We start from the raw sequence: 57,280 nt of genomic DNA, 5'->3' as shown, positions 1-57,280 counted from the left end.
GACCCTCGCCATAGTTTCCGACACGCAAAGCTCTGCCGCAGATACAGGACCACTCATTTCAATGCTGGATTCTTCCACCTCCGCCACCTGCCCCGCCCACGCGCCAGCCGATCACCCAAAGATCAAAGGCGAAAAGGTCGGCATCCTGCTGGCAAACCTCGGCACGCCGGATGACTATAGCTACTGGCCGATGCGCCGCTACCTGGGTGAATTCCTGTCCGACAAACGGGTGATCGACTACCCTGCCTGGAAGTGGCAACCCTTGCTGCAGCTGATCATCCTGAACAAGCGGCCTTTTTCCTCAGGCGCGGCCTATAAATCGATCTGGAATCACGACAAGGGTGAAAGCCCGCTGATGACCATCACCAAGGACCAAACCGCCAAGATGGCCTCGGTCATGGCGGAGCGCTACGGCGATCAGGTCATGGTGGATTACTGTATGCGCTACGGCAATCCTTCAACCAAATCCAAGGTCCGCGCCATGGTTGAGGCCGGCTGCCAAAAGATCCTCTTTGTGCCGCTTTATCCGCAATATGCCGGCGCCACCTCGGGCACCGCCAATGATCAGTTCTTCCGCGCCCTGATGGAAGAGACCTGGCAGCCCGCCGCGCGCACCATTGAACCCTATTTTGATCAACCCGCCTATATCGAGGCTCTGGCCAGATCGGTGGAAGAGGCCTACGGCAAAGCCGCAAAACGCCCCGATATTCTGGTGGTCTCCTACCACGGCATGCCCAAGCGCTATCTGATGCAGGGCGATCCCTACCATTGCCAGTGCCAGAAAACCACGCGACTGCTGCGCGAGCGGCTGGGTTGGCAGGACACAGAGATCACCACCACCTTCCAGTCGGTGTTTGGCCCCGAGGAATGGCTGAAACCCTACACGGTTGATCACGTCGCCACCCTGGCCCGCGAGGGTAAGAAAAGCATTGCCGTGATGGCGCCGGCCTTCTCGGCTGACTGCATCGAGACGCTGGAAGAGATCAACGAAGAGATCAAGGAAAGCTTTGAAGAGGCCGGTGGTGAAGATTTTCTCTATATCCCCTGCCTCAACGATGATGACGACCATATCGCCGCGCTTGCCGGTGTGATTGAGAATAATCTCAAAGGTTGGCTGGACTAATCTCCCCTCCCCGGTCCAAATAGGATCCAATATTGGACTGCCGATTTTGGGCAGACGGGGAGAGACATGTAATGAACCTACAGCACTGGGCTGATGCCCTGAAATCCCATTGGGGCATCACTGCAGATCTGCGCCGCCTGGACGGCGAATATGACCTGAACTTCATGGCCACAGGGCCGGATGGCACCGGCTACATCCTCAAGGCCATGCGTCCCGATTGTGAGGCTTGGCTGGTTGAGATGCAGGTACAGGCCTTTCAGCATATAGCCTCCAACACCCCAGACCTGCCCTGCCCGCGGGTGATCCCTAGCTCCAGCGGCGCAGCCATGCTCTCCCTTAGGGACGAGAATGGCGCCAACCGCCTGTGCTGGATTCTCGAATGCCTGCCGGGGCAATGCTATGCCAAGGTGAGCCCCAAGAGTCTGGCACTGATCCATGAGGTCGGCGCGGTTCTGGGTGGCGCGGGCAAGGCTCTGGCGGATTTTCAACACCCAGGGTTGGAGCGCGACTTCAAATGGGACCTGATGCGCGCCGGATGGATAGGCGCTGAAATCGACTCTATCACCGACCCCAAAAGACAGAGTCTGATCCGTGAGATCAACACTGTATTTACCAAGTTAGAGCCTGTTCTGGCCGGATTACCCAAGCAGGCAATTCACAATGATGCCAATGACTACAACATCATGGTCACAGGCGAGCTGACCCAGCCGCGTCGTGTCTCGGGGCTGATTGATCTGGGCGATATGTGTGCAGCTCCGCGCATCTGTGACCTGGCCATTGCCGCCGCCTATATCGTGCTGGACCATGCCGACCCCGAAGGCGCGCTGGCGGCACTGGTGGCGGGCTACCACAGCGCCTATCCGCTGACCCCACAGGAGATGGATCTGGTCTACCCGCTGCTGCGCGCCCGGCTGGCGGTCAGCGTGGTCAACTCCACCCTGATGGCCGTTGAAAATCCCGATGACCCCTATGTGACCATTTCACAGGCCCCTGCCTGGCGCTTTCTTGAAACCCACGATCTGCATCCCGGATTGCTCGCGGCGCGGCTGCGGGCTGCCTGTGACCTGCCAGTGGTGGAAGGGGCTGACCGGGTAATGACCTGGCTGGAAGCCGAGCGCGGTAATTTTGCACCCTTGATGGGCGAGGATCTGTCAGAGGCCCCAATGGGCTCGCTTTCGGTGGAAAACTCCACCTGGCCACAGAATCCGTTCCACATGCCGCTGGAAGAGGCCGCCCGCGTTGGCGAAGAATTCGAAAAGGACGGCAAGATCTGGCTCGGCTACTATCACGAACCCCGGCTAATCTATGCCGAACCCGCCTTCCGCAAGGGCCCTTATAAGGCCAGCAATCGCCGCACCGTGCATCTGGCGGTGGATGCCTTTGCCCCAGATTTCACCCCGATGTTCGCGCCGCTGGATGGCGAAGTCTTTGTGGTCGAGAACCGCACCGGGCACCTTGATTATGGCGGGGTGATTATCCTGCGCCATGAAACCCCGGCGGGTGATCCGTTCTACACGCTTTATGGCCACCTTGACCCCGAGTGCTGCGACCGCCTGAGCCCCGGTGACAAGATTGCAAAAGGCGCAGAGTTCTGCCGTCTGGGGGATCACAGCATGAATGGTGGCTGGGCCCCGCATGTGCATTTTCAACTGGCGCTGACCACCGAGGGCATCGAGGCCGACTGGCCCGGCGTTGGCGATCCGGACGAGATGTACATGTGGCGCGCCATCTGTCCCAATCCGGCAGCCTTGTTGAACCTGCCGGATGACAAATGCCACTATACCCCCACCAACAAAGACGAGATCCGTCAGGGACGTCAGGATCATTTTGGCGGCAACCTCAGCCTCACCTATTCTGATCCGGTGATGCTGGTGCGGGGCTGGAAACATCATCTGTTTGATGAATGGGGCCGCCCCTATCTGGACGCCTATAACAATGTACCTCATGTCGGCCACGCCCATCCGCGTATTCAGGCGGTGGCGGCGGATCAGCTCAAGCGGATGAACTCCAACACCCGCTATCTGCACCCCGCCCAGACTGCCTTTGCCGATAAGATCCTGTCAAAGATGCCCGATCATCTGCAGGTCTGCTTCTTTGTGAATTCGGGCACCGAAGCCAATGAGCTGGCCCTGCGACTGGCCCGCGCCCATACTGGTGCCAAAGGCATGGTGACGCCGGATCACGGCTACCACGGCAATACCACCGGGGCGATTGATGTCTCGGCCTATAAGTTCAACAAGCCCGGCGGCGTGGGCAAGGCTGATTGGGTTGAGCTGGTTGAAGTGGCAGATGACTATCGCGGCAGTTTCAAACTCGATGACCCGGACCGGGCGCAGAAATTTGCCGATCTGGTCGACCCCGCCATCAAAGCCCTGCAAGAGCGCGGTCAGGGCATTGCGGGCTTCATCGCTGAAACTTTCCCGTCGGTTGGGGGGCAAATCATCCCGCCCAAGGGTTATCTGCCTGCTGTCTACGAGAAGATCCGTGCCGCTGGGGGTATCTGTATTGCCGATGAGGTGCAGACCGGTCTGGGACGTCTGGGGGACTATTACTTTGGTTTTGAACACCAGGGCGCCAGCCCTGACATCGTGGTCATGGGCAAACCCATCGGCAATGGTCATCCCCTGGGCGTGCTGGTCACCACTAGGGAAATTGCCGAGAGCTTCAACAACGGCATCGAGTTCTTCTCCACCTTTGGCGGCTCCACCCTGTCGTGCCGGATGGGCAAAGAGGTGCTGGATATCGTTGACGACGAGGGCTTGCAGGAAAATGCCCGATCGATGGGCGCAGATCTGATTGCTGGGTTGAAAGCGCTAGAGACCAAACACGCCTGTGTTGGCGATATTCGTGGTATGGGGCTGTTTTTGGGCTTGGAGCTGATCACTGCGGATGGCTCAGAGGCGACGCAGATCTGTTCCTATGTGAAAAACCGTATGCGCGATCACCGTATTCTGATCGGCAGCGAAGGCCCCAAGGATAATATCCTGAAAATCCGACCACCCCTGACAATTGATGCCGAAGGGGTCGAGATGATCCTTGTATCACTGGACAGCGTTTTATCCGAAGTCGTGCTGCCCTAGGCAGCCGACAGCCCCCTGGGGGCAACGGGCAGGCAATAAAAAAGGCGGTGAAAAATCACCGCCTTTTTAAATTCTTACGCACAGCAATTAGCTGCTTGCAACAGCCGCGCCAACCAGGACGAGCAGCAGCAGTGGCAGCAGGATGCCGCTGGAAGAGCTGGTTGCAGCTTCTTCGATTACTACGGGCTCAACGATTGGCTCAGCCAGGTTGCCAGCAGAAGCGGTGGATGCAGCGGCGGTCAGAGCGGCTGCGAGTACAAGTTTGTTCATGTTAACCTCCAGAATTAGCGCAGACCCAAAAATGGCCTACGCACCCAAGACTTACCTCGTGATTTTTTCTAACCAGTAAAGCCTCGGAATTGCAATTGCTTGTTGGTATTTTCCAACCCTCGAAACGCAGTATGTCGTCAAATTAGCAACACTTGCGTTCCAACCTTTGCCACCTCAAACAGTTCCGCAATATGCTCGTTGTAGAGCCCGATACAGCCATTGGAAGACTTGCGGCCAATCTTGCGTGTATCATGGGTTCCGTGGATCCGATAGTACTTCCACCCCAGGTATAAAGCATGTGTTCCCAATGGGTTATCTGGACCGGGTGGGATATAGGCCGGCCATTCCGGATTGCGCTTGCGCATGTTCGGCGTTGGCGCCCAGCCGGGACCATCCACTTTGCGGGTAATTGATGTACGCCCCCTGCGTGTCAGGTCATTCGACAACGGAACAGATGAGGGGAAAAGTCTGTAGTTATTCCCATCTTCAGACCAATAGTGCAAAGCGCGGCTGTCGATATCGACAAGAATCGCCCCTTTGCGCAGATGATCGAAATACGGTTGCCAGCGTTTTGACCGGAAAGCAGAGATATTCCGCTTTACTGGCGGCTCTGGCTCGGGGGGCGGGCGTAGCGGATCAAAAGCCTGTTCTTCTTGTGGTTCTTCAAGCACTTGCGACAAAGCAGGTGAGGCTATCAGGGCCGCTGAACCGGCCAAAAACTGTCGGCGGGAACCACCGTTGAAAAGAGATCGTGTCATCTGAAAATATCCTGCGCGTTTTCATCAGGGTTGGTCGCCATAGTATGACCGGAAAGCCGCAGTCGCAAATCAAACCATGAGTTTTCTGTGCGGATTTCCCCGGGCCTGTTTGCGCAGCTGCCACAGGATAGGCTAAGTGCTTGGACGAACGATAGAGCGAGACAAAAGATGAAGCGTGTATTTCTGATCCTGATGGCCGCCACTCTGGCTTTGGCCGCGGCCTGCACGCCAACAACCGAGAACGGAAGCGGCGGTTCCGCCTATCGCATCCGAAATGCCGACAAGGTGCAGCTGCGGATGCTGGATTCTGTCAACGCGCTGCGTCAGGCCTCAACCGCACCGCAGGTTCAACTGAACGCCCAGCTAAATGCGGCCGCCGCCACCCATTCCCGTGACATGTCGGTACAGAACCGGCCCTGGCACTTTGGCTCCGATGGATCCTCCCCCTTGGACCGGGTTGCACGCACCGGATATGTCGGATCTGTTCAGGGCGAGAATATCTCTGAAACCTACGAGAATGAGCTGCAAACGCTTACCGCCTGGATGGAAGAGGCCAGCACCCGCGCAGTGATTCTGGATCCAAAGGCCACCAATATGGGCTTCTCCTGGTTCCAGGAGCCCAATGGCAAAATCTGGTGGACACTGGTGATGGCGAACTAAGCCAGCAGCAAAAACTCAACACAGCAAAAAGGGGCCGCAGGGCCCCTTCTTTCATGGCGGAAACAGATTTCAGCGCCGCGAGGTGCTACGCCCGCAGTGCGATCGGCGTGCCATCACGCACCATGGCGTAGATTTCCTCGATCTCTTCGTTGCTTACAGCGATACAGCCTGCGGTCCAGTCCGACACCCGCGCGGCGCGTTTGCGGTCTTTTTCATTGTTCGGCTCACCGTGAATGAAAATCTCACCCCCGGGGCGTTTCCCCAAGGCACTGGCATGGGCACGGTCCTCGGCGTTCGGGTAAGAGATGCCAAGCGACAGATGAAAGGCGCTGTTGGGATTACGGCGGTTGATGCGATACAGCCCCTCCGGGGTCTTACCATCGCCTTCAATACGTTTGTGGCCAAGCGGCGCAAAGCCGAGGTCCATTTTATATTCGCGCAGGATATCCTCATCGTTCAACAGGTAAACCTTGCGCGCCCCCTTGTTGACCACAACGCTGGTCACCTCTGGCCCGTCATAGGTTTTGAACCGGCTCACTTGCGGGCCTCTGCCACAGCCTGCCACAGCCAGGCTGGCAACTGCCGTTAATCCAAATACGCGTCTATCCATGTCTTTTTCCTGTTTGGCCTGCTCGCCTTTTTTAGCGCCATACCCCGAATCGGCAAAATTTCAAAATCACAACTTGCTGTTTGACGCCTCAACAGCGGAGCCCTTAGCGGCCTTGGCCACATGCAGCTGCGCCTCAATCGCCTTCAAACGTTCCAGCACCTCATCACGGTAGGCATCGGTGCGCTCGCCTTCTTCGGCGGAATGGGCGTCCTGCATCGAATTCACGATCAGACCCACCAGCAGGTTCACCACGGCAAATGTCGTCACCATGATAAAGGGCACAAAGAAGGCCCAGGCGTGAGGATAAACCTCCATCACCGGCCGCACGATCCCCATCGACCAGCTTTCCAATGTCATGATCTGGAACAGCGAATAGCCTGATTGCCCCAGGGTGCCAAACCACTGTGGAAAGCTGTCACCAAAGAGTTTGGTGGCCATCACTGAGCCGATATAGAAGATGATCGCCATCAGCAAAAACACCGAGCCCATGCCCGGCAGCGCGGTAACAAAACCCTCGACCACCCGACGTAGGCTGGGGGCGACGGAAATCACCCGCAGCACCCGCAGAATGCGCAACGCCCGGAGCACAGAGAACCCCTGCGCGCCTGGCACCAGAGCAACGCCAACGATCACAAAATCAAACAGGCTCCAGCCACTGAGGAAGAATTTGAACCGCCGCACGATAAGTTTGAGCGCGATTTCGACAATAAAGACGCCAAGGCAGATCTTGTCGATCAGATGGATCAGCCCGCCAGCCCGCGCCATTGCCATGTCAGAGGTTTCAAGCCCCAGAGTCACCGCATTGATCATGATCACCACCATGATGAAGCGGGTAAACCGGGTGTCTTCCAAAAGTCCGTTCAGGCGATCAATCACTGTCGTCAGGCTCCGTTAGGCTTTGCAGTCGCATTGGGGGTTGGATCAGTCATCCAGTGTAAAACTGGCTACCACTTCGGTATGGGCAGACCATCGGAACTGGTCAACAACCTGCACCCAGTTGAGGCGATAGCCTGCCGACACCAGGGTCTTTGCATCGCGGGCAAAGGTCACAGGATTGCAGGAGACATAGGCGATCACCGGCATCCGGGTCTCCGCCAGCTGGGCCACCTGGGTCTCGGCCCCGGCGCGCGGCGGATCAATCACTGCCGCCTCATAAAAGGCGCCAAAGGGTTTCAGATCTTCCGGCAACAGCGGGTTGCGGAACAGATCCCGCACCTCAGCTGTGATCTTCTTCAGCCCCCGGGCCTGACGCCAGCCATTTTCCAGCGCCTCGATCATCGCGGGCTCGCTTTCCAGCGCCAGAACCTCAGCATTGGCGGCGAGTGGTAGTGAAAAGGTGCCGCAGCCGGCAAAGAAATCAACGATCCGCTTGGCGCCCTTGGTGATCTCCAGAACCCCAGCGAGCAGCGCCGCTTCGCCATCGCGGGTGGCCTGCAGGAACGAGCCCGCCGGGGTACAGACCCGCGCGGCTCCAAAGGCCTGCAAGGGCGGCTGCTCCATCGCTACCTGCTCATCCTCCCAGGTCAGGCGGGCAACACCGTGCTGCCCCGCCAGTTCCGCCAGGGCACTACGCAACGCGCTATCCAGGGGTTTTCCGTCGCGCACCAATACATCCAGCCCGGTTTCAGAGGTGGTCAGCGTCACCGACAGCGGCGTCTTGCGGCTGGCCCCTGCCATCGCCAGGGCCTCGGCCAGGGGAATGGCGACAATCAGATCCGGGTCCAGCAACTGGCAATCCGGGATCGGCGTAATCACCCCCGAGGCGCGACCATGAAACCCGGCCATGGCTCCCTTTTTGGTGCGCCGCACCGCCAGGGTCGCGCGGCGGCGCGACTGTGCAGGTGAGGTATGAATGGGGCGAAACCTGGTCTCCAGCCCCTGCGCCTGCAGCGCCTTTTCCACGATCCCCAGCTTCCAGCTGGCGACAAAATCATCGCTGGCATGCTGCAACTGGCAACCACCGCAAGATTTGTAGTGGCGGCACGGCGCCGCAATGCGGTGCTCTGACGGGGTCTCGATACGGATATCCGTCAATTGCGTGCCCTCTTGCACGCCGCTGACCTGCTCATCCGGCAGGCAACGGGGGGCATAAAGCGGGCCATGGGCGACTCCGTCACCTTGATGGCCCAATCGAAGGATGGTTGCTGTGGTTCTGGCTACATCTGTCATTCGGGCTAGATAGCGACTGTGGCCCCATGAAAAAAGGCAAAAACCCACATTCACAGAGAAAGCCGGGGTTTTGGTGCTGTTGGTGGTGCTTTTGGCAAATTCACTCCGCCGCGGCAGTGTCTTCCGCGTCGGTGCAGATGAACCCGCCGGACTGACGCGCCCAGAACTGGGCATAGAGCCCGCCCGAGGCCAACAGTTCTGCATGGCTGCCGACTTCGGCAATCTGCCCCTGCTCCATCACGATGATCCGGTCCATTTCACTGAGGGTAGACAACCGGTGGGCAATCGCCAGCACCGTCTTGCCCTGCATCACCCGTTCCAGCGCCGTCTGGATCAGGGCCTCCACTTCGGAATCAAGCGCCGAGGTCGCCTCGTCCATGATCAGGATGGGTGCGTCTTTTAGAATTGCCCGTGCCAGGGCAATCCGCTGCCGCTGACCGCCCGACAGTTTCACACCGCGCTCCCCTAGGAAGGCGTCATAGCCCTGCCGCCTCTGCCCGTCTTCGAGGTCAAGAATGAACTCATGCGCCTCAGCCTGTTTGGCCGCCGCCACCAGCTCTTCTTCGCTGGCATCGGGACGCCCATAAAGGATGTTGTCACGCGCCGAGCGATTAAACATGGCGGTTTCCTGGGTGACCATGCCGATCTGACCGCGCAAAGAATCCTGCGTCACCCCGGCGATGTCCTGCCCGTCGATCAGGATCCTGCCATCTTCCCCGTCATAGAGCCGCAACAGCAGCGAAACGAGGGTTGATTTCCCCGCCCCCGAAGCACCAACGATGCCAAGTTTTTCGCCGGGGTTGATGGTCAAAGAGACATCGCGAATGCCGCCCACATTGCGCCCATAAGCAAAGCCGACAGAGTCGAATGTGATCGCCCCATCTGTGACCTGCAAAGACTCTGCTTCTTGCTGGTCTTCGACCCTATCCGGGCGGGTCAGGGTCTTCATACCGTTCTCAATCTCGCCAACGTTAGAGTAGATCGCCATCAGGGTGAAACTGACCCAGCCCGTCATCTGGGCAATCCGGATGGACACCGCACCAGCCGCGACGATATCGCCCTCCGTTGCCATGCCACTGCGCCACAACAGCAGGGTCGCGCCAATCAGCAGGACCGGCAACAGCCCCGCCAATGTCATCAGGCAAAATCGGAAACTGGCAGCGAGATAGCCAAACTCCAGCGCGGTGTCGCGGAATTTCGCCATGGCATCCTGGGCGCTGCGTTCCTCATGTGAGGCATGGGCGAACAGTTTAACGGTCTTGATATTGGTAATGCTGTCCACCACCTGCCCCGAGACCATCGCCCGCGCCCCGGCCCGCTTGCCCGACCGCTGACGCACCCGTGGCAGGAAGTAGCGGATCAGGGCAAAATAACCGACCAGCCAGAGCAGAAACAACAGGGTTATGCGATAATCAATTGCGCCCAGCAGCGCCACTGAGCCCAGCAAGGAGGCCAGAGCAAAGGCCACCACATTGATCATCTCGGTCGCAACCGAGGTCACCGCCGAGGCTGTCTGCATCTGTTTCTGTGCGATGCGCCCCGCAAAGTCATCGTCAAAAAACCGAACCGATTGGCCCAGAGTCCAGCGATTGAGCCGCGACAGCACCAATGGGTTCACATTGGGCTGTACCACAATCGCGTTGGAGGCTGCCGACAGACCAAAGAGCACCGGACGCACCAGCATGAAAAAGCCCAGCGCGCCGAGGATCACCAAAAGATTGCCCATGGTGAAAAAGGCCTCGGGCCCGCTGGAGAGCGCCGTATCAATCACCAGCCCCAGAAAATAGGCAGTCCCCGCCTCCATTGCGCCAGCAAACCCCGAAATTGCCGCTGCCAGGAAAAGCATCGGCCAGGCTCCGGCCAGAACCCAGCGCAAGAATCCGCCCAGATTCTGCGGCGGCGGGCCCTTGGCGGGCTGAAACGCGTCGATCAGATTGCCTAAGTTCATTCTGCTGCCTCGATATTCAAGAAACCACCGGACTGGCGCGCCCAGAACTGGGCATAAAGCCCTTGAGCCTGCAACAGCTCCTCATGGCTACCCTGCTCTGCGATCTGGCCTTGATCCAGTACCAGAATGCGGTCCATCCGTGCGATGGTGGACAGGCGATGTGCAATGGCGATCACCGTCTTGCCCTCCATCATGCCATAGAGGGTCTCCTGAATGGCGGCCTCCACTTCGGAATCCAGCGCCGACGTGGCCTCATCCAGCAACAGGATCGGGGCATCCTTCAGGATCACCCGCGCCAGGGTGATGCGCTGCCGCTGCCCCCCCGAGAGTTTCACGCCGCGCTCACCCACATGGGCGTCATAGCCACGCCGCCCCTGGGGGTCCTCAAGATCCAGAATGAACTCATGCGCCTGCGCCTGTTTCGCAGCGGCCAGAATCTGCTCTTCACTGGCATCGGGGCGACCATAGAGCAGGTTGTCCCGCACCGAGCGATGCAACAGTGCACTATCCTGCTGCACCATGCCGATCTTGCTGCGCAGACTGTCCTGGGTGACGGCAGCAATATTCTGACCATCCACCAGAATTTGCCCCGCATCCGGATCATAAAATCGCAACAGCAGCTTGACCAAGGTTGACTTGCCCGCACCCGATCGCCCCACCAGACCGATCTTTTCCCCCGGTCTAATTGTGATGTTTAGGCGGTCCAGGCCTCCGGCTGCGCGGCCATAGTGATGTGACAGATCACTCAGCACAACTTCGCCCTTGGTCAGCTGCAACGGTTGTGCCTGTTCAACATCCACCAGATCAACGGGCTGGGCGATGGTATCCATCCCCTCGGCCACCACACCAAGCTGGCGGAAGAACGAGGTCAGCGCCCACATGATCCAGCCGGTCATGGCGTTGAGCCGCAGAGTCAGCGCCGTTGCCGCCGCCACAACCCCGGCCGAGGCAGAGCCGATCATCCACAGATGCAGCGCCCAGCCAACCACGCCAACAATCAGCAACCCGTTCAGTGAAACCAGTACCGCATCCATCACGGTAAAGATGCGCATTTCTTTCTGAAAGGTCTCCCGCGTCTTCTCAATCGCCTCTTTGGCATAGTTGAGCTCGCGGTCATCATGGGCAAACATCTTGACCGAATGGATGTTGGAATAGCTGTCCACCACCCGGCCCGTCACGGTTGATCGCGCGTCTGATGCGGCCTGACTGGCCGGCCCCACCCGCTGGATTGTCCAGCGCACCAGCAGGGCATAAAGCGCAAACCAGATCAGCAGGGGTAGCATCAATCGCGGGTCCGCAACCGTCAGCATAATGGCCGCACCCACCAGATAGGCCAGTGAAAATGTGATGGCATCAAAGACCTGAAACACCACTTCACCCGCCGCTGGCGGTGTCTGCATGATCCGGTTGGCAATCCGGCCGGCAAAGTCATTCTCGAACCAAGAGACCGACTGGCGCAGCACATGTTTATGGGCCCGCCAGCGGATCAAAGTACCAAAGTTCGGCAGAATGGTATTGTTGAGCAGCAGCACATCCGCCAATTGCAGCAAGGGCCGCAGCAGCAGGATGAACAGCGCCACCAGGATCAGCTCCGTGCCATAGCTCTGCCAAACCTGCTCCGGCGGGTTCGACAGCAGGTCAACCACCCGCCCCATGTAGTAGATCAGGCCGATTTCGATCGCTGCCACGATGACAGACATACAGGCAGTGAGGACAAAGACCGCCTTAAACGGCTGCGAATACTCCTTTAGAAAGGGCCAAAGCCGCGTTGGCGGCTGATCCGTTTCGGGGTAGTCGCAATAGGGGTCAATGAGGTTTTCAAAAAAGCGAAACATGTCAGGGTGCTCCAGTCACTTGAGCAAATAAGGAATGCAGAAATGTATGCAAGGGGCGAAACCGTGCCCCCATCAAAACGGGCGGTACGGCCTTAGCTAAACCAGATCCCGTAATACATTCGCAGTCCTCCCGGCATGATTGTTTTGGCTAAGCCCGAATTAGCCACAGATTTTGCGGCCTGTCACCCCGGTTTTGAAAAACAGCACAGCACTGCGCCGCGGATGTGGCGCTATTTCAACTGTTGCAGCAGCTCAGCCTTGCTGAGCGTAAAGCCCGATGCGATCCAGGCGCTTTCGAGCTGTTTCAGGGCGGCCCCCAGGGCGGCGCCCGAAAGATCGGGCATCAGATCAGCGGCCTTAAGGGGGTAAACGGCCTCGGCTCCGCGCGCCAGATCAGAGCCTAAATCGGGTGAAACGGGCTGTTCCAGCCGGGCAGCACGCAGCACGGTGGCTTGCAGTGCGATGCCACGCCCCAACCGATAGCTCAGTTCAGCGGCGGCAACCGTACCAGTGGAAGCCTCTCGCAATTGCACCAAAAGACGCAATGCGGCCTTACTCAGCCGCAAATGCTGCTGCAGCTCTGCACCGCCCAGCGCTGCCAGCCGACAGATCGGATCAAGGCTGATGTCGCGGCCTTGATACTGCCCCTGAAGGTGGATCAAAGGGGCCAGTGCACGGTCATCGGTGCCCGGCAGGATCTGCCCCAAAACACCAATCTGCCGCATCACCGCAATCGCAGGGGCCGGATCAGGAGCGCCCAGCAGTTTCAGAACCTCGCCAGTGATCCTCTCCAGTGACAGCTGCGACAGCCCCTCCAGGTTCTCTGCGATTGCCGCAAGGGCCTCGGGATCAAAGCCCGCCTCGGTGTTGCCATACCAGGCGTGGAACCGGAAATAGCGCAGCGTCCGCAGATAGTCTTCGCGAATGCGGTTTTCTGCGGTGCCAATAAAGCGAACCCGGCGCGCTGTCAGGTCGGTCAGCCCGCCTAAGGGATCCACAATCGTGCCATCGGGACGGGCATAGATCGCGTTCATGGTGAAATCGCGCCGTGCCGCGTCCTCGGCAATCTCTTTGGAAAAGGCAACCACGGCGCGGCGGCCATCGGTGGCGACATCCTTGCGAAAGGTGGTCACCTCATGCGGGATCTGGTTTTTCACCAGCGTTACCGTGCCATGCTCGATTCCGGTTGGAATCGCCTTGATCCCGGCGGATTTGGCCAGGGCCAGCACCTGCTGTGGGGTGGCGTCGCTGGCAATATCAATGTCTGAGACCGGCACCCCGATCAGTGCATTGCGCACGCATCCCCCCACAAAGAAAGCCTGCGCTCCCTGGGCCGTCAGCGCGGCGCAGACGCTCTGCGTGGCGGGGTCACGCAACCAGGCTTCCCCCGCGAGATTCATCGCTGCATTGCCCCGGCCAGATTGCGCAGCATCCGCGCCGTTGCGCCCCAGATGTAATAGGGACCAAAGGGCACCGTGTAGTAATGCCGCCGGGTGCCACGCCAGCTGCGGGATTCGATAATGTAGTTTTTGCTGTCCAACAGATGCGCCAGTGGCACCGAAAAGACCTCAGCCACTTCCCCCGCCTCGGGGCGGATCTCAAAGGGCTCGTGCAGCAGCGCCACCACAGGGGTAACCTGAAAGCTGGTCACGGTCTCATGGCAGGGCAAATGGCCAATGATCTCTGGCAACTCCCTTGGCAGGCCAATCTCTTCCCAGGCCTCCCGCAGGGCTGCAGCGGTGACATCCGCATCACCTGCATCCACCTTGCCGCCGGGAAAGGCGATCTGCCCCGGGTGATGTTTCAGGGCCGAAGAGCGCTTGGTGAGAATGACCCGAGGCGCATCCTCTACCAGTGAGATCGCCACCAAAACACCGGCAGGGCGCAGTGTGCGCCCGCCGGGCACGGCGAGATCGGGGTTGAGATCAAAATCAGATGATCCCCCCCCTTGATCCGCCAACGCGGCTTTCAGGTTCTGCCGCAGATCAGTCACCCGCAGCAGTTTCCGCTTCAAAGCCAACCGTCTTGGGGTCCAGATCGTAATGGGCGCTGCAGAACTGGCAATCCGCCGTCACACGCCCCTCATCTGTGGTCATGGTGGCGATGTCCTTGGCCGAATAGATCGACAGGCTTTGGCGCACGCGTTCCTCAGAGCAGGTGCAGCCAAAATGAACTGCCTGCGCATCATAGACCCGTGGCTCTTCCTCATGGAACAAACGCAGCAACAACTCGGTTGGGGTCACAGAGGGGCCGATCAGTTCCAGCTCCTCAACAGTGCTCAGCAGGGTGTTGACGCGATTCCAGTTTTCTTCCGCTTCACCTTCGACCAGATCCTCTGGCTTCAGGCTCTCACCTGTGCCCTCAGCGTCTGAGGCCACAAAGGGCGAGGCCTTGGGCATATGCTGCATCATCACACCACCGGCGCGCCAATGTTCTGCAACCCCGGGACTGGAAGATTTTCCATAGGTCAGGGTAAAAGTCGTTGGCAGCTGCTCGGATTGGGCAAAATAGGCCCCGGCACAGGCGGCAAGCGATTCGCCATCCAGCGCAGCGATGCCCTGATAAGGGGTGGTGTCTTCACCCTGATTGATCATCACGGCAAAATACCCCTCACCCACCTGATCAAAGGGGGCGGCATCGGTCAGCCGATCAGCATCATAGCTGGCATAGGCGCGAATGCGGGCCGGTTCGCCCTCGCTCTCGGGGGCATAGTAATCGGTGGCAATCATCCGCACCGGACCTTTGGACTGAACCTGCAGCGACAATTTCCAACGCAGCTTGATGGTCTGCCCGATCATCGCGGTCAGCAGCGCCATCTCTGCCACCAGGGCTTCAACCTGCGGCGGATAGTTGTGCTGCTTCAAGATGCCATCAAGTGCAGAATCAAGCCGCACCACACGGCCCCGCATATCGGAAGCATCAAGCTGAAAAGGCAGGACGGTATCGTCCCATGCGATTTTTGATCCAAGAGTCATTTTTGATCCAACGGTCATGGGGGTTTCCTTAGGCGCCGGTGATTGGCATATCGAGCCTATATAGGGTTTTCCACGATAGAGTGAAGGGGGCGCAGATGATCAGGCGATTTGGCGAGGTGCCACGGCAAAATCAAAGGTATCGCATGCGCCCCGGCGCCTATGCAATTCTGCCCCGCCAGGGCCGGGTTTTGCTGACCTGTCAGCTAGATCCGCACCCGGATATTCAACTGCCCGGCGGCGGCATAGATCCCGGGGAATCGCCCCTGCCCGCCCTGCACCGCGAGGTCCTGGAAGAAACCGGCTGGTCCATCGGCGCCCCCAAAAGGCTCGGCGCATTCCGCCGCTATACCTTCATGCCAGAATACGATCTCTGGGCGGAAAAACTATGCCATATCTACCTGGCACGCCCTCTGCGCAAAATCGGCCCACCAGCTGAAACAGGTCATCAGGCGATCTGGATGGCACCCCAAGAAGCGCTTCGCCGCCTCGGCAATGCGGGTGATCGCCATTTTGCAAATCTGTTCTTTTCGCACCTCTAGGCCAGGGCAACGATCCGTTTGCTATGATAACATTCGAATTCGGGCGTGACCGCAGACCGCTTTGCGGTCTGCCCGGCCCAACAAGAGCGGATTATCTTTGATAATCTGACGATTGGCGGGAGCCCCCCTGTCCTTGAACAGCAATCACCTCTGGTTTCAACGCTTCAACGCGCAAAAACCCGAGGCTTCAGGGGCCTTCGTATTCAAATAGGGTTGCAGAAACATCATCCTCCAACCCATATTCTTGCGACATGATCTGAGTAAGGTTCCAATAGAGGTCATCCAGGAATTCTTTGCCACTCTGTCGCGCGTCGCATTTGCCGATCAGCTCCAGCAGGCCTTCGACCTCAAGCATCTCGCCATTCTCCAGCCGCGCCTCGGTAAAGCCATCGGAATAAAGCAACAACCGGTCGCCCTTCTCCAAAACAACCTCTTCCTGGCTATAACTGATATCCGGCACCAGCCCGATTGGAACACCACCTTTGCCCAGGAACTCGGTGGTGCCATCGCGCCGCAGCAGCAGCGGATGTGGATGTCCAGCCTGCACCATCTTCAGCACACCGCTGCGCAGATCCACGATGCAATAGGCCATGGTGAAATATTCTTCGATGCCAGTATCCGCGATCAGACGTGCGTTCAGCAAACGCGCCACCTCATCCGGTTGGCGCAGCGCGTAAAACCGTTTGAAGCGTTGTTCCATCCCGACATTCTGATCAAAATAGGTCGAGGACAGATAGCCGCCCAGACGGGCCGTCATCATTGCTGAGGTAATACCATGTCCGGAAACATCTATCGAATAAAAGCCGATCCGGTTCACGCCGGGGCAAAACATGCCCACCAGATCGCCACCGATATGACCACAGGGTTTTAGCAACAGGCTAACGGTAGAAGACCCAAACTGTTTTGAGAGTTCGGGCACCAGTGATTCCTGGATCTTGCGGGCTTGAATGAGATCCTTGTCGATCGCGTCATAGACGTTCTGCAACTCATCCAGAGTATCAGAAACGATCCGGTTCTTTTCTGACAGCTCCCGCTGCATCTTCAAAATACGTTCGCCGGCAGAGATCCGGGCCCGCAGCTCATCCGAGCTCACAGGTTTGGTCAGGAAATCATCTGCGCCCGCATCCAGACCTTCGGCGACTTCGTTCTTCTCGCTTTTCGAGGTCAGGAGAATAAAATAGGCATAATTGTCTTTGGACTGTTCCCGAAAAGCATGGCAAAACTCCAGACCATTCATTCCCGGCATCATCCAATCGCTGAGAATCAGATCAGGCGGATCCTCGCGGCAGATCTCCATCGCCGCTTCTCCGCTTTCGGCTTCAACAACGTCAAAACCCCACTTCTGCAAAGAGGCCACCAGAATTCGACGCTGCAAACGGCTGTCGTCAACAACCAACACACGGCTGATCGACCCGCTCATAGCGTGTTCCTCGTTGTCCAGTGAACTGTCTGGCAGCACCCTCGGTACCTCTTACAAAATGGTCGCGGTCTAGTCTCTGCTGTCACTATCAGGGCAGACCTTTAATAGGATATGAATATTGCAAATTGTCTGTGGCCACGTTTTCACCATAAATTTACTAGTTACAACCTATCTGTCTCTCTCAGACTGAAGGCAAATAGGAACACACAATGATTGATTGGCCTCGGGTTAAAGAGCTGAAAGACGAGATTGGGTCAGATGACTTCGGCGAAGTTGTGGAACTTTTTTTGGAAGAAGTCGAAGAAATTATCGAAAAACTTCGTGGCGATGATCGTGGTCAGCTCGAACAGGACCTGCATTTCCTCAAAGGCAGTGCGTTGAATCTCGGGTTTGACAGCTTTTCACAACTCTGCCAGCAAGGCGAACGCCAGTCTGCAGAAGGCAGCGCCAGCCAAGTCGACCTGCCTGCAATTTTGGCTATGTTTGACACCTCAAAACAGGTTTTTCTCGCCGAACTCCCCACTCTCGCGTAGGTCTACAACTACCACACAGACGGCATGAAGATCTGATCATTTACAAACATATCATAAGCTTACCAATTATGCAGTGAACCTTCTAACACTCCCGATTCTTGCAATCTTCCTGGATCAGCCGCAGCCATCAGGCAACCAGGGGACATTTGGGAGGTTGCGAAAAATCACGGGCGATACAATGCCTGCAAAAGTCCTTTGCTTCGGTCCCTCTGTCGCCGCAGGCATCAAATCAGAAACTGCGCCAATGTCTCATCATTGGTGATATCTGTGTAGGACATGCCCGCCGCGTCCAACCGCGCAAAAAACTCTGTGAAGTTTTCTGGCCGCTTGGTTTCAATCCCGATCAGTACCGATCCAAAATTTCGGGCAGATTTCTTCAGATACTCGAATCTTGCGATGTCATCCTCAGGCCCCAGCATGCCAAGGAACTCTTTCAGCGCCCCGGGGCGTTGAGGCAGGCGCAGTAAAAAATATTTTTTTATGCCAGAATATCGCTGTGCCCGCTCTTTGACCTCTGGCAGGCGCTCAAAATCGAAGTTTCCGCCAGAGGTAACGCAGACAACGGTCTTGCCGCGAATCCAGCTCCGCAGATCGCCCAGCGCCTCGACCGCCAGGGCCCCGGCAGGTTCCAGAACGATTCCCTCGACGTTCAACATCTCGATCATCGTGGTGCAGACCCGGTCCTCTGGCAGCGCGATGACATCGGGCAAAGGCACGTGTCTGAGCAACTCAAAAGGGCGTTGCCCCAACCGCCCCACCGCTGCACCATCGACAAAGGTATCGACCTTTTCCAGGGGCACAGGGCGTCCAGCCGTCAGCGCTGCGCGTAGACAAGCACCGCCGGCAGGTTCCACAAAAAGACTATGTACCCGATCGCCAAACCAACTGGTGACCCCGGCAGACATGCCGCCGCCGCCAACTGGCAGAATCACATGATCCGGCACCCGGCCCAATTGCGCCTCGATTTCCACCGCGATGGAGCTTTGACCCTCAATCACATCGGCATCATCAAAGGGCGACAGGAAATGCCCACCTTCACGGGCGCACCAATCCTGCGCCGCCGACAGGGTGTCGTCAAAATAGTCGCCGACCAAGTGGATTTCGACATTGTCGCCACCAAAAATGCGGGTTTTCTGGATCTTCTGCTGCGGCGTGGTCACCGGCATAAAGATCACACCTTTGACGCTCATATGTTTGCACATGAAGGCGACGCCCTGAGCGTGATTTCCCGCCGAGGCGCAGACAAACAGCTGCTGATCCTGCTGCTTGCGCATGGCATTAAGCGCACCGCGAATTTTGTAAGAGCGAACCGGGCTCAGATCCTCGCGCTTGAGGTAGATATCCGCGCCGAACCGTTCGGACAGGTGGGCGTTTTTCTGTAGCGGCGTGGGCGGAAATACATCGCGCATCGCCGCCTCGGCCGCGCGGGCCTGGGTCATGAAATCAGTCATATCCCTTGAGTGGCGCAACCCCGCCCCCAAGGCAAGGGGGCAGGACCAAAGCATACCGAAGAATACCAATCCGGCTCTGTTAGATAGGGCGACCTTCGATGTAGTGGCCGTAGAGAGTGGTGAGGATGCTGACATTGACCAAAGACATGACCAACAACACCGCATAGACAAAAATCGGCCCTATGATTGGCACCAGCACAAAGAGTGCTGCCATGATGTTCAGCAGAAATTGGAACAAGAAACCAATGAACAGAAGCCCAACAATGGTCCAGGTTTCACCTGCAGTTACCTCCCATGATTCTTTGATCTTCAGTGGTTTACCGATGGCTGCAGCAGGAAGCACCGGCAACAGACGATAAAGCCCCACCACAGCGGCAAACATGAGGATAACTGCAAAAACGCTTGCAAGCATCGGTGAGACCGAACTTAAACCCATCATCACAATCGCTGCTGGGATCATCGCAATGAGCAACAAGATCCCGAGCATAATTGCATGGCCGATATAGGAGAGAATGCGGTCAAAGCGAAACGGCGGAACCCATCCCTGTGGGTATTCTTCTAGCAGCACAAAGCGGTGCCAGGAGGTCACGATCCAGAACATCATGACCATGACAAACACCCAGAGACCGACGAAAACCATCCAGCCCTGGGAGATCAACAGCCCCAGAGCCTGCTCATCCTGAAGGACAGAAACAGACACTCCGAGATATGAAAGCGCGGCAAAGACACCCGCAAATGCAATCACCACAGGCACCAGCCCAATCTGCATGGCTTGTTTCAGGTTGCGAAACACCATCCCAAAGGAATGGGCAAAAATCGACCAAGACTTCATCTAAATTCTCTCCAGCATAACAAATGAACTCAATTTCGCACGTTATGTCGCACGCTATGCGAGTGTGCAACAAAGGAAAATCCGTCGCAACAAGTCCCGGTTACACGCGCGGGTCATGAGAAATCACCGAAGTAAAGGTGAAAGCCCCCCGCGATACAAAGGTGGTCCACCGACGCTCTTCAGACTTCACGACCTTCAACCACAACGCCGTAGATGGACGTAAGAATACTAATACTCACCATGGCACAGGCGCAATTTACGATAGCGATAACCAGATCTCCAACAAGGGTGTTGAACGGAAGAACAGCCGCCCCGACTAGAGCAACCAACCCATAGTTGAACAGGTAGAACAGAGGCAGGATTGCCAATACAGAAACCGAGACGCCCGACGTTGCTTTCCAGGCCCCTTTCAGGGTCGCCTTTTCTCCCAAGGCCACGGCCGGAAAAAGCGGTGATAGCCTAGAAAAAACCCAACCAGCAAAGACAAAGCCAATTACACCCAATAAAAGATTGAATACAGATCCTTCGCCTTCCAGACCAAACAAAACACCCACAACTGTTGCAAGAGCAAACCCAGGGAGGAAAAATAAAAAGACAGCGCCCAAAATGGTCAAGCCGACCAGAATGCTGGCTCCGAAGTACTCGCGTATTCTCTTTCCGTTGAAGACGGGTATTAGCCCAGTCTCTTCTTCCAACAGGACATAACGATGCCAGGCAACTGCCACCCAGATGGCAACGAACACCTCCAGCAAGGACAAAGCCAGCAGAAACCCTAACCAACCCAATGATGCACCTTCAACACCCACCATCATTCCGCCAGTCCAGAGAAGCGTGACACATACAGAGAGGGCAATCAGAGGGGAAAAAACTCTGAGCGCAGTGTTGAAATTGCGGTTCAGCAAAAACACCGAATGGAGAAATATCTTCCAACCTGCCACGGTCAACATCCTTAAACACATACGCTCAATTCAAAATCTCCCTATGCGAGTTCACCACAAAGGAAAACCCCAGTAAACCTTGCCCTCACGTTCGAAACCCGCTATCGCCCAGTCGATCTGACTGAGAGGAAATTCCATGTCCGCGCCCAAGAAAGTTGTGCTGGCCTATTCCGGTGGCCTTGATACCTCAATCATCCTGAAATGGCTGCAGACCGAGTATGGCTGCGAAGTTGTCACCTTCACCGCCGATCTCGGCCAGGGTGAAGAGCTGGAGCCCGCCCGCCATAAGGCTGAGTTGCTCGGCATCAAACCCGAGAACATCTACATCGAAGACGTGCGCGAAGAGTTTGTGCGCGATTTTGTCTTCCCGATGTTCCGCGCCAATGCGGTCTATGAGGGTCTGTATCTGCTGGGTACCTCGATCGCGCGCCCGCTGATCTCCAAACGTCTGGTTGAGATCGCCGAAGCCACCGGCGCCGATGCGGTTGCCCATGGCGCCACCGGCAAGGGCAACGACCAGGTGCGTTTTGAACTGGCCGCCTATGCGCTGAACCCCGACATCAAGGTGATCGCGCCCTGGCGTGAGTGGGATCTGACCTCGCGCACCCGTCTCTTGGAGTTTGCCGAGCAGAACCAGATCCCCGTCGCCAAAGACAAGCGCGGCGAAGCGCCTTTCTCGGTGGATGCAAACCTGCTGCACACCTCCTCGGAAGGTAAGGTTCTGGAAGATCCCGCCGTCGAGGCACCCGATTACGTCTACCAGCGCACCGTTCACCCTGAGGACGCGCCCAACGAACCCGAATTCATCGAAATCGGCTTTGAAAAAGGCGACGCTGTCTCGATCAATGGTGAGGCCATGTCGCCCGCGACCATCCTGACCAAGCTGAATGAATACGGCGGCAAGCACGGCTGCGGTCGTCTCGACCTGGTTGAAGGCCGCTTTGTTGGCATGAAATCGCGTGGCATCTATGAGACCCCCGGCGGCACCCTGCTGCTGGAAGCGCACCGCGGTATCGAGTCCATCACTATGGACCGTGGCGCCATGCACCTCAAAGATGAGCTGATGCCAAAATATGCCGAGCTGATCTACAACGGCTTCTGGTATTCCCCTGAGCGCGAAATGCTGCAGGCCGCCATCGACGCCAGCCAGACTCATGTCACCGGCACCGTGCGTCTGAAGCTCTACAAGGGCTCCGCCACCTGCGTTGGCCGCTGGTCGGATCACACGCTCTACTCCGAGGCTCATGTGACCTTTGAAGAAGATGCCGGCGCCTATGACCAGACCGATGCGGCAGGCTTTATCCAGCTCAACGCACTGCGCCTGAAACTGCTGGCCGCCCGTGAGCGCCGCCTGAAGAAGTAGCACTCTGAGATATGATCGCTTTTTTGAAAGGGCCGCACCTAAGGGTGTGGCCCTTCTTGTTGTCAGCCACTAAATATTCCACCACTGGCTGAACAGATTTTACTGAATTCAATCTTGAGGATACCTCCTTTTAACATTGCTGTTTTAGGAGTTTATCATGTCGTCACAGGAAGGTTTCGAATTTCGCGGCGCCGCCAAAGAGTGGTTCGGCATCTGGATCGTCAACCTACTGCTCTCGGTCCTTACCCTGGGCATCTATTCGGCCTGGGCCAAGGTTCGCACCAAGAAATACTTCTACCAGAATACCTGGGTGGCGGGACGCAATTTTGACTATCATGCCACCGGTAAGCAAATCCTGATCGGCCGCCTGATTGTGATTGCGGCGCTGTTTGTCTATGCCCTGGCAGCGGCCTTTTCTCCACCGCTCGCGGTGGTCATCATTCTGGCCATCTTTATCTGTATGCCGGTCTTGATTGTGCGCAGCGCCAAATTCAACGCCCGCAACAGCAGCTGGGGCAATGTGCGGTTCAATTTTGATGGTGAAACCGGCGATGCCTACCGGGTCTATATGGGGATTCCGATCCTTGTTGCGCTCAGCCTCTATACGACCTTTCCCTTCTTGGATCAGGCGATCCAGCGCTTTGCCATCAATGGTCACAGCCTGGGTAAAACGCGGTTCCACTTCGACAGCCCCATTGGCCCCTTCTACAAGATATTCCTGCTCGCAGCTGTCTTTGGTGTCGTCGGTATTGTTGGCTATGGCTTCTATGTCATTCCCAGCATAGTGGACCTACAGGGCAATACTGGCCTGGATGCCCAAAGCAAAATGATCACCACCATGACTGTCGGCTATGTCTTTCTCCTGGTCATGGTTGTGCTTGGCGGCGTGATCTACACGACCCTGCTGCGTAACATTGTCTATACCGCAACCACTCTGGGTCCCAATCAACATGGCTTCCGGTCCACCATCTCTGTCGGGCCAATGCTCTGGCTGGCCCTGTCAAATGCTCTGGTGGTGATCTGTACGCTTGGTCTGATGTTGCCTTGGGCGCAGGTACGTCTGCATCGCTATGTGGCACAGAACACCGCCCTGTTGCCAAATGGTACCCTGGAAGAGTTTGAGGGCGAAATCATCAGCGATACCAACGCCATTGGCGATGCCTACTCCGATATCGAAGGCATCGATCTGGATATCGCGCTGTGACACACATACAGGATCCAAGGATCCTGGGCCGGGCCTTTGCGCCCGGCTCTTCGGCCTATGTGGAGGCCGAGATCTCTGTCACACAGGACAACATCTTTCTCCTTGATCCGCTCTCTGGTCAGATCCTGACCCGGGCGGCACGTGACCAGGTCAAGCTGGACAATCCTGTTGGCACCGGGCCGCGCAACACGCATTTCCCCGATAACTGGATGTTTCAAACCCAGGATCCACAGATCTCAATCCTGATGCAGGAACCCCTGAGCAATCGCCTGCTGCGGTATTTTGAGATTTTCAGCCCCCGCCTTGGCCTGGTGATTGCTGCAACACTTGCGGCCATCTTTGCCGTCTGGAAATGGGGGCTTCCGGTCCTCGTGGCCCTAGCTGTCTGGATGACCCCTGCAGCCGTTGTGCGCCAGATAGATGCCTCCACCCTCGCCTCCCTTGACCGCTTTATGGCCTCAAGCAGTCAGCTGCCGGCGGCGCAACGGGAGGTACAGCAGGCCTTGCTAAACAAACTTCTGCCCCATGTGGATATACCGGATCGCGACATCCGCCTGACCTTTCGCAACATTGCCAATGCCGGCCCCAATGCCCTGGCCCTGCCCGGCGGCACCATCATACTAACAGATAAGCTGGTCAGAAGTTTTGCTGAGGACCCGGACTTGATCGCCGGGGTCTTGGCACATGAAATTGGCCATGTCGCCAAGAACCACAGCCTCAAACAGCTCTATCATTCCCTGTCAGTCTACCTGCTGATTGCACTGCTTGCCGGCGATGTCGGCCCTATCCTCGACAGTCTGGCGCTAGAGGGACAAGCCGTTGTGAACCTCTCCTTTTCCCGCCAGCACGAATTGGAAGCAGATACCTATGCGCTGCATCTCATCAGCAAATCCGGTTACTCCACGGAGGGCCTGCGACGCTTCTTTGAGGCGATCAAAGCCTATGATGGCAGCAGGGATTGGCTGTCCAGCCACCCCCTCAGTCGGGACCGTGTCAGAAACATTGATAGTTTCAAAGAGCGTCTGGCGCAGTAGTTCTGCTTCCGCTAGGGTCAGCCAAATATCGGCGCAGACGGAGTTTGGGATGACGGATCAAGAGGATGACCTCTTTGAAGATGATTTCGCAGAAGAGCTGGAGATGTTTGTCGAAGCTCAGGACACCGTCTGGACAGAGGTCCTGGCAGAGCTGACAGCAGGCAAGAAGGCCGGCCATTGGATGTGGTTTGTCTTTCCCCAGCTGGCGGAACTTGGCCAATCCCATATGGCGCAGCTCTATGGAATCGAAGACCTCTCCGAGGCCAGCGCCTATCTGGGTCATGAGGTGCTGCGCGCCCGCTTGATCGAGGTCTCCGAATTGATGCTGACCCATCAGGGGCAAGACCCCGCAGCAGTCCTCGGCGCAACAGATGCCAAAAAGCTCTGCTCCTCCATGACCCTGTTTGCCGCCGTTCCGAGCGCACCGGGTATCTTTGCCGAGGTGCTCGCCACGTTTTTTGCAGCCACACCCTGCGAAGTCACTGTGGAAGCGATTTCTTAAGGCACCGCCCGCAGTCTTACTCCCCTTTGCCGGGTGCCTGCCGCTTCGTCAGGCTTGCCAGCTGCCAGTCACAGACCTACCCCTTTTACTGACAGTCCAAAGGGGTAGACAGGTGGCATTACAAGAAATTGCAACAGGCATATCAGAGGCCCTTCAGAACAAGAGTTTTGAGGGATCGTTGAAATTTGATTGCGGCAGCGCCGGTGTCATCGTCCTGGCAGAAGGCGCCGCCTCCACAACCAACCGCGACACTGATTGCACCATCACACTCAGTCAGGACAACCTGGTGAAACTGCTCAAGGGCAAATTGAACCCCATGACCGGCGTGATGACGGGCAAGCTCAAGATCTCGGGCGATATGACCACCGCAATGCGCCTGGGCAAACTGATCGGCTAATGCCTTTCACCTTTCCCCAAATATTCTGGGGGGAGCGCCACTGGCGCGGGGGGTAAAGCCCCCACTTCGTCCCTCTCAAATCTTGAGCGCCTTCATCTCTTCATAATAGGGCATCGCCGCCTCCAGCACCGAGCGCAGCGCATCTGGCACCTCTGGCAGAGCTCCTTCCGGTCCGGCAAAACCGGTTGAATTCCACACCGCACCATACCAGACAGGGGCCCAGACCCCATCCTCAGGATGGCCGCCCCTGGGCCAGCTCAGCATCTTCGGCGAGGAAGGCAGGTCAATCGCCTCACAGAGCTGTTCCAGCTTGGCCTCGGGATTCTCGCGAATGTCATGGCTATCAACCACAACCGGTCTCTGCCCCCAGCTGCGGCAGAGATCAAACAGCTCCGCCTGCTGACGAAACCCGATATCATCCAGCGTCGGGTTCTCCCGTTTCGCCGCATAAGATGCAATCACCCGCGCCGGATGACGGATCAGGAACAGGTTTGTCACCTCACGCATCCAATCGCGGGGCACAGCGTCAATCATATGCTGGGTCATGTGCTTTTGGTAGAAATAGGGCTTTGCTGCCGGAACTGGCCCCACCAGCGACGCCGCAACCTCATCCGCGTTTTGTGATTGGCTCTCCAGAATCTCTTCCCGCATCGGGTGCTGCAGGTCCGTCAGGGCCAGATAGGCGGCATAAAAGGGCTCATCCACCACCGCGCAATCGCCACGATTGCCAAAGGCATACATCATGGCCGTCGACAGATTGCGCGGCCCGGACCACATGGCAATCCGCATCAGGCGCACTCCCCTTCGATCATCGCCTTGTAAAGCCCGCGAATACGCTTGGTCAGTGGTCCCATTTCACCACTGCCAATTTGTCGCCCGTCGATATCACCAACCGGGGTCTGGGCGCCAAAGGTGCCTGTTAGGAAGGCCTCATCGGCGCCATAGGTATCTACCAGGGAATAGTTGCGCTCAAAAACCGGGATGTCATTGGCCCGACACAGGTCGATGACCTTTTGCCGGGTAATGCCATTCATGCAGTAATCCCCGGTCGAGGTCCAAACCGCGCCTTTGCGCACGATGAAAAAGTTGCAGGCATTGGTGGTGTTTACAAAGCCATTCACATCCAGCATCAGCCCCTCGTCTGCGCCAGCCTTTTCGGCAGCGATACAGGCCAGAATGCAGTTCAGTTTGGAATGCGAGTTGAGCTTTGGATCCTGGGTCATCGGGAGCCCCCGAAGATGCGGCACTGTCGCCAGCCGAATGGGGCGCGGCAGATTGGGCTTGGAGTGTTCCATGATGATGACCATGGTCGGCCCCTGCTGTGACAGCGACGGGTGCTGGAAGGGCCGTGTTTTTGGTCCCCGGGTCACCATCAGCCGCGCATGGGCATCCGAGGTCATCTCATTTGCCTTTTGTGTCTCTAATATGGCATTTTTCACGCCCTTCCGGTCCAATCCAATGTCCAGATCAATGGCCTTGGCGGCCTCGAACAACCGGTCGAGATGTTTATCAATGAAGGCCCAGGTCCCATTGTACAGCCGCAGCCCCTCCCAGACGCCGTCGCCCAGCATAAAGCCACTGTCATAGACGCTCACGGTGGCCTGTGCCTTGGGGACAATCTTGCCGTTCAGATAGATCAGGATCTCTTCGTTGCGCTGATCTTCTGTCGCCTGATGGGTGCTCATTTTCTCGGTCATGGGGTCCTCCTTAGCGGCACGCTAGAAGGATTGGATCCAATTTCCAAGCGGTAACTTGCGCTCACCTCCGCGTGACATTTGATGTCACAGGGTTGAGCCAGACCCAGAGCCCCGGCAGGGTGCCAAAAACGGAGGTCACCATGCAGATTTTCAAAACCCTGAAACCTGTCGCCCTTACGGTCTTTATGCTGCTTGCCCTGGTGCTGCGCGGCGAGAATGCCGAGGCGCAAACGCAAGAACGGCTCACGGTTGCGGGCGGCTGTTTCTGGTGTGTGGAAAGCGATTTTGAATCGGTACCCGGCGTGATCGAAGCCGTCTCTGGCTACACCGGAGGCCGCACCAAAAATCCCACATATGGTGAGGTGGGCAAAGGCGGCACCGGGCATTTGGAAGCTGTGGAAATCCTGTTTGATCCCGCGCGTGTCAGCCGCAAACAACTGTTGGAGCTGTTCATCAGATCCGTTGATCCTACCGATGCGGAAGGGCAGTTCTGTGACCGGGGAGTGGTTTATAGCACTGCCATTTTTGTCTCTAACCCTGGGGAAAAGGCTCTGGCTGAGGCGACATTGGCGAAGGCTGAAGTGGAGTTGGGGCAAAAGATTGTCACGCCCATCCTGGAGACCAGTACCTTTTATCGCGCTGAAGACTATCACCAGGACTATTACAAGGGCAGCAAACTTATCTTTACCCGCTTTGGCCCCAAACGTCAGGCTGCCGCGTACAAACGGTATCGTCAGGCCTGTGGTCGCGATGCCCGGGTGGCGCAGCTTTGGGGGGATGCAGCCCCCTTTGCCAAAGATCATTGAGGCGGCAGAAGGGGGCCAGCCCCCTCTTGCGCCATGCGCAATTCACCCCCGGGATATTTTCAGCCAAATGAAATGGACAAGAGGTGCGGTCAGAAGCGGGCCTCTTGCACCTCTTTCAAGTCAGGAATTACATCCGCCGTGCCGTGGCGCGTGACCATCAGAGCCCCGGCGCGGGCCGCCTGGGCCATGGCCTGGACCATGGGCAAGCCACGATCGAGACCCGAGAGCACATAGCCGGTGAAAGTGTCACCCGCTCCGGTGGTATCCACTGGGGTGACCGGTAAGGCCGGCACATCCGTGGTGTTTCCCGTGGAGCCGTCAAAGTGACGCGCACCTTTGGAACCCAGAGTGACGATGACATCCGCAACCCCGAGATCCTGCGGCGTCTTGCCGATTGCCTGCTGTAGCTGTTCTGCTTCAACCGCGTTGAGGAACAGGAGATCCAGGAAGGGCAGAACCGCCTGCACTGCCTCGGCCTCGAAGGGGGCGGCGGCATAGGCCACTTTCAGCCCAAGTTTCTGCGCCATTTCTACCGCTTCGGGTTGTAGATTGGTCTCGTTCTGCAGAACCAGGGTATCGCCTGATGCGGCCTCGGAAAGAGCCTGGCCGATCTGATTGCTGCTGATGGCCTGATTGGCACCGGGAAACAGGATGATCTGGTTTTCCCCGGCGGAGTCCACCGCGATGATGGCATGGCCCGTGGGCAGATCCAGTGTCGCAATATGGCGTGTATCTACGCCATATTCCATCAAACGCTGAACCGCCCAGCTGCCTTCTGGCCCTACAGCGCCTATGTGATGCACGGTGGAGCCGGCACGGGCGGCGGCGACCGACATATTGGCCCCCTTACCGCCCAGGAACTGGTCCAAACCTGTGGCCGCGAGGGTCTCCCCCGCCACCGGCAGATGCGGCAGGGCATAGACCATATCCGCATTGATCGAGCCCAGGTTCCAAATCGCCATGTGGTTACCCGATATTACAGGCGGCCAGCACCGCCATGTTCAGGATGTCATTGGCCGTCGAGGTGGTCGAGCAGATCTGGATCGGCTCTGGCACACCCGAGAGGATCGGGCCAATGACGGTTGCGCCACCCATCTCCTGCATCAGTTTGGTCGAGATCGAGGCTGAATGGCGCGCCGGCACGATCAGGATATTGGCCGGACCGGAGAGGCGCTGGAAGGGATAGGCTTCTTGTGCGGCGGCATTCAGCGCCACATCGACAGTCATCTCACCCTCATATTCAAAATCAACCCCGCGGGCATCCAGCACCGAGGGCGCGATATGCATCTTTTCGGCGCGTTCCGACACCGGGTAGCCAAAGGTAGAGAAGCTGACAAAGGCGACCCGAGGGTCCAGACCCATGTGGCGCGCCACACCGGCAGCGCGCTCGGCGATATTGGCCAGATCATTTTCATCCGGCCATTCATGCACCAAAGTGTCGCCCATCAGCACGATCCGGCCCTTGTGCAACAACGCGGTAATGCCGGCAACGCCGTGATCTTGATCGGCGTCAAAGACGTGGTTGATGCGGTCCAGAACATGGGCGGATTTGCGGGTGGCCCCGGTCACCAGGCCATCGCCGTGACCATGGGCCAGCATCAGAGCCGAAAAGACATGCCGGTCACGGGCGGCCATCCGGTGGATGTCGTGACGGTCAAAGCCTTTGCGCTGCAAGCGTTTGTACAGGAACTGCTTATAGCTCGACAGATGCGTGGTATTGGCGGCATTGACGATCTCCAGCTCGCGGACCGCGTCTCCCAAACCGGCAGCTTCGAGTTTTGCTTTGACATCCTCGGTGCGACCAACAACCAGCGCCTTGCCGAAACCAGAGCGCTGATAATTGACAGCGGCCCGCAACACGCGCGGGTCGTCGCCTTCGGCAAAGATCATCCGGCTTTGTGCCGAACGGGCCCGCGCGTTCAAGCCGCGCAGGATCGACGCGGTTGGATCCATCCGACCCTTGAGGCCAATCTCATAGGCCTCCATATCGATAATGGGGCGACGGGCCGCACCGGTATCCATGCCGGCCTTGGCCACGGCAGGGGGAATGCGGTAGATCAGACGCGGATCAAAGGGGGTCGGGATGATATAGTCACGGCCAAAAGTCAGGGATTTTCCATAGGCCAGCGCCACCTCGTCTGGCACATCTTCGCGCGCCAGCGCAGCCAGGGCATGGGCACAGGCGATCTTCATCTCGTCATTGATGGCGCGGGCGTGAATGTCCAGCGCGCCGCGGAAGAGATAGGGGAAGCCCAGCACGTTGTTGACCTGGTTGGGGTAATCGGACCGGCCAGTGGCAACGATGGCGTCAACGCGGACCTCATGGGCCTCTTCCGGGGTGATTTCCGGATCCGGGTTTGCCATGGCAAAGATCACCGGATTGTCAGCCATCTTGGCAACCATGTCCTGCGTCACCGCGCCTTTGACCGAAACACCAAGGAAAACATCAGCGCCGTCCATGGCCTCTTCCAGAGTGCGCAGCTCGGTGGTCACGGCATGGGCCGATTTCCACTGGTTCATGCCCTCGGTACGGCCCTGATAGATCACGCCTTTAGTGTCACAGACGATGCAATTTTCATGCCGCGCGCCCATGCGTTTGAGCAGCTCTATGCAGGCAATGCCAGCCGCCCCAGCACCGTTCAGCACAATCTTCACGTCTTCGATCTTTTTGCCCGAGATATGCAGCGCATTGATCAACCCGGCGGCACAGATCACCGCCGTGCCGTGCTGGTCATCGTGGAAGACCGGGATATCCATCTCTTCCTTGAGCTTTTGCTCAATGATGAAACACTCTGGCGCCTTGATGTCCTCGAGGTTGATACCGCCGAATGTCGGCCCCATCAGACGGACTGCCTCGATGAACTTGTCTGGGTCTTCGGTGTCCAGCTCGATATCGATCGAGTTCACATCGGCAAAGCGTTTGAAGAGAACGGATTTTCCCTCCATCACCGGTTTGGAGCCCAGCGCTCCGAGATTGCCCAGACCCAGAACCGCAGTCCCGTTGGAGATCACCGCCACAAGGTTGCCCTTGTTGGTATAGTCATAGGCGGTTTCCGGATTGGCCGCGATCGCCTCGCAGGGCACTGCAACACCGGGTGAATAGGCCAGCGACAGATCGCGCTGCGTCGTCATCGGGACGGTGGCGTTTATCTCCCATTTCCCCGGCGTGGGATCCAGGTGAAAGGCGAGGGCTTCTTCGTCGGTAATCTTCGCTTTGCGCATCGTTTCTGTCGTTCTTTTCTGTGGGGCGTTTCTATGGGGGCTGGAACTTCATAGCCCAGCCATTCAGTTGCCACAACGACTATACGTTTTCACCTTTCGCCGCAGGCGGGTGATTTGTATGGTCCGGCAACCAAAATACCGAAATCGCGGAGATCTCCCTTGGCCACAGTCACGCCCATGATGGCGCAATACCTCGACATCAAGGCTCAGTACCCGGATGCGCTGTTGTTTTACCGGATGGGCGACTTCTACGAGATGTTCTTTGACGATGCGATCAATGCCGCCGAGGCCCTGGACATCGCCTTGACCAAACGGGGCAAACACAATGATCAGGACATCCCCATGTGTGGCGTGCCCTTTCATGCCGCCGAGGGCTATCTGCTGACCCTGATCCGCAAGGGGTTTCGTGTTGCCGTGGGCGAACAGCTGGAAACCCCGGCCGAAGCCAAGAAACGCGGTGGCAAATCAGTAGTCAAACGCGACGTGGTGCGGCTGGTCACCCCCGGCACCCTGACCGAGGACTCCCTGCTCGAAGCCCGGCGACACAATTTCCTCGTCTCCTATTCTGAACTGCGGGATGAGGCCGCCCTAGCCTGGGCTGATATTTCAACCGGCGCCTTTCATGTGATGCCGATCAGCCAGGTCCGCCTGTCGCCGGAACTGGCGCGCCTGGCCCCCTCCGAGCTGATCGTTGCAGATGGCGCCACCTTTGAGGCAACCACTCCTCTGGCCGAAGAATATAAAATCCCGCTGACACCGCTGGGCAAGGCCAGTTTTGACAGTACTGCGGCGGAAAAACGGATCTGTGCCCTGTTTGGTGTCAGTGCCCTGGATGGATTTGGCAGCTTCAGCCGGGCCGAGGTCTCCGCCATGGGGGCCTTGATCGACTATTTGGAAATCACCCAAAAGGGCAAACTGCCGCTTCTGCAGCAACCAGTACAGGAAGCAGAGGATCGCGTGGTGCAGATCGACGCCTCCACCCGCGCCAGTCTGGAACTTACCCGCTCGCTCTCTGGAGCACGCGCCGGCTCCCTGCTCTCGGTGGTGGACCGCACCGTCACCCCTGGCGGGGCGCGCCTGCTGGAACAGCGTCTGTCCAGCCCCTCTCGCAATCTGGATGTGATCAATGCCCGGCTTGCAGCGCTTGATTTTGCGTTTGAGCGCGATCAGCTCTGCGAGGATCTGCGCGATGCTCTGCGTAAAACCCCGGATCTGGACCGGGCGCTGTCACGCCTGGCGCTGGATCGCGGCGGCCCGCGTGACCTCGCCGCCATCCGCAACGGGCTGGCCCAGGCCAGTGCCATTGCGGATAGAAACGCCAATGAGGACCTCCCCCCGCTGGTCACAGCCGCCACCGCCGATCTCACCGGGTTTGATAGCCTGCTTGATCTTTTGGATGCTGCCCTGGTGGCCGAGCCACCGCTGCTGGCCCGGGATGGTGGCTTTATCGCTTCCGGGTACAATGAGGAGCTGGATGAAGCCCGCACCCTGCGCGACGAAGGCCGCTCCGTTATTGCTGGCATGCAGCAGGACTATGCCGCCCATACCGGCATCACTTCGCTGAAGGTCAAACACAACAATGTGCTGGGCTATTTCATCGAGACCACAGCAACCCATGCGGATAAAATGCTGTCACCACCGCTGTCGGAAAAATACATCCATCGTCAAACCACCGCAAATCAGGTGCGTTTCACCACCGTCGAACTCAGCGAGATCGAGACCCGGATTCTAAACTCCGGAAATCGCGCACTTGAGATCGAAAAACGGCTCTATTCCACGCTTTCTGGAGCTATAATGGACCAGGCTGCCCGGCTGAACGGAGCTGCGCGTGGCCTGGCAGAGCTGGATCTCCTCACCGCTCTGGCGGATCTGGCACGGGGTGAAGGCTGGGCGCGCCCCCGCGTTGATGCCTCGCGCGCCTTTGCCATCACCGGCGGGCGGCATCCGGTTGTGGAACGCGCGCTGCGACAACAGGGTGGCGATAGATTTGTCGCCAATGATTGTGATCTCACTGCCAGCGCTGGCGCTGCCGTCTGGCTTTTGACCGGTCCCAACATGGCCGGTAAATCAACCTTCCTGCGGCAGAATGCCCTGATTGCCCTGCTGGCGCAGATGGGCAGTTACGTGCCCGCTGAAACCGCGCATATCGGGCTGGTCAGTCAGTTGTTCAGCCGGGTTGGTGCCTCGGATGATTTGGCACGCGGGCGTTCGACCTTCATGGTCGAAATGGTCGAAACCGCCGCGATCCTCAATCAGGCCGATGATCGCGCGCTGGTAATCCTGGATGAAATTGGTCGCGGCACCGCCACCTATGATGGTCTTTCCATCGCCTGGGCGACGCTGGAACACCTGCACGAGATCAACCAGTCCCGCGCCCTCTTTGCCACCCATTACCATGAATTGACCCAGCTCTCGAACAAGCTCTCCGGCGTGGAAAACGCAACCGTCTCGGTCAAGGAATGGGAGGGCGAGGTAATCTTTCTGCATGAGGTCAAAAAGGGCGCAGCGGATCGCTCTTACGGGGTGCAGGTGGCCCAGCTGGCTGGCCTGCCTGCCTCTGTTGTTGCCCGCGCCCGCGATGTACTGGACCTGCTGGAGCAAGGCAGCCGCGAAGGCGCCGGGGCAAAAATCCAGATCGACGATCTGCCCCTTTTTGCGGCCGCCCCGCCACCACAGCCAAAACCCGCCTCTGGCCCCTCTGCCGTGGAACAGTTGTTAGAGAGTATTCACCCTGACGACCTCACCCCACGTGAAGCCCTCGAGGCGCTCTACCGCCTGAAAGACGCCGGCAGATAGAAAAGAGCGGCTCCAAAAGGCGCCGCTCTATCATCTTTCCAAAAATATTCGCGCCGCAGGCAACGGGCCCATTGGGCCCGTTCAACCTGCGATCAACTTCACGCAGGGGTCGAAGAAACCCCAACCTGCGCCGGACGCAGCAGACGGTCATGCAGCATAAAGCCCTCAGCCGAGACCTGAATGATCTCACCGGCCTTGGTACCTGGAACCGGCGCCTCAAACATCGCCTCATGTACCTGAGGGTCAAAGCGATCCCCCACCTGCGGTGACACAATCCGCACGCCGTGTTTTTCAAAGACACCCAACAGGGAACGCAGGGTCAGCTCGACACCCTCGATCAGAGCCGCAGAAACTTCCTTCTGCTCCTCAGAGGCCGATTCAACCGCACGCTTTAGGTTGTCAAACACCGGAAGAATATCGCGCGACAGTTTGGATCCGCCATACTGCTCCGCTTCGCGACGGGCCTTGTCGCCGCGTTTGCGGGAATTCTCTGCATCCGCCAGGGCGCGCATAAAGCGGTCCTTGTACTCATCCCGCTCTGCCCGCAGCTCATCCAGCTCAATCGCAGCATCGTCCATTTCAGCCATTTCCGCCGCCAGCTCTTCCGCCTCGACATTTGCGATATCGTCCAAAAAATCGTCGTTTCTGGGCTCTGCCATATTTTCAACCTCTAGCTCCGGTCAGAAAGCAATTTCCCAACCAGTTGCGCCGTGTAATCCACAATCGGCACAATCCGTCCGTAATTCAGGCGAGTCGGGCCAATCACCCCAACCGCACCAATGATCTTTCGATCCGAGTTCATATAGGGAGAGACCACCAAAGAGGAACCCGAAAGTGAGAAAAGTTTGTTCTCTGAACCGATAAAAATGCGCACACCCTCGCCGTCTTCGGTCAGTTCAAGGAATTCAGCGATATCCTGCTTGCGTTCCAGGTCATCAAACAGGCTGCGGATGAGGTCGAGCTCGGCTGGCTCGCCACCACCTTCGCCCAAAAGATTCGCCCGGCCCCGCACAATCAGACGCGCCTTTTCGCTGTCGTCTTCTTCCCAGGCCGCCAGCCCGCTCTCTATCATGTCCTGCGCCAGCACGTCGATCTCCTGGCGGCGCGCATCAATCTCTTTCTGCATGTCACGGCGCACACCGCTCAGCGTGCGGCCCTCAATCAGCGCATTGAGAAAATTCGCCGCCTCACGCATCGAACTTGGGGTTTGTCCCGGGGGCGGTGTGAACAGGCGGTTTTCCACATGGCCGTCAGAGAACACCAAAACCACCAATGCACGGTCCTGCGCCAATGAGACAAACTCGATATGGCGGATTTCGCTTTCCTGTTTGGGCGTCAAAACCAACGACGCACCCTGAGTGACCCCGGACAGCGCCGAGCCAACCCGGTCCAACATGCCACCAACATCGCCGGCGTTCTTACCCAGAGTGGCGTCAATCTTCTCCCGGTCCTGGGATTTCAGGTCTTCGACTTCCAGCAACCCATCAACAAACATCCGCAATCCCCGCTGGGTCGGAATACGACCAGCGCTGACATGGGGGCTGTCCAGCAGGCCCAGAAACTCCAGATCCTGCATCACATTGCGCACCGTCGCGGCGCTGACCTTCTCATTCAGCGATCGCGTCAGGGTCCGGCTGCCAACCGGTTCACCGCTTTCCAGATAGCTTTCGACAACCGTCCGGAACACCTCGCGGGAGCGGTCGTTCATATCACTGAGAATTTCTTTGGCGTCAGTCATCTGCGATTTTACGGTTCAGCTTTGTAATTTGAGGAAGCCCGTGCTCCAATTTGTATTAAAGAGCGATAAGGGAAAAGGTCAATCATGCTTGCATCCCCGCACTCCCGGCGGCTATCGGAAGAGCAGCAAAAAAAGGATAACCCATGCGCCCCTCCAATAGAGAACTAAACGAAATGCGCCCCGTTTCGATCGAGACAGGTTTCACCAAACATGCCGAGGGCTCCTGCCTGATCAAAGTGGGCGAAACCCATGTGCTGTGTACTGCCAGCCTGGAACCCCGGGTGCCCTCTTTCATCAAGGGGTCCGGCCTCGGCTGGGTCACTGCTGAATACGGCATGTTGCCCCGCGCTACCAATACCCGGATGCGCCGCGAAGCAGCTGCCGGCAAACAGGGTGGCCGCACCGTTGAAATTCAGCGCCTGATTGGCCGTGCCCTGCGGGCCGGTGTTGATCGCGTTGCCCTGGGTGAACGCCAGATCACCATCGACTGCGATGTGTTGCAGGCCGATGGCGGCACCCGCTGTGCGGCAATCACCGGCGGCTGGGTTGCGCTGCGTCTGGCGGTGAACAAGCTGATGAAAGCTGGTGACGTCAAAATTGATCCGCTGATCGATCCGGTCTCCGCGATTTCCTGCGGCATCTATGCCGGCCAGCCCGTGCTTGATCTGGACTACCCCGAGGATTCCGAGGCTGGCGTTGACGGCAACTTCATTATGACCGGCTCTGGCAAGCTGATCGAAGTTCAGATGTCCGCTGAAGGCTCGATGTTCTCGCGCGATCAGATGAACCAGCTGATGGATCTGGCCGAAAAAGGCACCGCTGAGCTGACCGCGCTGCAAAAGGCGGCCTGCGCATGACCCGCAAGTTTGAAGGCGACCAGATTCTGGTCGCCACTCACAACGCAGGAAAGCTGCAGGAGATCACCGAGATCCTTGCGCCCTTTGGTGTCAAAGTTATCGGCGCGGCAGAAATGAATCTTCCGGAGCCGGAAGAGACCGAAGATACATTTGTCGGCAATGCCCGCATCAAGGCCCATGCTGCGGCAAAGGCCACCGGCCTCCCTGCCCTGTCTGACGACAGCGGTATCACCATTGATGCCCTGGATGGTGCCCCCGGTGTCTATACCGCCGATTGGGCCGAGACCGGAAATGGCCGCGACTTCATGATGGCGATGACCCGTGCCAATGATGAAATCACCGCAAAAGGCCCCGATGCCCCGCGCTCTGCCCAGTTCCGCTGCACCCTGGTGCTGGCCTGGCCGGATGGGCATGACGAGGTTTTTGAAGGCGTGATGGCTGGCGATCTGGTCTGGCCCATTCGTGGCGAAGGCGGTTTTGGCTATGATCCCATGTTCATGCCCGAAGGTTATGACGTGACCTGCGCCCAGATGGACAAGGCCGAGAAGAACCGCATCAGCCACCGTGGCCGCGCGGTCAGCGCCTTTGTCAAAGGATGCTTCAGTGGATGATTGGCGTCATGGGGGCTTTGGCCTATATGTACACTGGCCCTTCTGTCAGGCCAAATGCCCCTATTGCGACTTCAACAGTCATGTCACCGCGAAAATAGACCAAAAGGCCTGGGTTAGAGCCTATCTGAGCGAACTCAAAAGAGTCTCTCAGGGGCTGGAAGACCGGGTTCTGAACTCGATTTTCTTTGGTGGTGGTACGCCGTCACTGATGATGCCCGAAACCGTCGCAGCAGTGATCGAGGGCGCACGTGAAATCTGGCCTTTTGCCAATGACATAGAGATCACACTTGAAGCAAATCCCGGCTCGGTCGAGGCAGGACGTTTTGCCGGCTACCGAGATGGCGGCGTCAACCGGATCTCAATGGGCATTCAGGCCCTGAACGACGAAGATCTGCGCCGCCTGGGACGTATCCACTCCGTCACCGAGGCCCGCGCTGCATTCGACATTGCCCGCAATTGTTTTGACCGGGTTAGCTTTGATCTGATCTATGCCCGGCAGGGTCAGGACCTGAAACACTGGCAGGCTGAACTCTCCGAGGCCCTCAATATGGCGATTGATCATCTGTCGCTCTACCAGCTGACCATCGAGGAAGGCACCGCCTTTGGCGACCGCTATGCCCGTGGCAAGCTGCGCAACCTACCCACGGATGATACCGCCGCCGATATGTACCAAGCGACGCAAGAGATCTGCGCTGCCCATGGCATGCCCGCCTATGAAATCTCTAACCATGCCCGCCCCGGCGAAGAATCCCGTCATAACCAGATCTACTGGCGCTATGGCGATTACCTCGGCATTGGTCCGGGTGCCCATGGACGTGTGACACACAAGGGTCAACGCTACGCCACTGAGACCCATCGTGCCCCCGGCGCTTGGCTCAAGGCGGTGTCAGAGGGCTCTGGTGAAAGCCTGTGTCAGGCCCTGCCGCAAGAAGACACAGCGATTGAATACATGATGATGTCGATGCGCCTGACCGAGGGAATGAACATCCCCCGCTATACTGCCCTATCTGGTCAAGAACTGCCGCAAGAGCGAGTTGAGGACCTTGTTAATCTTGGCATGGTGACTACATCGGATCAGGTAATTCGCGCGACAGATCAAGGGCGTGCAGTCCTGAACGCGGTGCTGCGTGAGCTATTGGTTGATTGACCCATTTAGAGTTGGATTGAACAGATGAGATTTCTCTATGCCGGGCTAGGATTACTCTCTCTGGCTTTTGGCGTCATCGGAATTGTTCTTCCCCTCCTGCCCACCGTTCCCTTTCTTCTGCTCGCGGCCTTCTTCTTTGCCAACTCATCCGAACGGCTGCATTCCTGGTTGATCGGCCATCGGGTATTTGGCCCGATGATCCTGGATTGGAATGAACGCGGCGCCATCCGTCCAGCCGCAAAAAAGGCGGCAACCATATCGATTGCCGCCGTTCTGTTACTGTCACTTGTACTGGGAGCGCCCTCCCATGTTGTGCTCATTCAGATCGTTGTTCTGGCAGCGGTTCTGACCTTCATCTGGACCCGCCCCAGCACATGATTATTTGCTGAGGATATTGCAAATATCATCCAGCTGATCCAGCGTCTCATAGCTGATTGTAACGGATCCACTTTCACCGCCAGCCTTATGATCGATCGACACTTTCATCCGCAGGATGGCGGACAGATCCCCCTCAAGCGCCTTGGTATCGGCATCCTTTTCGGCCGCCGTGCGTGGTTTGCGTGGGGCGCCAGCTTGGAGCCCTGCGGCATCCTTTTTCACCAATGCTTCTGTGGCCCTGACTGACAAACCACCTTTGACGATTTTACCCGCCAATTCAGAGGCATTGTCGGAAGTGATCAGCGCACGGGCATGACCCGCTGACAGTTTGCGCTCATGCACCAGCGCCCGTACATCCTCTGGCAGATGCAATAGGCGCACCAGATTGGCGATATGGCTGCGGCTTTTTCCCAGGGCTTCTGCCATACGTTCCTGGGTATGGCCAAAGCGCTCCATCAACTGTTTATAGCTATGGGCCTCTTCCATCGCGTTCAGATCCGATCGCTGGATGTTTTCAATGATGGCCACTTCCATCATCTCAACATCCGAATAGTCCCGGATAAGCACAGGAACCTCATGCAGTTGCGCGGCCTGGGCGGCACGCCAGCGGCGTTCGCCCGCAACGATTTCATACATATCGCCATCGCGGGGCCGAACGATCAGAGGCTGCAGAACACCCTTTTCCTTGATCGAAGCCGTCAGATCATCAAGATCTTCCTGCAGGAATTGTCGACGCGGCTGATCCGGGTTGGCAATTACCTTTTCAATCGGCACCAGGATCTCTGCATTGCGCGGGGCCTTACCCTCGGTGCTGACGGGCTCGGGGTTCACATCCGCCATCAATGCTGACAGGCCACGACCCAATCCACGAGGCTTGTTTCTTTTCTCTGACATTCTCTACTCCGCTCTCACGCCGCGACTGATTGGTTATTCGACAACAACTCTTCCGCCAGGGCCCGGTAGGCCCGCGCGCCCAAAGAGTTGCTATCATAGTTAAGCACAGGCAAAGCATAGGATGGCGCTTCGCTGACCCGAACATTGCGCGGGATTTTTGTTTCAAACACCAGCTCGCCCAGATTATCGCGTGCATCCTGTTCAACCTGCTGCGACAGGTTATTACGTCGGTCAAACATGGTGAGCACAACCCCTTCAATCCGCAGACCGGGGTTGGCAGATTGTCGGACCTCTCGGATGGTCAACAACAGTTGCGAGACCCCCTCCAGGGCAAAGAACTCACTTTGTAATGGGATCAGCACAGAATGCGATGCAACCATGGCATTCACGGTCAAAAGGTTAAGCGACGGCGGGCAGTCGATTAGCACATAGTCCCAATCATATTCATCCATCGCCGTCTGCCGCAGCGCGTCATGCAACAGAAAGCTCCGCTTCTCATTGGCGAAAAGCTCAATATCAGCTGAGCTCAGGTCTACAGTCGCGGGAATAACGCAGAGATCTTCGATTTCTGTAGTTCGAATCACTTCATCTAGCGGAGCATCATCAACAAGCAGATCATATGTAGTGGCATCGCGATCCGCACTGTCGATCCCTAGGCCGGTTGACGCATTCCCCTGCGGGTCCAGATCTACCACCAGAACCCGCAGACCTGTCTCAACCAGGGCCGCAGCAAGGTTGATTGCTGTCGTTGTCTTACCCACCCCGCCCTTTTGATTAGCAACCGCGATAATTCGTGGCCCATCTGGGCGGGATAAATCAGGCACGAGTGACCCCCTTGATCTTTAGAATAACTGCTTCAGTCTCAGTTAAACTTGTAATCTGTTCAACATCAAATCTCCATCGCTCTGCAGCCTTATCCACTTCTTTTTTCCAACTTGCCCCTTTTGGGAACACCGCCATGCCATCTTCGGCAAGATGTCGCTCTGAAAACTCAAGAAGTGCATCCAGGTCTGCAACCGCGCGGGCGGAAAGGATCTGTGCCCCTTGCGGCTCTGCCTGTTCAATCCGTTGATTTAGCACAGTGACGGGTACCCCGCACTCTCGCGCAGCAGTTCGAAGGAATGCAGATTTGCGCTGATCACTTTCGATCAAAGTGACCTTGGTCTTTGGCGAATACTCTGCAGCCATAATGCCCACAACAATCCCAGGAAAACCACCGCCACTGCCTATATCCACCCAGGACTTGCCTGAATCTTTCACACAGGTAAAGACCTGAACTGAATCAACGATATGCCGCTGCCAGAGGTCTGCGAGGCTATTCTTGGAGACAAGATTGATTCGCGGATTCCATTTGAGCAATACCTCTTCGAACTTTTCCAAACGTTCAATTGTTTCACGTGAAACATTCAGCCCTTCCAAAAGCTCCCTATCGCTCATCCAACTTTCTCCTGTGACCGCATATTCTTTCGCAACCGTGCCAACACCAAAGCCAGCCCTGCGGGAGTCATACCATTGATTCGGCTGGCCTTTGCCAAGGTTTCAGGACGTGCCAAAGACAGCTTTTGCTGTAGCTCCGCCGACAGGCCTTCGATCGTGCTATAGTCAAACCCATCAGGAATTACATGGCCCTCATCCCGTTTGACAGCTGCAATCTCCTTTTCTTGCCGAGCAATGTAATGCACATAGAGCGCATCTCGCTCCAGCTGTCGCCTCGTAACAGCATCCGTCTCATCACACTCAGGCAACAAAGAAATCAGATTTTCGAATTTGACATCAGGAAAGGCCAAGACTTCAAAACCAGTTCTCTTATTTCCATCCTGGTTAACGTAAATCCCAGACTCAGCGATCTGTTTTGGCGTAAAGACAGATCGCTCCAGAACAGCTCTGGTTGCTTCCAAACGCTCTACCTTTGCTTCAAATGCAGCTTTCCTGTCATCAGAAATGCACCCTACTGCAATAGCCAAGGGCGTAAGCCGTTGATCAGCGTTATCTGCCCGCAAGGATAGTCGGAATTCTGCCCGTGAAGTAAACATCCGGTAGGGTTCGGTAACACCATGCGTGGTCAGGTCATCAACCATGACGCCAATATAGCTGTTTGAACGTCCAAACTTTACGGGCTCCAGGTCGCGACACTTTGCTGCTGCACTTAGCCCAGCAACCAACCCCTGAGCTGCTGCTTCTTCGTAACCTGTCGTTCCGTTGATCTGCCCTGCAAGGTAAAGACCTGGGATATCTTTCAACGAAAGATCCAAGGAGAGCGCTCGTGGATCGATATAGTCATACTCGATCGCATATCCGGGTTGCAGAATTTCTGCGTTTTCAAGGCCTACGATGGAGCGAACATAGTCTAGCTGCACCTCCACTGGCAGGCTGGTCGAAATACCATTTGGGTAGACCGTATGGTCCGTGGCGCCTTCAGGCTCCAAAAAAATCTGGTGGGAGGTCTTATCCGCAAATCTGACAATCTTGTCTTCGATAGAAGGGCAATATCTTGGACCAACACCATCGATATGCCCCCCGTACATCGCAGAACGAGAAAGGTTTTTGCGAATGATCTCGTGGGTCGTTTCGTTGGTATGGGTGATTCCACAGACAACTTGCTTGGCCGACAATTCCTTGGTCATGAAGGAGAAAAACGTTGGATCCTCGTCCCCCGGCTGCCCTTCCAAAATGTCCCATTTGATTGTGCGTCCGTCCAGTCGCGGAGGAGTACCGGTCTTTAAACGCCCCATTGGCAGCTCAAAGCTGTCCAGCCGCTCAGCCAATTTGACAGAGGGACGATCCCCCATGCGTCCGCCAGGCTTGGACACATCCCCGATATGGATCACACCGCGCAGGAAGGTTCCAGTGGTCAGAATTACAGATTTGCTGTGAATTTCACTCCCATCAGCGAGGACTACGCCCGTTACCCGCTGTCCCTGCATCAGGAGGTCTGTGGCTTCCCCTTCAATGATCTGAAGGTTTTCCTGTGCTTCTGTACGTTTCAGCATCTCGCGTTGATAGATACCGCGATCAGATTGAGCGCGTGGCCCCTGAACTGCAGGGCCTTTGCGCCGATTTAGAAGCCTGAATTGAATGCCGGCGAGGTCAGCCACCTGCCCCATGACGCCATCCATGGCATCAATCTCTCGGACCAAATGTCCCTTTCCCAGGCCGCCAATGGCGGGGTTACAGGACATCACGCCGATACCCTTGCGGATCAAAGTGATCAGAGCGGTTTGTGCACCCATTCGCGCGGCAGCATGGGCCGCCTCGGTTCCCGCGTGACCGCCACCAATAACCACAACATCAAAATCCGAATGTTTCACGTGAAACACTCCCTATTTTCCAAGACAGAAACTGGAGAAGATCTCATCAAGGAGATTCTCGACGCCAACACGACCCACCAGCATTTCCAGGGATCGAACAGCTGACCGTATATCTTCAGCTGCAATTTCATAAAACTCTGATCCACGTTCCAAAACAAGCTGCGCTTGGTTCAAACTATGCAGGGCTGCCAACATCATCTCACGGTGTCGGGTGCGTGTTGCAACGCCAACCTGAGTAGAGCGATCCTTCAGCGTTTCTGAGATATGCATAACAAGGTGATCGACCCCCTGCCCCGTTTTCCCAGAGATCGAGCCAGTGGTATCCTCCCCACGCCTGTCGGCCTTGGGTCGAAGGCGAATATCTCCGGGCTTCATTTCCAAATCAATGGCTTCATCGGGTTCGACCAGGAACACACGCAGGTCCGCCTGTTCCGCCCGCTTACGGGCCAGTTCTATTCCGATGCCCTCGACATGATCATCGGTCTCTCTGATGCCGGCGGTATCCAATAGTGTGACAGGCAGACCACTAAGGTCCATTCGGACCTCAATCACATCCCGTGTCGTGCCGGCATATTCAGAGGTAATCGCCGCCTCGCGTCCGGCCAACATATTCAGAAGCGTAGACTTCCCAACATTTGGTGCGCCTATGATGGCCACTTCAAACCCGTCCCGGATACGCTCGGCAATTTTGACGCCCTCTGTCTCTGCCTGCAAATCCTGTGCAACCGCATTCAACAGGGCTGTTACCTCAGGTGTGACATCAACGGGGACATCCTCATCGGCAAAATCAATGGTGACCTCGATAAGGGAAGCCGCGCGGATTAGATCGACCCGCCATCTTTCGGCAAGCTCACCCAGGCCGCCAGACAGTACCACCTGGGCCTGTTTACGCTGCGCTTCGGTTTCCGCATCAATCAGATCGGCCAATGCTTCGACCTGGGCCAGGTCCAGCTTGCCATTTTCCATCGCGCGACGGGTGAATTCACCGGGTTCAGCCAGGCGAAGATCAGGGGTTTTGGTCAGTCGATCCAATACAGCGGAAACAACTGATGTGCTTCCATGTACCTGAAATTCAACAATATTTTCACCGGTAAAGCTGGCCGGCGCGGCAAAACTCAACACCAAAGCTTCATCCAGATGATCGCCATCCAGATCCAGCAGACAGCGCAGCCCCCGCCCTTTCGCAGGCAAAGGGCGGTCACAAATCTGATTGGCAGCGTCTAGAGCCAGAGGACCGGAAATCCGAATGACTGAGACCCCAGCCTTCCCCTGTGCGGAGGCCAGTGCAAAGATCGTATCCATCTTGGCCTTCCTCTTTAACTGGCCTTGAGCTGTTAGGTGTTCATTGAATCAAAGAAATCCGAATTGGATTTGGTTTGTTTCAGCTTACCCAGCAAGAACTCGACTGCATCGGTGGTGCCCATCGGGTTGAGGATACGCCGCAATACAAAGGTCTTTGCCAGATCGCCCTTGTCCACCAAAAGCTCCTCTTTCCGGGTGCCGGATTTGAGGATGTCGATGGCAGGATAGACCCGTTTGTCGGCAATCTTGCGGTCCAGAACCAGTTCAGAGTTACCAGTACCTTTGAATTCTTCAAAGATAACCTCATCCATACGGCTGCCCGTATCGATCAGTGCGGTGGCGATAATGGTCAGCGAGCCACCCTCTTCGATGTTCCGGGCGGCGCCAAAGAAACGTTTGGGACGTTGCAGGGCATTGGCATCTACACCACCGGTCAGAACCTTACCAGAAGACGGCACAACCGTGTTGAACGCCCTACCAAGTCTTGTGATCGAATCGAGAAGGATAACAACATCTCGCTTATGTTCGACCAGACGCTTGGCTTTTTCAATGACCATTTCAGACACCGCAACGTGGCGCGTTGCCGGCTCATCAAAGGTGGAGGAGACAACCTCCCCCTTTACCGAGCGCTGCATGTCGGTGACTTCTTCGGGGCGTTCGTCGATTAGCAGAACGATGAGATAGCATTCTGGGTGATTCTTCTCGATCGAGTTTGCGATGTTCTGCAAAATCATCGTCTTACCGGTGCGTGGCGGCGCCACGATCAGCGAACGCTGACCCTTGCCGATGGGCGCTACCAGATCGATCACACGGGCAGAACGGTCTTTCAGCGTTGGATCTTCGACTTCCATCTTCAGACGCTCATCCGGGTAGAGCGGTGTGAGGTTGTCAAAGGCAATCTTGTGACGCGCCTTTTCAGGATCTTCAAAGTTGATCTTGGTCACGCTGGTCATGGCAAAGTAACGCTCTGCCTCCAGTGGCGCCTTGATCTGGCCCTCGATGGTGTCACCAGTGCGCAGCGAATGTTTGCGGATCATATCCGGCGAAACATAGATATCATCCGGACCCGGCAGATAGTTGGCCTCGGGCGAGCGCAGGAAACCGAATCCATCCTGCAAAACTTCCAAAACGCCATCGCCGCCGATTTCCCAGCCCTCATCCGCGCGTTCACGCAGGATCTGGAACATCATCTCGCCCTTGCGCATGGTCGAGGCGTTTTCGATCTCCAGCTCTTCGGCCATAGACAGAAGGTTCTTGGGGCTTTGCGCCTTGAGATCAGAAAGATTGAGGGATTCGACGGTCATCAATATATGGCCTTTTTGCCCCGGCTATTTGGGGAGTGCTGCTATTATCAAGTTCGGAGAACACAAGTGCCCGGACGGGCCTGTTGGGGGCCATACATAGGGGCTGAGGGCTGATAAGTCAAACAGCCTCTCCAGAGGCGCTACAGCCGCTCTGTGAGCGTCTTGAGCCTGCCAGTGACCTGCACCCATCAGAACTTGAAGATCACCGAGACCACGATCACCACCATCAACAGCGTCGGGACTTCATTCATCATGCGATAGCGCCGCCCACTGAGTTTGTTCTGACCCGCAGCAAAGTCCCGCTGGCGCATCAAAAGCCAATAGTGGAACCAGGTCATGCCAATTACCGCCAGAGCCTTGCTCCAGGGCCACACAGAGCCCCAATCGACCAATCCTGGGGTTGCCGCCATGAACAAGCCTGCCCCCCAGGTCGCCATCATTGCCGGGCGCATGATGAAACGATGCAGTTTCTGTTCCATGGTGACAAAGATCGACAGGCTTTCAGGAACCTTCTCAGCCTGCTCCACGTGATACACGAACAGGCGTGGGAGATAGAACAAACCCGCCATCCAGCTGAGCACCGCCATGATGTGCAGCGATTTGGCATATGGGTAGAGGGTGAACATCCAGTCTGTCAGGTCCATCGGTCTCTCTCTCGGGCTTTGTTAGGCCACCCTTATAATAATAAAGAAAGATTTAAAGGATGATGTTTTTGTAGGGGCATGGATTTCAGTGGATTATTCAGTCCTTCACCGCCTTATCCCCAAGGTGGATAGATATACTGCCCCAATGTCGCCACATTGGTGACACTTTGGTTAACGCACTTAGAAATAAGGGAAATTAACCTTCTGTTAACTAAGATTACTATGGGGATAACCCTTGGAGGAATCGGGGAGATCACAGATATCCCGGTTTCACGAGTTATCCCAATCCACGGCGGAGGAATCAGCGGATCCTTTCGTGGAATTTTGGGTTTTCCTGTGCACTTGCTAAAACCTCGGAAAACCATACAAACCATCCTACAAACTTGCGCATCTTTTCCATGGGGTTTTCCACATGTCTGCCCACATCCTGTTGGCTTCCGGTTCCGAGATCCGTGCCCAGCTTCTGCGTCAGGCCGCCGTGCCCTTTGAGGTCCAGGTGGCCCGCGTCGATGAAGAAGCGATCAAAGCCGCACTTTTGGCGGAAGGGGCCGGCCCGCGTGATATTGCCGATGCCCTGGCCGAGGCAAAGGCGCGCAAGGTGAGCATGAAGAACCCAGGACCGCTGGTTTTGGGCTGTGATCAGGTGCTCGATTTTGAAGGGGCGCTGCTGTCAAAGCCCAAAACCGAAGAGGAAGCGCTGGCGCAGCTTAGTGCCATGCGTGGAAAACGACACATGCTCTTGTCTGCCGCGGTGATCTATCGTGACGGAGAACCGATCTGGCGTCATGTGGGACAGGTGCGGCTGCGGATGCACGACTGTTCGGATGGCTATCTTTCCTCTTATGTGGCGCGCAATTGGCAGAGCATTCAACATGCCGTTGGGGCCTATAAACTGGAAGAGGAAGGCGTGCGCTTGTTTTCCAACATTGAAGGGAGTTACTTTAATGTTCTGGGACTACCTCTGGTGGAACTGCTCAACTATCTGGGACTACAGGGTGTAATTGATCAATGAGCGATAAAAAGATCCCTCTGGCCGGCGTGATCGGCTGCCCTGTGGCACATTCCAAATCGCCACAGTTGCAAACACATTGGCTCAAGGCGCATGGCATAGCCGGACACTATGTCCCGATGCATGTGGAACCGGAAGATCTGGAGACGGTGATCCGGACCCTGCCCAAGGCGGGGTTTGTCGGTGTCAATGTCACCATCCCGCACAAAGAAGCGGTGATGAAGATCGCGGATAAGGTCACCGACCGGGCCAAACTGATGGGTGCGGCCAATACTATCATTTTTCGCAGTGATGGCAGCATTCTGGCTGATAACACAGATGGTTATGGGTTTATCACCAACCTGCACCAGGGTGCCCCGGATTGGGTTCCGGCGAGCGGACCGGCGGCGGTGTTGGGCGCCGGCGGGGCCTGTCGTGCGGTTGTTGCCTCTCTGATCGAGGCTGGCGTGCCGGAAATCCTGCTGACCAATCGTACCCGTGAACGGGCTGAGCAGCTTCAGAAAGAATTTGGCAAGCGTATTCAGGTTGTGGACTGGGTATTGGCTGGCAATATTATCGAAGATGCAGCCCTGGTGGTGAACACCACCTCGCTTGGCATGGTTGGCAAACCGCGCCTGCGGGTGCCACTGGATGGGTTAAAGCCAAATATGGTTGTCACCGATCTGATCTACTCCCCTCTTAAAACCGATCTGTTGCAGGCCGCCGAAGACGTCGGCTGCACTGTGGTTGATGGCTTGGGCATGCTGCTGCATCAGGCGGTTCCCGGTTTTGAACGTTGGTTTGGTCAGCGTCCTGATGTGGATACCGCCACGCGCGCGGCGGCTCTGCGATGACATTTCATCTTGGGCTGACGGGTTCCATCGGTATGGGCAAGAGCACCACTGCCGGTCTGTTTGAACAGATGGGCTGTGCCATCTGGGACGCGGATGCAGCGGTGCATCGGCTTTATGCTGCTGGTGGCGCAGCTGTTGCCCCGATGCGGGCGGCATTTCCCTCCGCCATTGTTGAGGAAGCCGTCAGCCGTGCGGCTTTGAAACAGATCCTCGCTAAAGATCCCGCAGCCTTTGCCCAGCTAGAGGCAATTGTTCATCCGCTACTGGCGGCGGACAGGCAGGCCTTTCGGGATCAGGCAACCAGCGATGTTCTGGTTTTTGATATTCCGCTGCTGTTTGAAACCGGCGGTGACGCTGCCATGGATGCTGTGGCCTGTGTGCGGGTCGACGCAGCCACCCAGCGGGCGCGGGTATTGGAGCGCGGCACCATGACGGAAGCTCAGTTCGAACAGATCCTGGCAAAACAGATGCCCATCGACGAAAAATGTGCCCGGTCGGATTTCATTATCGAAACTGATACCCTGGACCATGCCGAAACTCAGGTGCGGGCAATCCTGGACCAGATCAGAAAGACAGCAAAAGATGCGTGAAATCGTTCTCGATACTGAGACCACAGGTTTTGATCCTTTTTCCGGCGATCGCATCGTCGAAATCGGCGCCGTAGAGCTGCTCAACCACATGCCAACGGGCGAGACCTTTCACGTCTATATCAACCCCGAACGCGGCATGCCGCAGGAGGCCTTTGGTGTGCATGGTATCGGGCCAGACCTGCTGGAACCGCCGCAAAAACCGGAAAAAGGTCAGATCACCCTGCGCGACAAGCCAGTCTTTGCCAAATTTGGCCAGGCCTTCCTGGATTTTGTGCGGGATTCACAGATGGTGATCCACAACGCCAGCTTTGATATGAAGTTCCTCAACTTCGAGCTGGACCGGATGGGCCTGCGCACACTGCCAATGGAGCAGGCGCTGGACACATTGGCGATTGCCCGCAAACGCTTCCCCGGCTCACCGGCCACGCTGGATGCCCTGTGCCGCCGGTTTCATATCGACAACAGCAACCGAACCCTGCACGGCGCTCTGCTCGATTCCGAAATTCTTGCGGATGTCTATCTGGAGCTCATTGGTGGACGCCAGCCGGACTTTGGCCTCTCCACAACCGCCAGCTCTGGTGGCCAGGTTGTCGAGGATTGGCGCCCTGCCCCACGCCCGACCCCGCTGTCGTCCCGTTTGACCGCACAAGAGGCCGAGGCGCATGAGGCCTTTGTTGCCAAAATGGGTGAAGATGCCCTTTGGAACCAAAAACAGGGCTAGAGAGACCCTGCTTTCGATAAATAAAAAACGCCGCTGACATGGGTCAACGGCGTTTTTGTTTTCATCTCTGCGCAGATTACTGCTGCGGAGCGGCCTCGGCCTGACGGCGGGACAGTTCGTTCCGGTAGATCGCGACAAAGTCGATGTTGTCCAGGTTCAGCGGCGGGAAGCCACCGTCACGGGTGATGTCCGACACGATGCGACGCAGGAAGGGGAAGGTCATGCGGGGGCATTCGATCAGCAGGAAGGGGTGCAGCTGGTCTTCTGGCACACCTTCGATGTTGAAGACGCCGATATATTCGATCTCCAGCACAAACAGAACGTCGCCGCCCTCTTTGTTCTTGGACTCGATGTTCAGCTTGGTCATGACCTCATACTGGTTCTCAACCGAACGTTTCTTGGCATCCAGGTTGACCGAAACATTGACGTCGGGCTGAACTTCGCCACCGGCGCCTTTTTGGGCCATGACGTTTTCAAAGGACATGTCACGGATGTATTGACCCAGGATATTCATCTGGACCTGGGGCTGCTGTGCGCCCCCGTTTGCGCCATTCTCGGCCATTGAGATACTCCTAAAAAATCAGTTTGGACCGTGCTTAACAGCTTGGTTCCGGTATCTCAACGGCTAGGAACAACCACAGGGATGTGACGGTTTATTTTGGCCCTTCGACCCAGCCTGATGGCTTTTGATTGGGCTTCCTTGGCGTCACCTCCTCAAAATCACCGTCAATGACATCACCCTGTCCCGGATGCTGCGCGTGGTGCCCGCTGCGCGGTTGCCCCTGCCCTGGCATACCGGATCCATGCATGGTGCCCGATCCCATCTGGAACTGCGCCACCGTGACCCGCTTGCTGATGTAGCGATAGACCGCGATCCGCACCGGCGGCATCAGCAGCGCAAATCCAAAGGCATCGGTGAAAAAGCCAGGCGTCAACAAGAGCGCGCCGGCAAATAGGATCATCGCCCCATGGGCCAACGGTTCGGCCGGATCAGACAGGGTCTGAAAGGAGTTTCGCATCTGTCCCATCGCCAGTCGCCCCTGCGAGCGCACGAGGGTGGTGCCCAGCACCGCAGTCAGCACCACGATGGCCAAAGTCGGCCACAGACCAATCGCGCCGCCGACCTGGATGAACAGGCCAATTTCAATGAGAGGCACCATCAGAAAGGCGAGAAAAAGATACATTTAGCGGTTTCCTCTGAACATACGCTGGACGGTAGACTTGCCACCCTTGACCCCCTACATAAGGAGAGAACGCCCGGGTTTCAAATCGGGCTTGGAATATCCAGCGAGAGGTTCTTATGGAGTCGCCTTTGATTAGTCTTTTGGTTTTGGCCGGCATTGCGGTGTTTTTGATCCTGCGTCTCAGAAGCGTTCTGGGCACACGCGAAGGGTTTGAGAAACCACAGGTTGCCCCTTCACAAAAGCGCAGCAATGGACCGGACCTCGAAGTGATCGAGGGCGGACCGGACCGCGACATTACCGACTATGTCGAAGAAGGGTCGGAACAGGCAAAGGCGCTGGCAGCAATGAAGCGGGTCGAGCCTTCGTTCCAGGTGGGTGAATTTGTTCAGGGAGCCCGCAGCGCCTATGAAATGATCCTGATGGGATTTGAGCAGGGTGCCTTGGACGATATTCAGAACTTTCTTGCCGAGGATGTTTTTGACAGCTTTGTCGAGGCCGTTGCACAGCGCGAAGATCAGGGTTTGACCATCGAGGCGGAGTTCATCGGGGTGCGTGAAACCGCTGTGGTGGATGCGATCTTTGATGAAACCACCGGCGTTGCCGAACTGACCATGCGTTTTGTCGGAGAGCTGACCTCGGTTGTGCGCAACCGCGAAGGTGAAATCGTCGAAGGCGATGCCAAAGCGATCAAACGCCAGAAAGATATCTGGGTCTTTGCCCGCAGCATGGGTGGTGATGATCCAAACTGGCAGTTGGTCGCCACGGACGGGTGAGTGCAATGCTCCGGGATCTTTTCCGGGCTGCGGTTCTTGCAGGGGCTGCGATGATGGCCACAGGCGCAGGCGCCGAAACCACCTATGAGATGTTGGATTTCTCTCAGCTGAAGGGCTGGGAGAAAGACAATCACGCCGCGGCTCTCAAGGTCTTTCTGGAAACCTGCCCTGATCTCAAGGATCAGGACTGGCAGAACCTTTGTGCTTTGGCGCAATCCCAGTCGCAGTCCGCTTCCCAGACGGAAGGCGCAGTGGGGGCGCGCAGTTTTTTCGAGCTGTTCTTTCGGCCGGTGCTGATCGAAGATGGCACCCCCGGCCTGTTCACAGGTTATTTTGAACCGGAGCTGGATGGGTCCCGCTATCGCACCTCGCGCTTTCGCTACCCGGTTTACCGGATGCCGCCTGAGGCAAAACACAGCAATCCCTGGTTGCCGCGCCGCGATATTCTGAACGGGCCAGTGATGCAGGGGCGCGGGTTGGAGATCGCCTGGGTTGATGACCCGGTTGAGCTGTTCTTTCTGCAAATTCAAGGATCTGGCCGCATTCGCCTGAACGGTGGCGGCATGCTGCGGGTGGGTTATGGTGGCGCCAATGGCCATCCCTATCGCTCCATCGGTACAGAACTGGTGCGCCGTGGCATCTACAAGGCGCATCAGGTCAGCGCCCAGGTGATCAAGGCCTGGGTCCGACGCAATCCGGCTGCCGGGCGCGAGCTGCTGTTGCACAACCCCTCATATGTCTTCTTCCGTGAAATTCGCAAAATCCGCCCTTCCAAAGGCCCGTTTGGCGCCATGAACCGCTCGGTGACAGCCCTGCGCACCCTGGCGGTGGATCCCAAATTTACGCCGCTTGGCGCGCCTGTCTGGATGGAAAAGGACGGCGAAACCCAGATGCGGCGCTTGATGATTGCGCAGGATACCGGATCGGCTATCAAGGGCGCACAGCGCGCAGATGTTTTTTACGGCACTGGCGATAGCGCAGGTCAGGCCGCAGGTCGGCTGCGCGATCCGGGCCGGATGGTTGTGTTGCTGCCAATTCAACGCGCCTTTGCGCTGGTTCCGGAAGACTACTGATGAGCAGGCGCAAACTGACTTCTGAAGAGGTGGATCTGTGGCATCAGGTGGTGGAACACGCCGAGCGGCTGCATCCGGGCAGCCATTCCACTCCGCCCAGCCTGCCGCTGCCAAAACCCAAACCGGCAAAGGCGCCTCAGGTACGTCCCGAGAGTTTTCTGGAGGCCTTTGAACTGGGCAGTCGGGCCAAGCCAAAACCGCAGCGTCACAGTCTGAAGCCCACACCTGGCAAGGCCTTGGCGGCAAGCCCATTGCAGATGGATGAAAAGGCCTTTCGTCGGATGAAACGCGGCAAGTTGAAACCCGAAGGCAAGCTTGATCTGCATGGCATGCGGGTGGATAGCGCTCATCCGGCGCTCACCCGGTTCATCCTGTCGGCTCAGGCCTCGGGGAAGCGCTTGGTTCTGGTGGTCACAGGCAAAGGCAAGGACCGCGACACGCCCGGCCCGATACCGGTGCCGCGCGGCGTTTTGCGCCACCACGTGCCCCAATGGCTGGCGCTACCGCCGCTGGCCCAGGCGGTTTTGCAGGTTACTCAATCCCATGTCACCCATGGCGGAGAGGGCGCCTATTACGTCTACCTGCGGCGCACCCGCTAGGCCTGAATCCTGGCTGGTTCAGCGCTCGCCGCCAGTAAAGGTGACCAATTGGGCCGCGCCGACCATATCTTTGTCGATAACGGTTGTTGGCAGGATTTCGGTGAACTCTGCCACCACCTGAGGCCTTGTATCAAAGGCATCTTCGGTTGCCTGTGCTTCGTTCAACAGGGCGAGAAACGTGGGTGAGGTTGCGGTTACAAAATGGCCGGACCCTGCATTTTCCGCAAAGGCTGTGGTGTCAATGATTTCTATCGGCAAGTCAGAGACTGCATCGATTGAGCTCAGACTTCCCAGACGCTCGCGGCTGTGGGTGCCGCGGATACGTCTGGAAATGTTCAGAATCGTGTCCTTCCTCGATACAAAGACCACAAAGGGTTCCGGCACCTTTTGGAATTGCTGCAGCTGGCTGCGGAACACATCGAGATCCAGATCTGGTGACAGCAGAATTACCCCAGCAAGGCTTTGCTCCGACCAATTGGGTGATCTGATTTCGATTTGACGCAGGGCCTCCATTGCCAGTACAGACCCCATGGAATGCGCTGCCAGAACGATCCGCCTTGCTCCGGCCTTTTTCAGGTGACGCAAAAGCCGCTCCAACCCATCGCGGGCAAACAGGACGCTGTCGCCGTCATAGGCATAGCCTAGCGGGCTACCCAGGCTTGGCCAGGAATAGACAATTGTAGCCCCCGGCGTATTCAGATCATGGGCTAACTGCGCCGCGCGAAAGGCGGTCTCGGTCTGGGTGCTATTAAAGCCATGCACAAAAACCAGCACGTCCCGCTCATTAGGAGGGTATTGGTTTAACTCGGTTTTGAGGCGGCGATCAAAATCTGATAACTCTTGGAACTGATGACGCGCAGCCAGGGTGAATTCGGTTTCGGGATCTGGGTTTGCATAGCCAAACTCCAGCATCCCCGGCGTATGGTTTGGCGGGATAGAGACCGTCAGTTCCAACAGGCTGTAGTCTTCGCTCCGTTCCGGCCCAAAGGATCCATCCGGCAGTTCGGCCCGGTTGGTGGCAACAAAGATGGTTTTTGGAGTACCAACAGTCAGGGCCTCGGGCGTGACCGGAGACAGGCTACGATCCGTACAGCCCAGGGTCAGACAAAGGCTGAGACCAGCAGCAATACGGAAGAAAATCATAAGTAACCTATGGTGAATTTGACCAGGGTGAATTGGCCATAGGCTAGCAAGCCTATAGCCAAATGAAAACAGCTCTCTACCAGGTCACACCGAGGGGTCCAACTGCTACAGAACGTAGCGGCTGAGGTCACTTTTGCCGGCCAGCTCGCCCAGGTGTTTGCTGACAAAGCTGGCATTGACGGTGACCTTTTCCCCGCCTTTGTCCGGGGCGGTGAAAGAAAGCTCCTCAAACACCCGCTCTATCACCGTGTAAAGGCGGCGCGCGCCGATGTTTTCTACGGAGTGATTCACCTCAGCTGCAATCTTGGCAAGCGCCGCAATCCCATCTTGGGTGAAGGTCACTTCGACTTCTTCGGTCTGCATCAGGGCAGTGTATTGCAGGGTGAGCGCATTGTCGGTTTCAGTCAGAATGCGAATAAAGTCAGCCTCGTTTAGCGAGCGCAGGTTGACCCGGATCGGCAGGCGGCCCTGCAATTCCGGCAGCAGGTCAGAAGGCTTGGCCACATGAAAGGCGCCGGAGGCAATGAACAGGATATGGTCTGTTTTGATTGGCCCATGTTTGGTGCTGACCGTGGTGCCTTCGATCAGGGGCAGCAGATCCCTCTGCACGCCTTCGCGGCTGACATCGCCCCCGCGCGCATCCGAACGGGCGCAGACCTTGTCGATCTCATCCAGAAAAACGATGCCGCTTTGCTCAACCGATTCAACGGCAGCACGTGTGACAACCTCATCATCCAGCAGCTTATCGGCCTCATCGCTGATCAGCACATCATAGCTTTCGGCCACGGTCATCTTTTTGCGCTGGGTGCGCCCGCCCATGGCCTTGCCCAGCATATCCCCGATGTTGAGCATCCCCATATTGCCAGCGCCAGGCTGACCGGGAATTTCAAACATATTGCCCATCGGGTTGCTGCTATCGGCGACATCCAATTCGATCATAGCATCATCCAACTGCCCCGATTTCAGTTTTTTGCGAAAAACTTCGCGGGTGATTTCGCGGGCGTCCTCCCCGGCGAGCGCGTCGATCACCCGCTCTTCGGCGGCTTTTTGCGCCTTGGCGGTGACGTCTTCACGCATGAATTCGCGGGTCTGGACAATAGCGCTGTCCACCAGATCGCGGATGATCTGTTCCACGTCCCGCCCAACATAGCCCACTTCGGTGAACTTGGTGGCCTCTACCTTGATGAAAGGCGCGCGGGCGAGTTTCGCCAGGCGGCGCGAGATTTCGGTTTTACCAACGCCGGTTGGCCCGATCATCAAGATGTTCTTGGGATAGACTTCGTCGCGCAGATCATCCGACAGCTGCTTGCGGCGCCAGCGGTTGCGCAGTGCCACGGCAACGGCGCGTTTTGCGTCGTTCTGTCCGATGATAAAACGGTCCAGTTCAGAAACGATTTCGCGGGGGGTCAGGTCAGTCATGGCAGGTCTCGTTTCAGTGGGAAGGAGGAAGGCGGTGCAGCGGCAGCACAGCGCCCAAAGGAGAGAGCAGGGCCGCCCGGATCCGCGCCCAGAAGGCGCCAAGGATCACCAGGAAGAAACCCAGCAAAAGAATGGTCATGGCCGCGCCCTCGCCATCAAAGACGGTGCTGGCCAGGGTCACGCTATAGCCGATAGCGGCTATCAGGAAAGATCGGCGGTCAATGATAATGGCCACCAGGGCAAATCCCAGCAGGACCACAACAAGGGTCAGCTGCGCGCCAGAGGTGCCACTGTCCAGCAGGCTCAGCGCGATGGTATTGACCAGCGCCGGGGCGGCAACAACATGCAGCCAGAACCCCTGCGCTGCGCGCCGGGTGACGCGATGCGGATCGCTGAGATCAAACATCATCGCCACGGCAAAGACGGCAATCCCTACAACCAATGTCACCCAGGCAAAGGGACCAGAGGCAGAAAACAGGAAGAAATCGCTGATGCCTTCGGGCCGACCAGCTTGCTCAGCGGCCATCATCAGGGTGAGGGCAAAGACCCCCAGCGCAATCAGCGCCATGGCAAAGGGAACGCGAAAGCGCAGCCAAAACAGCGCCACTGCAGCTGTGGTCAGCGCCATCGGCAGCGGCAGGCTCGACAGGTCGTTTTGCGCCACCATGAAAGGTTCCGAGAAAAAGGCCGTCATCCCGGTCCCGGCATTGGCAGCCCAAAGCAGCGAGAGCGCGATGGCCGGGGCGATCATCCGGCGGCGGCGAATGAAATACTCGGCAAAGACCCACAGCACCACAGCCCCCAGCGCCGAGGAGGAAATGGTCTTTTCCACATAGCCGCCTAAGGAGCCGGCGATAAAGGCGGCGGTAACAGCTGCCCAACCCGAGGCCAGAATGAGCATGCCGATGACAATGAAAATCTCGTTGAAGCCTTTGAACAGCTCAAAGGGTTCATCTCCAGGCGAGAGATCTTCGCGCGCCCCACGCCGACTGTGGGACAGGGCCAGCAAAGAGGCCGCCTGGGCCTCGCTGATCAGGCCAGAGCCAACGGCCGCGCGAATATCATTCTGGTCGATCTGGCTCACATCAGCTCTCCGGGGTGGCTTCTGCCGTATCGGTATCCGCAGCGATGCTTTCGACCGTCAGTCGTCCATTTGTATAGACGCAGATATCAGCAGCAATCGCCATGGCATCACGGGCCACGGCCTCGGCGTTGCGCTCACTGTCCATCATGCCACGGGCCGCTGCCAGCGCAAAATTCCCGCCCGAGCCAATCGCCGCTACGTTATGTTCCGGCTCCAGTACATCCCCGGCGCCAGTGATCACCAAAAGCTCGACCCCGTCGGTGACGATCAACATGGCTTCGAGTTTTTGCAGGTATTTGTCGGTGCGCCAGTCTTTGGCGAGCTCAACACTGGCCCGTGCCAACTGGCCCGGCGTGGCCTCAAGCTTGGCCTCCAGCCGTTCCAACAGGGTAAAGGCATCGGCGGTAGAGCCAGCAAAACCGACAATAACATCAAAGCCGCCAGGTGACAGACGGCGCACCTTGCGGGCGGTGCCTTTGATCACGGTCTGCCCCAAGGAGACCTGCC

The 57,280-nt window shown here is 57.1% G+C and carries 56 protein-coding genes (1 of these 56 running past the window's edge); 23 read left to right on the top strand and 33 right to left on the bottom strand.

Annotated features, from left to right (window positions below; all coding sequences use genetic code 11):
• Positions 1-61: 61 nt before the first annotated feature.
• A complete protein-coding gene (gene hemH, locus ED661_RS13775; protein WP_122074489.1) occupies positions 62-1,123 on the top strand; it encodes a ferrochelatase in 1,062 nt (353 codons plus the stop codon).
• Between the two features lie 71 nt (positions 1,124-1,194).
• Positions 1,195-4,203, top strand: coding sequence for an aminotransferase class III-fold pyridoxal phosphate-dependent enzyme (locus tag ED661_RS13770; protein ID WP_122074488.1), 3,009 nt, complete (start codon positions 1,195-1,197; stop codon positions 4,201-4,203).
• An 87-nt stretch (positions 4,204-4,290) separates the two neighbouring features.
• Here ED661_RS13770 and ED661_RS13765 read toward each other — a convergent pair whose 3' ends face one another.
• Both ED661_RS13765 and ED661_RS13760 read right to left on the bottom strand, forming a co-directional pair.
• Positions 4,291-4,473: a hypothetical protein gene (locus ED661_RS13765; protein ID WP_009810308.1), complete on the bottom strand. Its 183-nt coding sequence runs from the start codon at positions 4,471-4,473 to the stop codon at positions 4,291-4,293.
• A gap of 137 nt (positions 4,474-4,610) precedes the next feature.
• Complete coding sequence (locus ED661_RS13760) at positions 4,611-5,231, bottom strand: L,D-transpeptidase (protein WP_122074487.1); 621 nt, start codon at positions 5,229-5,231, stop codon at positions 4,611-4,613.
• 168 nt (positions 5,232-5,399) lie between these two features.
• Here ED661_RS13760 and ED661_RS13755 point away from each other — a divergent pair, with 168 nt between their 5' ends.
• Positions 5,400-5,891: a CAP domain-containing protein gene (locus ED661_RS13755; protein WP_122074486.1), complete on the top strand. Its 492-nt coding sequence runs from the start codon at positions 5,400-5,402 to the stop codon at positions 5,889-5,891.
• Between the two features lie 85 nt (positions 5,892-5,976).
• On the opposite strand, the gene ED661_RS13750 is transcribed toward ED661_RS13755, so the two are convergent.
• The 8 genes from ED661_RS13750 to ED661_RS13715 all read right to left on the bottom strand — a co-directional run bounded on the left by ED661_RS13750 (position 5,977) and on the right by ED661_RS13715 (position 15,428).
• Positions 5,977-6,501, bottom strand: a complete 525-nt coding sequence (locus ED661_RS13750; RefSeq protein WP_122074485.1) for a murein L,D-transpeptidase family protein — start codon at positions 6,499-6,501, stop codon at positions 5,977-5,979.
• Positions 6,502-6,567: 66 nt separating this feature from the next.
• Positions 6,568-7,377: an ion transporter gene (locus tag ED661_RS13745; protein ID WP_122074484.1), complete on the bottom strand. Its 810-nt coding sequence runs from the start codon at positions 7,375-7,377 to the stop codon at positions 6,568-6,570.
• A gap of 45 nt (positions 7,378-7,422) precedes the next feature.
• A complete protein-coding gene (locus ED661_RS13740) occupies positions 7,423-8,670 on the bottom strand; it encodes a class I SAM-dependent RNA methyltransferase (protein ID WP_122074664.1) in 1,248 nt (415 codons plus the stop codon).
• A 100-nt stretch (positions 8,671-8,770) separates the two neighbouring features.
• The gene (locus tag ED661_RS13735; protein ID WP_122074483.1) at positions 8,771-10,618 is read right to left on the bottom strand and encodes an ABC transporter ATP-binding protein; all 1,848 of its coding nucleotides are present in this window, start codon (positions 10,616-10,618) and stop codon (positions 8,771-8,773) included.
• Positions 10,615-12,453 (bottom strand): ABC transporter ATP-binding protein, encoded by a 1,839-nt coding sequence (locus ED661_RS13730; RefSeq protein WP_122074482.1) that lies wholly within the window; start codon positions 12,451-12,453, stop codon positions 10,615-10,617. Before ED661_RS13730 ends, ED661_RS13735 begins: the two co-directional genes overlap by 4 nt.
• 230 nt (positions 12,454-12,683) lie before the next feature.
• Positions 12,684-13,853, bottom strand: a complete 1,170-nt coding sequence (locus ED661_RS13725; RefSeq protein ID WP_122074481.1) for a CCA tRNA nucleotidyltransferase — start codon at positions 13,851-13,853, stop codon at positions 12,684-12,686.
• Positions 13,850-14,446 carry a CoA pyrophosphatase gene (locus tag ED661_RS13720; protein ID WP_122074480.1) on the bottom strand — a complete coding sequence of 199 codons (597 nt, stop codon included), beginning with the start codon at positions 14,444-14,446 and terminating at the stop codon, positions 13,850-13,852. The genes ED661_RS13725 and ED661_RS13720 overlap by 4 nt, the downstream gene beginning before the upstream one ends.
• A complete protein-coding gene (locus ED661_RS13715) occupies positions 14,439-15,428 on the bottom strand; it encodes an Hsp33 family molecular chaperone HslO (protein ID WP_122074663.1) in 990 nt (329 codons plus the stop codon). Before ED661_RS13715 ends, ED661_RS13720 begins: the two co-directional genes overlap by 8 nt.
• A gap of 95 nt (positions 15,429-15,523) precedes the next feature.
• On the opposite strand from ED661_RS13715, the gene ED661_RS13710 reads away from it, so the two are divergent.
• Positions 15,524-15,967: an NUDIX hydrolase gene (locus ED661_RS13710; RefSeq protein ID WP_122074479.1), complete on the top strand. Its 444-nt coding sequence runs from the start codon at positions 15,524-15,526 to the stop codon at positions 15,965-15,967.
• Between the two features lie 187 nt (positions 15,968-16,154).
• On the opposite strand, the gene ED661_RS13705 is transcribed toward ED661_RS13710, so the two are convergent.
• Positions 16,155-17,426, bottom strand: coding sequence for a PP2C family protein-serine/threonine phosphatase (locus tag ED661_RS13705; RefSeq protein ID WP_122074478.1), 1,272 nt, complete (start codon positions 17,424-17,426; stop codon positions 16,155-16,157).
• Between the two features lie 170 nt (positions 17,427-17,596).
• Here ED661_RS13705 and ED661_RS13700 point away from each other — a divergent pair, with 170 nt between their 5' ends.
• A complete protein-coding gene (locus ED661_RS13700) occupies positions 17,597-17,920 on the top strand; it encodes an Hpt domain-containing protein (RefSeq protein WP_122074477.1) in 324 nt (107 codons plus the stop codon).
• 224 nt (positions 17,921-18,144) lie between these two features.
• Here the strand turns inward: ED661_RS13700 and ilvA are convergent, their stop codons facing one another.
• The 3 genes from ilvA to ED661_RS13685 form a co-directional block, all read right to left on the bottom strand.
• Positions 18,145-19,371 carry a threonine ammonia-lyase IlvA gene (ilvA, locus tag ED661_RS13695; protein ID WP_122074476.1) on the bottom strand — a complete coding sequence of 409 codons (1,227 nt, stop codon included), beginning with the start codon at positions 19,369-19,371 and terminating at the stop codon, positions 18,145-18,147.
• A 79-nt stretch (positions 19,372-19,450) separates the two neighbouring features.
• Positions 19,451-20,203 carry a threonine dehydratase gene (locus ED661_RS13690; RefSeq protein ID WP_122074475.1) on the bottom strand — a complete coding sequence of 251 codons (753 nt, stop codon included), beginning with the start codon at positions 20,201-20,203 and terminating at the stop codon, positions 19,451-19,453.
• A 179-nt stretch (positions 20,204-20,382) separates the two neighbouring features.
• The gene (locus tag ED661_RS13685; RefSeq protein WP_371412445.1) at positions 20,383-21,141 is read right to left on the bottom strand and encodes an argininosuccinate synthase; all 759 of its coding nucleotides are present in this window, start codon (positions 21,139-21,141) and stop codon (positions 20,383-20,385) included.
• A 136-nt stretch (positions 21,142-21,277) separates the two neighbouring features.
• Between ED661_RS13685 and ED661_RS13680 the strand changes: the two genes are divergently transcribed.
• The 5 genes from ED661_RS13680 to ED661_RS13660 all read left to right on the top strand — a co-directional run bounded on the left by ED661_RS13680 (position 21,278) and on the right by ED661_RS13660 (position 25,641).
• Positions 21,278-22,504, top strand: a complete 1,227-nt coding sequence (locus ED661_RS13680) for an argininosuccinate synthase (protein ID WP_122074473.1) — start codon at positions 21,278-21,280, stop codon at positions 22,502-22,504.
• A 157-nt stretch (positions 22,505-22,661) separates the two neighbouring features.
• Positions 22,662-23,708, top strand: coding sequence for a YjgN family protein (locus tag ED661_RS13675; protein ID WP_122074472.1), 1,047 nt, complete (start codon positions 22,662-22,664; stop codon positions 23,706-23,708).
• A complete protein-coding gene (locus ED661_RS13670; protein WP_122074471.1) occupies positions 23,705-24,742 on the top strand; it encodes a M48 family metallopeptidase in 1,038 nt (345 codons plus the stop codon). The genes ED661_RS13675 and ED661_RS13670 overlap by 4 nt, the downstream gene beginning before the upstream one ends.
• A 49-nt stretch (positions 24,743-24,791) precedes the next feature.
• Positions 24,792-25,244: a DUF1810 domain-containing protein gene (locus tag ED661_RS13665; protein ID WP_122074470.1), complete on the top strand. Its 453-nt coding sequence runs from the start codon at positions 24,792-24,794 to the stop codon at positions 25,242-25,244.
• 112 nt (positions 25,245-25,356) lie between these two features.
• Positions 25,357-25,641 (top strand): SCP2 sterol-binding domain-containing protein, encoded by a 285-nt coding sequence (locus ED661_RS13660; protein WP_122074469.1) that lies wholly within the window; start codon positions 25,357-25,359, stop codon positions 25,639-25,641.
• A gap of 75 nt (positions 25,642-25,716) precedes the next feature.
• On the opposite strand, the gene ED661_RS13655 is transcribed toward ED661_RS13660, so the two are convergent.
• Positions 25,717-26,430 (bottom strand): HAD family hydrolase, encoded by a 714-nt coding sequence (locus ED661_RS13655; protein ID WP_122074468.1) that lies wholly within the window; start codon positions 26,428-26,430, stop codon positions 25,717-25,719.
• On the bottom strand, positions 26,430-27,338 hold the full coding sequence (locus ED661_RS13650; protein ID WP_122074467.1) for a D-amino acid aminotransferase: 909 nt from the start codon (positions 27,336-27,338) through the stop codon (positions 26,430-26,432). Before ED661_RS13650 ends, ED661_RS13655 begins: the two co-directional genes overlap by 1 nt.
• 140 nt (positions 27,339-27,478) lie before the next feature.
• Here ED661_RS13650 and msrA point away from each other — a divergent pair, with 140 nt between their 5' ends.
• A complete protein-coding gene (gene msrA / locus ED661_RS13645; RefSeq protein ID WP_122074466.1) occupies positions 27,479-28,144 on the top strand; it encodes a peptide-methionine (S)-S-oxide reductase MsrA in 666 nt (221 codons plus the stop codon).
• Between the two features lie 89 nt (positions 28,145-28,233).
• Here the strand turns inward: msrA and ED661_RS13640 are convergent, their stop codons facing one another.
• Together ED661_RS13640 and ED661_RS13635 are read right to left on the bottom strand one after the other, a co-directional pair.
• Entirely contained in the window at positions 28,234-29,106 is an 873-nt protein-coding gene (locus ED661_RS13640; RefSeq protein WP_122074465.1) for a ribokinase, read from the bottom strand.
• A 4-nt stretch (positions 29,107-29,110) separates the two neighbouring features.
• Positions 29,111-31,366, bottom strand: a complete 2,256-nt coding sequence (locus ED661_RS13635) for an NADP-dependent malic enzyme (RefSeq protein WP_122074464.1) — start codon at positions 31,364-31,366, stop codon at positions 29,111-29,113.
• Between the two features lie 177 nt (positions 31,367-31,543).
• Here ED661_RS13635 and mutS point away from each other — a divergent pair, with 177 nt between their 5' ends.
• Positions 31,544-34,162: a DNA mismatch repair protein MutS gene (mutS, locus tag ED661_RS13630; protein WP_174214186.1), complete on the top strand. Its 2,619-nt coding sequence runs from the start codon at positions 31,544-31,546 to the stop codon at positions 34,160-34,162.
• A gap of 98 nt (positions 34,163-34,260) precedes the next feature.
• Here mutS and ED661_RS13625 read toward each other — a convergent pair whose 3' ends face one another.
• Both ED661_RS13625 and hrcA read right to left on the bottom strand, forming a co-directional pair.
• Positions 34,261-34,821, bottom strand: coding sequence for a nucleotide exchange factor GrpE (locus ED661_RS13625; protein ID WP_122074462.1), 561 nt, complete (start codon positions 34,819-34,821; stop codon positions 34,261-34,263).
• 11 nt (positions 34,822-34,832) lie between these two features.
• Positions 34,833-35,900, bottom strand: a complete 1,068-nt coding sequence (hrcA, locus tag ED661_RS13620; RefSeq protein WP_122074461.1) for a heat-inducible transcriptional repressor HrcA — start codon at positions 35,898-35,900, stop codon at positions 34,833-34,835.
• Between the two features lie 143 nt (positions 35,901-36,043).
• Between hrcA and rph the strand changes: the two genes are divergently transcribed.
• From rph to ED661_RS13600, 4 genes are read left to right on the top strand one after another with little or no spacing between them, the layout of a single operon-like run.
• A complete protein-coding gene (gene rph, locus ED661_RS13615; protein ID WP_122074460.1) occupies positions 36,044-36,757 on the top strand; it encodes a ribonuclease PH in 714 nt (237 codons plus the stop codon).
• Complete coding sequence (rdgB, locus tag ED661_RS13610; protein ID WP_122074459.1) at positions 36,754-37,368, top strand: RdgB/HAM1 family non-canonical purine NTP pyrophosphatase; 615 nt, start codon at positions 36,754-36,756, stop codon at positions 37,366-37,368. Before rph ends, rdgB begins: the two co-directional genes overlap by 4 nt.
• Positions 37,361-38,515 carry a radical SAM family heme chaperone HemW gene (gene hemW / locus ED661_RS13605; protein ID WP_122074458.1) on the top strand — a complete coding sequence of 385 codons (1,155 nt, stop codon included), beginning with the start codon at positions 37,361-37,363 and terminating at the stop codon, positions 38,513-38,515. The genes rdgB and hemW overlap by 8 nt, the downstream gene beginning before the upstream one ends.
• Positions 38,516-38,539: 24 nt before the next feature.
• Positions 38,540-38,893, top strand: a complete 354-nt coding sequence (locus ED661_RS13600) for a YbaN family protein (protein ID WP_122074457.1) — start codon at positions 38,540-38,542, stop codon at positions 38,891-38,893.
• Here ED661_RS13600 and ED661_RS13595 read toward each other — a convergent pair whose 3' ends face one another.
• The 7 genes from ED661_RS13595 to ED661_RS13565 form a co-directional block, all read right to left on the bottom strand.
• On the bottom strand, positions 38,894-39,787 hold the full coding sequence (locus ED661_RS13595) for a ParB/RepB/Spo0J family partition protein (protein ID WP_122074456.1): 894 nt from the start codon (positions 39,785-39,787) through the stop codon (positions 38,894-38,896). It abuts the gene before it with no gap.
• Between the two features lie 14 nt (positions 39,788-39,801).
• The gene (locus ED661_RS13590; protein ID WP_122074455.1) at positions 39,802-40,611 is read right to left on the bottom strand and encodes a ParA family protein; all 810 of its coding nucleotides are present in this window, start codon (positions 40,609-40,611) and stop codon (positions 39,802-39,804) included.
• Positions 40,604-41,224 (bottom strand): 16S rRNA (guanine(527)-N(7))-methyltransferase RsmG, encoded by a 621-nt coding sequence (gene rsmG, locus ED661_RS13585; protein ID WP_122074454.1) that lies wholly within the window; start codon positions 41,222-41,224, stop codon positions 40,604-40,606. Before rsmG ends, ED661_RS13590 begins: the two co-directional genes overlap by 8 nt.
• Complete coding sequence (mnmG, locus tag ED661_RS13580) at positions 41,221-43,095, bottom strand: tRNA uridine-5-carboxymethylaminomethyl(34) synthesis enzyme MnmG (RefSeq protein WP_122074662.1); 1,875 nt, start codon at positions 43,093-43,095, stop codon at positions 41,221-41,223. The genes rsmG and mnmG overlap by 4 nt, the downstream gene beginning before the upstream one ends.
• Before the next feature lie 12 nt (positions 43,096-43,107).
• Positions 43,108-44,397, bottom strand: coding sequence for a tRNA uridine-5-carboxymethylaminomethyl(34) synthesis GTPase MnmE (gene mnmE, locus ED661_RS13575; protein WP_122074453.1), 1,290 nt, complete (start codon positions 44,395-44,397; stop codon positions 43,108-43,110).
• A gap of 32 nt (positions 44,398-44,429) precedes the next feature.
• Positions 44,430-45,701 carry a transcription termination factor Rho gene (rho, locus tag ED661_RS13570; protein ID WP_122074452.1) on the bottom strand — a complete coding sequence of 424 codons (1,272 nt, stop codon included), beginning with the start codon at positions 45,699-45,701 and terminating at the stop codon, positions 44,430-44,432.
• A gap of 188 nt (positions 45,702-45,889) precedes the next feature.
• Positions 45,890-46,345, bottom strand: a complete 456-nt coding sequence (locus ED661_RS13565; protein ID WP_122074451.1) for a CopD family protein — start codon at positions 46,343-46,345, stop codon at positions 45,890-45,892.
• Positions 46,346-46,757: 412 nt separating this feature from the next.
• Between ED661_RS13565 and ED661_RS13560 the strand changes: the two genes are divergently transcribed.
• The 4 genes from ED661_RS13560 to dnaQ are packed head-to-tail and all read left to right on the top strand — an operon-like array spanning position 46,758 to position 49,498.
• Complete coding sequence (locus tag ED661_RS13560) at positions 46,758-47,357, top strand: nucleoside triphosphate pyrophosphatase (RefSeq protein WP_122074450.1); 600 nt, start codon at positions 46,758-46,760, stop codon at positions 47,355-47,357.
• Positions 47,354-48,187: a shikimate dehydrogenase gene (locus ED661_RS13555; RefSeq protein WP_122074449.1), complete on the top strand. Its 834-nt coding sequence runs from the start codon at positions 47,354-47,356 to the stop codon at positions 48,185-48,187. Before ED661_RS13560 ends, ED661_RS13555 begins: the two co-directional genes overlap by 4 nt.
• A complete protein-coding gene (coaE, locus tag ED661_RS13550) occupies positions 48,184-48,777 on the top strand; it encodes a dephospho-CoA kinase (RefSeq protein WP_122074448.1) in 594 nt (197 codons plus the stop codon). Before ED661_RS13555 ends, coaE begins: the two co-directional genes overlap by 4 nt.
• Complete coding sequence (gene dnaQ / locus ED661_RS13545; RefSeq protein ID WP_122074447.1) at positions 48,770-49,498, top strand: DNA polymerase III subunit epsilon; 729 nt, start codon at positions 48,770-48,772, stop codon at positions 49,496-49,498. The genes coaE and dnaQ overlap by 8 nt, the downstream gene beginning before the upstream one ends.
• A gap of 76 nt (positions 49,499-49,574) precedes the next feature.
• Here the strand turns inward: dnaQ and secB are convergent, their stop codons facing one another.
• On the bottom strand, positions 49,575-50,060 hold the full coding sequence (gene secB / locus ED661_RS13540; RefSeq protein ID WP_122074446.1) for a protein-export chaperone SecB: 486 nt from the start codon (positions 50,058-50,060) through the stop codon (positions 49,575-49,577).
• Between the two features lie 91 nt (positions 50,061-50,151).
• Positions 50,152-50,682, bottom strand: coding sequence for an FxsA family protein (locus ED661_RS13535; RefSeq protein ID WP_122074445.1), 531 nt, complete (start codon positions 50,680-50,682; stop codon positions 50,152-50,154).
• A gap of 116 nt (positions 50,683-50,798) precedes the next feature.
• Here ED661_RS13535 and ED661_RS13530 point away from each other — a divergent pair, with 116 nt between their 5' ends.
• From ED661_RS13530 to ED661_RS13520, 3 genes are read left to right on the top strand one after another with little or no spacing between them, the layout of a single operon-like run.
• Complete coding sequence (locus tag ED661_RS13530; protein ID WP_122074444.1) at positions 50,799-51,455, top strand: Tim44/TimA family putative adaptor protein; 657 nt, start codon at positions 50,799-50,801, stop codon at positions 51,453-51,455.
• Between the two features lie 5 nt (positions 51,456-51,460).
• On the top strand, positions 51,461-52,528 hold the full coding sequence (locus ED661_RS13525) for a murein transglycosylase A (protein WP_122074443.1): 1,068 nt from the start codon (positions 51,461-51,463) through the stop codon (positions 52,526-52,528).
• Positions 52,528-53,127 carry a Smr/MutS family protein gene (locus tag ED661_RS13520; RefSeq protein WP_122074442.1) on the top strand — a complete coding sequence of 200 codons (600 nt, stop codon included), beginning with the start codon at positions 52,528-52,530 and terminating at the stop codon, positions 53,125-53,127. The genes ED661_RS13525 and ED661_RS13520 overlap by 1 nt, the downstream gene beginning before the upstream one ends.
• Before the next feature lie 18 nt (positions 53,128-53,145).
• Here the strand turns inward: ED661_RS13520 and ED661_RS13515 are convergent, their stop codons facing one another.
• From ED661_RS13515 to hslV, 4 genes are all read right to left on the bottom strand, one after another.
• Positions 53,146-54,270: an alpha/beta hydrolase gene (locus tag ED661_RS13515; RefSeq protein WP_122074441.1), complete on the bottom strand. Its 1,125-nt coding sequence runs from the start codon at positions 54,268-54,270 to the stop codon at positions 53,146-53,148.
• A gap of 105 nt (positions 54,271-54,375) precedes the next feature.
• On the bottom strand, positions 54,376-55,689 hold the full coding sequence (gene hslU / locus ED661_RS13510; protein WP_122074440.1) for an ATP-dependent protease ATPase subunit HslU: 1,314 nt from the start codon (positions 55,687-55,689) through the stop codon (positions 54,376-54,378).
• A gap of 13 nt (positions 55,690-55,702) precedes the next feature.
• Complete coding sequence (locus ED661_RS13505; RefSeq protein ID WP_122074439.1) at positions 55,703-56,773, bottom strand: hypothetical protein; 1,071 nt, start codon at positions 56,771-56,773, stop codon at positions 55,703-55,705.
• Position 56,774: 1 nt separating this feature from the next.
• A protein-coding gene (gene hslV, locus ED661_RS13500) for an ATP-dependent protease subunit HslV (RefSeq protein ID WP_122074438.1) crosses the window boundary here: on the bottom strand, positions 56,775-57,280 show its 3' portion. 85 nt of this gene lie beyond the right edge of the window; the window shows 506 of its 591 coding nt (coding positions 86-591); its start codon lies off the right edge, out of view — the gene reads right to left on this strand; its stop codon occupies positions 56,775-56,777.

Source organism: Pseudophaeobacter sp. EL27, assembly GCF_900313025.1.
Lineage (GTDB): Bacteria > Pseudomonadota > Alphaproteobacteria > Rhodobacterales > Rhodobacteraceae > Pseudophaeobacter.
This window is presented reverse-complemented; position numbering and strand designations above follow the sequence as displayed.

Bases quoted from the DNA above. Each gene is read 5' to 3' on its own strand.
- ED661_RS13515 (WP_122074441.1), bottom strand. From the start codon at position 54,270: ATGATTTTCTTCCGTATTGCTGCTGGTCTCAGCCTTTGTCTGACCCTG.
- msrA (WP_122074466.1), top strand. From the start codon at position 27,479: ATGCAGATTTTCAAAACCCTGAAACCTGTCGCCCTTACGGTCTTTATG.
- rsmG (WP_122074454.1), bottom strand. From the start codon at position 41,224: ATGAGCGATAGGGAGCTTTTGGAAGGGCTGAATGTTTCACGTGAAACA.
- ED661_RS13715 (WP_122074663.1), bottom strand. From the start codon at position 15,428: ATGACTCTTGGATCAAAAATCGCATGGGACGATACCGTCCTGCCTTTT.
- ED661_RS13530 (WP_122074444.1), top strand. From the start codon at position 50,799: ATGGAGTCGCCTTTGATTAGTCTTTTGGTTTTGGCCGGCATTGCGGTG.
- ED661_RS13525 (WP_122074443.1), top strand. From the start codon at position 51,461: ATGCTCCGGGATCTTTTCCGGGCTGCGGTTCTTGCAGGGGCTGCGATG.
- ED661_RS13765 (WP_009810308.1), bottom strand. From the start codon at position 4,473: ATGAACAAACTTGTACTCGCAGCCGCTCTGACCGCCGCTGCATCCACC.
- ED661_RS13665 (WP_122074470.1), top strand. From the start codon at position 24,792: ATGACGGATCAAGAGGATGACCTCTTTGAAGATGATTTCGCAGAAGAG.
- secB (WP_122074446.1), bottom strand. From the start codon at position 50,060: ATGGCCGAGAATGGCGCAAACGGGGGCGCACAGCAGCCCCAGGTCCAG.
- mutS (WP_174214186.1), top strand. From the start codon at position 31,544: ATGATGGCGCAATACCTCGACATCAAGGCTCAGTACCCGGATGCGCTG.
- ED661_RS13595 (WP_122074456.1), bottom strand. From the start codon at position 39,787: ATGTCAGAGAAAAGAAACAAGCCTCGTGGATTGGGTCGTGGCCTGTCA.
- ED661_RS13655 (WP_122074468.1), bottom strand. From the start codon at position 26,430: ATGCGGATTGCCATGTGGTCCGGGCCGCGCAATCTGTCGACGGCCATG.
- ED661_RS13680 (WP_122074473.1), top strand. From the start codon at position 21,278: ATGTCCGCGCCCAAGAAAGTTGTGCTGGCCTATTCCGGTGGCCTTGAT.
- coaE (WP_122074448.1), top strand. From the start codon at position 48,184: ATGACATTTCATCTTGGGCTGACGGGTTCCATCGGTATGGGCAAGAGC.
- ilvA (WP_122074476.1), bottom strand. From the start codon at position 19,371: ATGACTGATTTCATGACCCAGGCCCGCGCGGCCGAGGCGGCGATGCGC.
- ED661_RS13690 (WP_122074475.1), bottom strand. From the start codon at position 20,203: ATGAAGTCTTGGTCGATTTTTGCCCATTCCTTTGGGATGGTGTTTCGC.
- rdgB (WP_122074459.1), top strand. From the start codon at position 36,754: ATGACCCGCAAGTTTGAAGGCGACCAGATTCTGGTCGCCACTCACAAC.
- hslU (WP_122074440.1), bottom strand. From the start codon at position 55,689: ATGACTGACCTGACCCCCCGCGAAATCGTTTCTGAACTGGACCGTTTT.
- ED661_RS13560 (WP_122074450.1), top strand. From the start codon at position 46,758: ATGTCTGCCCACATCCTGTTGGCTTCCGGTTCCGAGATCCGTGCCCAG.
- mnmE (WP_122074453.1), bottom strand. From the start codon at position 44,397: ATGGATACGATCTTTGCACTGGCCTCCGCACAGGGGAAGGCTGGGGTC.
- hemH (WP_122074489.1), top strand. From the start codon at position 62: ATGCTGGATTCTTCCACCTCCGCCACCTGCCCCGCCCACGCGCCAGCC.
- ED661_RS13730 (WP_122074482.1), bottom strand. From the start codon at position 12,453: ATGTTTCGCTTTTTTGAAAACCTCATTGACCCCTATTGCGACTACCCC.
- ED661_RS13760 (WP_122074487.1), bottom strand. From the start codon at position 5,231: ATGACACGATCTCTTTTCAACGGTGGTTCCCGCCGACAGTTTTTGGCC.
- ED661_RS13535 (WP_122074445.1), bottom strand. From the start codon at position 50,682: ATGTATCTTTTTCTCGCCTTTCTGATGGTGCCTCTCATTGAAATTGGC.
- ED661_RS13710 (WP_122074479.1), top strand. From the start codon at position 15,524: ATGATCAGGCGATTTGGCGAGGTGCCACGGCAAAATCAAAGGTATCGC.
- ED661_RS13520 (WP_122074442.1), top strand. From the start codon at position 52,528: ATGAGCAGGCGCAAACTGACTTCTGAAGAGGTGGATCTGTGGCATCAG.
- dnaQ (WP_122074447.1), top strand. From the start codon at position 48,770: ATGCGTGAAATCGTTCTCGATACTGAGACCACAGGTTTTGATCCTTTT.
- rph (WP_122074460.1), top strand. From the start codon at position 36,044: ATGCGCCCCTCCAATAGAGAACTAAACGAAATGCGCCCCGTTTCGATC.
- ED661_RS13725 (WP_122074481.1), bottom strand. From the start codon at position 13,853: ATGAATCTCGCGGGGGAAGCCTGGTTGCGTGACCCCGCCACGCAGAGC.
- ED661_RS13600 (WP_122074457.1), top strand. From the start codon at position 38,540: ATGAGATTTCTCTATGCCGGGCTAGGATTACTCTCTCTGGCTTTTGGC.
- ED661_RS13770 (WP_122074488.1), top strand. From the start codon at position 1,195: ATGAACCTACAGCACTGGGCTGATGCCCTGAAATCCCATTGGGGCATC.
- ED661_RS13755 (WP_122074486.1), top strand. From the start codon at position 5,400: ATGAAGCGTGTATTTCTGATCCTGATGGCCGCCACTCTGGCTTTGGCC.
- ED661_RS13700 (WP_122074477.1), top strand. From the start codon at position 17,597: ATGATTGATTGGCCTCGGGTTAAAGAGCTGAAAGACGAGATTGGGTCA.
- ED661_RS13565 (WP_122074451.1), bottom strand. From the start codon at position 46,345: ATGGACCTGACAGACTGGATGTTCACCCTCTACCCATATGCCAAATCG.
- ED661_RS13735 (WP_122074483.1), bottom strand. From the start codon at position 10,618: ATGAACTTAGGCAATCTGATCGACGCGTTTCAGCCCGCCAAGGGCCCG.
- ED661_RS13555 (WP_122074449.1), top strand. From the start codon at position 47,354: ATGAGCGATAAAAAGATCCCTCTGGCCGGCGTGATCGGCTGCCCTGTG.
- ED661_RS13635 (WP_122074464.1), bottom strand. From the start codon at position 31,366: ATGCGCAAAGCGAAGATTACCGACGAAGAAGCCCTCGCCTTTCACCTG.
- ED661_RS13740 (WP_122074664.1), bottom strand. From the start codon at position 8,670: ATGACAGATGTAGCCAGAACCACAGCAACCATCCTTCGATTGGGCCAT.
- ED661_RS13750 (WP_122074485.1), bottom strand. From the start codon at position 6,501: ATGGATAGACGCGTATTTGGATTAACGGCAGTTGCCAGCCTGGCTGTG.
- ED661_RS13650 (WP_122074467.1), bottom strand. From the start codon at position 27,338: ATGACCGAGAAAATGAGCACCCATCAGGCGACAGAAGATCAGCGCAAC.
- hrcA (WP_122074461.1), bottom strand. From the start codon at position 35,900: ATGACTGACGCCAAAGAAATTCTCAGTGATATGAACGACCGCTCCCGC.
- ED661_RS13625 (WP_122074462.1), bottom strand. From the start codon at position 34,821: ATGGCAGAGCCCAGAAACGACGATTTTTTGGACGATATCGCAAATGTC.
- ED661_RS13640 (WP_122074465.1), bottom strand. From the start codon at position 29,106: ATGGCGATTTGGAACCTGGGCTCGATCAATGCGGATATGGTCTATGCC.
- rho (WP_122074452.1), bottom strand. From the start codon at position 45,701: ATGACCGTCGAATCCCTCAATCTTTCTGATCTCAAGGCGCAAAGCCCC.
- ED661_RS13675 (WP_122074472.1), top strand. From the start codon at position 22,662: ATGTCGTCACAGGAAGGTTTCGAATTTCGCGGCGCCGCCAAAGAGTGG.